Annotated in this window: 56 protein-coding genes and 1 pseudogene (2 of these 57 cut by a window edge); 40 read left to right on the top strand and 17 right to left on the bottom strand. The window is 68.9% G+C overall.

Going from position 1 to position 55,734, the window contains the following annotated elements:
- A protein-coding gene (locus INQ48_05225) for a multidrug effflux MFS transporter (GenBank protein QRF58650.1) crosses the window boundary here: on the top strand, positions 1-337 show its 3' end. It extends 884 nt beyond the left edge of the window; the window shows 337 of its 1,221 coding nt (coding positions 885-1,221); its start codon lies off the left edge, out of view; the stop codon is at positions 335-337.
- 79 nt (positions 338-416) lie between these two features.
- On the opposite strand, the gene INQ48_05230 is transcribed toward INQ48_05225, so the two are convergent.
- The 3 genes from INQ48_05230 to INQ48_05240 form a co-directional block, all read right to left on the bottom strand.
- On the bottom strand, positions 417-950 hold the full coding sequence (locus INQ48_05230; protein ID QRF60620.1) for a hypothetical protein: 534 nt from the start codon (positions 948-950) through the stop codon (positions 417-419).
- A gap of 170 nt (positions 951-1,120) precedes the next feature.
- Positions 1,121-1,837: an RNA-binding protein gene (locus INQ48_05235; protein QRF58651.1), complete on the bottom strand. Its 717-nt coding sequence runs from the start codon at positions 1,835-1,837 to the stop codon at positions 1,121-1,123.
- Positions 1,834-3,501 (bottom strand): MBL fold metallo-hydrolase, encoded by a 1,668-nt coding sequence (locus tag INQ48_05240; GenBank protein QRF58652.1) that lies wholly within the window; start codon positions 3,499-3,501, stop codon positions 1,834-1,836. The genes INQ48_05235 and INQ48_05240 overlap by 4 nt, the downstream gene beginning before the upstream one ends.
- 119 nt (positions 3,502-3,620) lie before the next feature.
- On the opposite strand from INQ48_05240, the gene INQ48_05245 reads away from it, so the two are divergent.
- The 4 genes from INQ48_05245 (at position 3,621) to INQ48_05260 (ending at position 7,827) form a co-directional block, all read left to right on the top strand.
- Complete coding sequence (locus tag INQ48_05245; protein ID QRF58653.1) at positions 3,621-4,628, top strand: tripartite tricarboxylate transporter substrate binding protein; 1,008 nt, start codon at positions 3,621-3,623, stop codon at positions 4,626-4,628.
- A gap of 94 nt (positions 4,629-4,722) precedes the next feature.
- Entirely contained in the window at positions 4,723-5,673 is a 951-nt protein-coding gene (locus INQ48_05250; GenBank protein QRF58654.1) for a LysR family transcriptional regulator, read from the top strand.
- Between the two features lie 71 nt (positions 5,674-5,744).
- Complete coding sequence (gene add, locus INQ48_05255) at positions 5,745-6,824, top strand: adenosine deaminase (protein ID QRF58655.1); 1,080 nt, start codon at positions 5,745-5,747, stop codon at positions 6,822-6,824.
- A 13-nt stretch (positions 6,825-6,837) separates the two neighbouring features.
- The gene (locus INQ48_05260; GenBank protein QRF58656.1) at positions 6,838-7,827 is read left to right on the top strand and encodes a tripartite tricarboxylate transporter substrate binding protein; all 990 of its coding nucleotides are present in this window, start codon (positions 6,838-6,840) and stop codon (positions 7,825-7,827) included.
- A gap of 11 nt (positions 7,828-7,838) precedes the next feature.
- Here INQ48_05260 and INQ48_05265 read toward each other — a convergent pair whose 3' ends face one another.
- The 3 genes from INQ48_05265 to INQ48_05275 form a co-directional block, all read right to left on the bottom strand.
- Positions 7,839-8,150: a DUF1272 domain-containing protein gene (locus tag INQ48_05265; protein QRF58657.1), complete on the bottom strand. Its 312-nt coding sequence runs from the start codon at positions 8,148-8,150 to the stop codon at positions 7,839-7,841.
- Between the two features lie 4 nt (positions 8,151-8,154).
- Positions 8,155-9,096, bottom strand: coding sequence for a DMT family transporter (locus INQ48_05270; GenBank protein QRF58658.1), 942 nt, complete (start codon positions 9,094-9,096; stop codon positions 8,155-8,157).
- A gap of 63 nt (positions 9,097-9,159) precedes the next feature.
- Positions 9,160-9,924 carry a GntR family transcriptional regulator gene (locus INQ48_05275; GenBank protein ID QRF58659.1) on the bottom strand — a complete coding sequence of 255 codons (765 nt, stop codon included), beginning with the start codon at positions 9,922-9,924 and terminating at the stop codon, positions 9,160-9,162.
- 166 nt (positions 9,925-10,090) lie between these two features.
- Here INQ48_05275 and INQ48_05280 point away from each other — a divergent pair, with 166 nt between their 5' ends.
- Genes INQ48_05280 through INQ48_05300 form a run of 5 tightly spaced genes read left to right on the top strand, consistent with a single transcriptional unit; the run spans position 10,091 to position 14,778 of the window.
- The gene (locus INQ48_05280; GenBank protein ID QRF58660.1) at positions 10,091-10,303 is read left to right on the top strand and encodes a DUF3311 domain-containing protein; all 213 of its coding nucleotides are present in this window, start codon (positions 10,091-10,093) and stop codon (positions 10,301-10,303) included.
- Complete coding sequence (locus INQ48_05285; protein QRF58661.1) at positions 10,300-11,775, top strand: sodium:solute symporter; 1,476 nt, start codon at positions 10,300-10,302, stop codon at positions 11,773-11,775. Before INQ48_05280 ends, INQ48_05285 begins: the two co-directional genes overlap by 4 nt.
- A 32-nt stretch (positions 11,776-11,807) precedes the next feature.
- Complete coding sequence (locus tag INQ48_05290) at positions 11,808-13,010, top strand: amidohydrolase family protein (GenBank protein ID QRF58662.1); 1,203 nt, start codon at positions 11,808-11,810, stop codon at positions 13,008-13,010.
- On the top strand, positions 13,007-14,278 hold the full coding sequence (locus INQ48_05295) for a cyanate transporter (protein QRF58663.1): 1,272 nt from the start codon (positions 13,007-13,009) through the stop codon (positions 14,276-14,278). Before INQ48_05290 ends, INQ48_05295 begins: the two co-directional genes overlap by 4 nt.
- 5 nt (positions 14,279-14,283) lie before the next feature.
- Positions 14,284-14,778, top strand: a complete 495-nt coding sequence (locus INQ48_05300) for a nucleoside deaminase (protein QRF58664.1) — start codon at positions 14,284-14,286, stop codon at positions 14,776-14,778.
- Here the strand turns inward: INQ48_05300 and INQ48_05305 are convergent.
- Positions 14,775-16,259 carry a hypothetical protein gene (locus INQ48_05305; protein ID QRF58665.1) on the bottom strand — a complete coding sequence of 495 codons (1,485 nt, stop codon included), beginning with the start codon at positions 16,257-16,259 and terminating at the stop codon, positions 14,775-14,777. The two genes, INQ48_05300 and INQ48_05305, sit on opposite strands and share 4 nt — an antisense overlap.
- A 336-nt stretch (positions 16,260-16,595) precedes the next feature.
- On the opposite strand from INQ48_05305, the gene INQ48_05310 reads away from it, so the two are divergent.
- On the top strand, positions 16,596-16,856 hold the full coding sequence (locus INQ48_05310; protein QRF58666.1) for a hypothetical protein: 261 nt from the start codon (positions 16,596-16,598) through the stop codon (positions 16,854-16,856).
- 110 nt (positions 16,857-16,966) lie between these two features.
- Here INQ48_05310 and INQ48_05315 read toward each other — a convergent pair whose 3' ends face one another.
- From INQ48_05315 to INQ48_05325, 3 genes are all read right to left on the bottom strand, one after another.
- Entirely contained in the window at positions 16,967-17,209 is a 243-nt protein-coding gene (locus INQ48_05315; GenBank protein QRF58667.1) for a 4-oxalocrotonate tautomerase family protein, read from the bottom strand.
- Positions 17,210-17,220: 11 nt separating this feature from the next.
- Complete coding sequence (locus tag INQ48_05320) at positions 17,221-17,982, bottom strand: SDR family oxidoreductase (protein ID QRF58668.1); 762 nt, start codon at positions 17,980-17,982, stop codon at positions 17,221-17,223.
- Positions 17,983-18,108: 126 nt separating this feature from the next.
- Positions 18,109-19,068: a LysR family transcriptional regulator gene (locus tag INQ48_05325; GenBank protein ID QRF58669.1), complete on the bottom strand. Its 960-nt coding sequence runs from the start codon at positions 19,066-19,068 to the stop codon at positions 18,109-18,111.
- A 100-nt stretch (positions 19,069-19,168) separates the two neighbouring features.
- On the opposite strand from INQ48_05325, the gene INQ48_05330 reads away from it, so the two are divergent.
- The 3 genes from INQ48_05330 to INQ48_05340 all read left to right on the top strand — a co-directional run bounded on the left by INQ48_05330 (position 19,169) and on the right by INQ48_05340 (position 21,852).
- The gene (locus tag INQ48_05330) at positions 19,169-20,395 is read left to right on the top strand and encodes a YbfB/YjiJ family MFS transporter (GenBank protein ID QRF58670.1); all 1,227 of its coding nucleotides are present in this window, start codon (positions 19,169-19,171) and stop codon (positions 20,393-20,395) included.
- A gap of 38 nt (positions 20,396-20,433) precedes the next feature.
- The gene (locus tag INQ48_05335; protein ID QRF58671.1) at positions 20,434-20,787 is read left to right on the top strand and encodes a hypothetical protein; all 354 of its coding nucleotides are present in this window, start codon (positions 20,434-20,436) and stop codon (positions 20,785-20,787) included.
- Positions 20,788-20,850: 63 nt separating this feature from the next.
- Positions 20,851-21,852: a phosphotransferase gene (locus tag INQ48_05340; protein ID QRF58672.1), complete on the top strand. Its 1,002-nt coding sequence runs from the start codon at positions 20,851-20,853 to the stop codon at positions 21,850-21,852.
- Here the strand turns inward: INQ48_05340 and INQ48_05345 are convergent.
- Positions 21,847-22,251: a RidA family protein gene (locus tag INQ48_05345; GenBank protein QRF58673.1), complete on the bottom strand. Its 405-nt coding sequence runs from the start codon at positions 22,249-22,251 to the stop codon at positions 21,847-21,849. The genes INQ48_05340 and INQ48_05345 overlap by 6 nt on opposite strands.
- Before the next feature lie 66 nt (positions 22,252-22,317).
- The gene (locus INQ48_05350; protein QRF58674.1) at positions 22,318-23,295 is read right to left on the bottom strand and encodes a cell envelope integrity protein TolA; all 978 of its coding nucleotides are present in this window, start codon (positions 23,293-23,295) and stop codon (positions 22,318-22,320) included.
- A gap of 18 nt (positions 23,296-23,313) precedes the next feature.
- Here INQ48_05350 and INQ48_05355 point away from each other — a divergent pair, with 18 nt between their 5' ends.
- On the top strand, positions 23,314-23,694 hold the full coding sequence (locus INQ48_05355; protein ID QRF58675.1) for a helicase SNF2: 381 nt from the start codon (positions 23,314-23,316) through the stop codon (positions 23,692-23,694).
- A 96-nt stretch (positions 23,695-23,790) separates the two neighbouring features.
- Here INQ48_05355 and dkgB read toward each other — a convergent pair whose 3' ends face one another.
- Both dkgB and INQ48_05365 read right to left on the bottom strand, forming a co-directional pair.
- Entirely contained in the window at positions 23,791-24,615 is an 825-nt protein-coding gene (gene dkgB, locus INQ48_05360) for a 2,5-didehydrogluconate reductase DkgB (GenBank protein ID QRF58676.1), read from the bottom strand.
- Positions 24,616-24,741: 126 nt separating this feature from the next.
- On the bottom strand, positions 24,742-25,944 hold the full coding sequence (locus INQ48_05365; GenBank protein QRF58677.1) for an MFS transporter: 1,203 nt from the start codon (positions 25,942-25,944) through the stop codon (positions 24,742-24,744).
- A gap of 356 nt (positions 25,945-26,300) precedes the next feature.
- Between INQ48_05365 and INQ48_05370 the strand changes: the two genes are divergently transcribed.
- Positions 26,301-28,145 carry an AAA family ATPase gene (locus tag INQ48_05370; GenBank protein QRF58678.1) on the top strand — a complete coding sequence of 615 codons (1,845 nt, stop codon included), beginning with the start codon at positions 26,301-26,303 and terminating at the stop codon, positions 28,143-28,145.
- A 290-nt stretch (positions 28,146-28,435) separates the two neighbouring features.
- A complete protein-coding gene (locus tag INQ48_05375; GenBank protein QRF58679.1) occupies positions 28,436-28,765 on the top strand; it encodes a hypothetical protein in 330 nt (109 codons plus the stop codon).
- 63 nt (positions 28,766-28,828) lie between these two features.
- Here INQ48_05375 and INQ48_05380 read toward each other — a convergent pair whose 3' ends face one another.
- Positions 28,829-29,704, bottom strand: a complete 876-nt coding sequence (locus INQ48_05380) for an alpha/beta hydrolase (GenBank protein QRF58680.1) — start codon at positions 29,702-29,704, stop codon at positions 28,829-28,831.
- Positions 29,705-29,892: 188 nt separating this feature from the next.
- Between INQ48_05380 and INQ48_05385 the strand changes: the two genes are divergently transcribed.
- A complete protein-coding gene (locus INQ48_05385; GenBank protein ID QRF58681.1) occupies positions 29,893-30,537 on the top strand; it encodes a 2-hydroxychromene-2-carboxylate isomerase in 645 nt (214 codons plus the stop codon).
- Positions 30,538-30,716: 179 nt separating this feature from the next.
- Here the strand turns inward: INQ48_05385 and INQ48_05390 are convergent, their stop codons facing one another.
- Positions 30,717-31,634 carry a LysR family transcriptional regulator gene (locus INQ48_05390; GenBank protein ID QRF58682.1) on the bottom strand — a complete coding sequence of 306 codons (918 nt, stop codon included), beginning with the start codon at positions 31,632-31,634 and terminating at the stop codon, positions 30,717-30,719.
- 193 nt (positions 31,635-31,827) lie between these two features.
- Here INQ48_05390 and INQ48_05395 point away from each other — a divergent pair, with 193 nt between their 5' ends.
- From INQ48_05395 to INQ48_05455, 13 genes are all read left to right on the top strand, one after another.
- Positions 31,828-32,547, top strand: coding sequence for a pirin family protein (locus INQ48_05395; GenBank protein QRF58683.1), 720 nt, complete (start codon positions 31,828-31,830; stop codon positions 32,545-32,547).
- A 54-nt stretch (positions 32,548-32,601) separates the two neighbouring features.
- Complete coding sequence (locus INQ48_05400; protein ID QRF58684.1) at positions 32,602-33,255, top strand: hydrolase; 654 nt, start codon at positions 32,602-32,604, stop codon at positions 33,253-33,255.
- Between the two features lie 41 nt (positions 33,256-33,296).
- Positions 33,297-33,587, top strand: a complete 291-nt coding sequence (locus tag INQ48_05405) for a DUF1427 family protein (GenBank protein ID QRF58685.1) — start codon at positions 33,297-33,299, stop codon at positions 33,585-33,587.
- Positions 33,588-33,667: 80 nt separating this feature from the next.
- On the top strand, positions 33,668-35,575 hold the full coding sequence (locus INQ48_05410) for an amidohydrolase (GenBank protein QRF60621.1): 1,908 nt from the start codon (positions 33,668-33,670) through the stop codon (positions 35,573-35,575).
- Positions 35,576-35,580: 5 nt separating this feature from the next.
- Positions 35,581-35,979, top strand: a complete 399-nt coding sequence (locus INQ48_05415) for a DoxX family protein (protein ID QRF58686.1) — start codon at positions 35,581-35,583, stop codon at positions 35,977-35,979.
- Positions 35,972-37,558, top strand: coding sequence for an MFS transporter (locus INQ48_05420; GenBank protein QRF58687.1), 1,587 nt, complete (start codon positions 35,972-35,974; stop codon positions 37,556-37,558). The genes INQ48_05415 and INQ48_05420 overlap by 8 nt, the downstream gene beginning before the upstream one ends.
- A gap of 54 nt (positions 37,559-37,612) precedes the next feature.
- The gene (locus INQ48_05425; protein ID QRF58688.1) at positions 37,613-38,434 is read left to right on the top strand and encodes an alpha/beta hydrolase; all 822 of its coding nucleotides are present in this window, start codon (positions 37,613-37,615) and stop codon (positions 38,432-38,434) included.
- A gap of 92 nt (positions 38,435-38,526) precedes the next feature.
- Positions 38,527-39,402: a diaminopimelate epimerase gene (gene dapF, locus INQ48_05430; GenBank protein QRF58689.1), complete on the top strand. Its 876-nt coding sequence runs from the start codon at positions 38,527-38,529 to the stop codon at positions 39,400-39,402.
- The gene (locus tag INQ48_05435) at positions 39,399-40,100 is read left to right on the top strand and encodes a DUF484 family protein (protein QRF58690.1); all 702 of its coding nucleotides are present in this window, start codon (positions 39,399-39,401) and stop codon (positions 40,098-40,100) included. The genes dapF and INQ48_05435 overlap by 4 nt, the downstream gene beginning before the upstream one ends.
- Before the next feature lie 50 nt (positions 40,101-40,150).
- Complete coding sequence (locus INQ48_05440; protein QRF60622.1) at positions 40,151-40,756, top strand: YdcF family protein; 606 nt, start codon at positions 40,151-40,153, stop codon at positions 40,754-40,756.
- Positions 40,740-41,786, top strand: coding sequence for a tyrosine recombinase XerC (locus tag INQ48_05445; GenBank protein ID QRF58691.1), 1,047 nt, complete (start codon positions 40,740-40,742; stop codon positions 41,784-41,786). The genes INQ48_05440 and INQ48_05445 overlap by 17 nt, the downstream gene beginning before the upstream one ends.
- Complete coding sequence (locus INQ48_05450) at positions 41,783-43,006, top strand: class I SAM-dependent methyltransferase (GenBank protein ID QRF58692.1); 1,224 nt, start codon at positions 41,783-41,785, stop codon at positions 43,004-43,006. The genes INQ48_05445 and INQ48_05450 overlap by 4 nt, the downstream gene beginning before the upstream one ends.
- 121 nt (positions 43,007-43,127) lie before the next feature.
- Positions 43,128-44,180: a GTP-binding protein gene (locus INQ48_05455; protein QRF58693.1), complete on the top strand. Its 1,053-nt coding sequence runs from the start codon at positions 43,128-43,130 to the stop codon at positions 44,178-44,180.
- Positions 44,181-44,350: 170 nt separating this feature from the next.
- Here the strand turns inward: INQ48_05455 and INQ48_05460 are convergent.
- Positions 44,351-45,925, bottom strand: a pseudogene (locus INQ48_05460) (YdgA family protein).
- Positions 45,926-46,629: 704 nt separating this feature from the next.
- Between INQ48_05460 and dksA the strand changes: the two are divergent.
- From dksA to INQ48_05505, 9 genes are all read left to right on the top strand, one after another.
- Positions 46,630-47,208, top strand: coding sequence for an RNA polymerase-binding protein DksA (gene dksA, locus INQ48_05465; GenBank protein QRF60623.1), 579 nt, complete (start codon positions 46,630-46,632; stop codon positions 47,206-47,208).
- A gap of 46 nt (positions 47,209-47,254) precedes the next feature.
- Positions 47,255-48,913, top strand: a complete 1,659-nt coding sequence (locus INQ48_05470) for an STAS domain-containing protein (GenBank protein ID QRF58694.1) — start codon at positions 47,255-47,257, stop codon at positions 48,911-48,913.
- A 69-nt stretch (positions 48,914-48,982) separates the two neighbouring features.
- Positions 48,983-49,528, top strand: coding sequence for an ATP-dependent protease subunit HslV (gene hslV, locus INQ48_05475; protein QRF58695.1), 546 nt, complete (start codon positions 48,983-48,985; stop codon positions 49,526-49,528).
- Between the two features lie 11 nt (positions 49,529-49,539).
- A complete protein-coding gene (gene hslU, locus INQ48_05480) occupies positions 49,540-50,862 on the top strand; it encodes an ATP-dependent protease ATPase subunit HslU (GenBank protein ID QRF58696.1) in 1,323 nt (440 codons plus the stop codon).
- 272 nt (positions 50,863-51,134) lie between these two features.
- Complete coding sequence (mraZ, locus tag INQ48_05485; GenBank protein QRF58697.1) at positions 51,135-51,563, top strand: division/cell wall cluster transcriptional repressor MraZ; 429 nt, start codon at positions 51,135-51,137, stop codon at positions 51,561-51,563.
- Between the two features lie 8 nt (positions 51,564-51,571).
- Positions 51,572-52,495: a 16S rRNA (cytosine(1402)-N(4))-methyltransferase RsmH gene (rsmH, locus tag INQ48_05490; GenBank protein ID QRF58698.1), complete on the top strand. Its 924-nt coding sequence runs from the start codon at positions 51,572-51,574 to the stop codon at positions 52,493-52,495.
- A 108-nt stretch (positions 52,496-52,603) separates the two neighbouring features.
- Entirely contained in the window at positions 52,604-52,954 is a 351-nt protein-coding gene (ftsL, locus tag INQ48_05495; protein QRF58699.1) for a cell division protein FtsL, read from the top strand.
- A complete protein-coding gene (locus INQ48_05500; protein ID QRF58700.1) occupies positions 52,951-54,699 on the top strand; it encodes a penicillin-binding protein 2 in 1,749 nt (582 codons plus the stop codon). Before ftsL ends, INQ48_05500 begins: the two co-directional genes overlap by 4 nt.
- 2 nt (positions 54,700-54,701) lie before the next feature.
- Positions 54,702-55,734, top strand: partial view of a UDP-N-acetylmuramoyl-L-alanyl-D-glutamate--2,6-diaminopimelate ligase gene (locus tag INQ48_05505; protein QRF58701.1) — the 5' portion only. 524 nt of this gene lie beyond the right edge of the window; 1,033 of the gene's 1,557 nt are visible here — the first part of the coding sequence; the start codon lies at positions 54,702-54,704; its stop codon lies beyond the right edge, outside the window.

Raw genomic sequence — 55,734 nt, forward strand, 5'->3', positions numbered from 1 at the left:
CTTCGTGCTGCTGGGCGCCGCGCTCACCGACCGCCTGTCGGTGCCGCTGATCGTCGCGAGCATGTTCCTGTTCACCGTCGGCGTCGGCATGGCCTCGCCGGCCGCGCTCACGCAGGCGATCGGCGTCAATCCACAGATCATCGGCTCGGCCTCGGGCCTCTACGGCTTCACGCAGATGGCGGTGGGCGCGCTGTGCACCGCGCTCGCGGGCATGGGGCACCGCAATCCCGCGCTGGCCTCGGCGCTGGTGCTCGCGGTGGCGGGGATCGTGGCGCAGCTGTCGTTCGCGGTGGCGCTGCGGTCGCAGCGCAGGGCCACTCCCATCCGTTCGGGCTGAGCCTGTCGAAGCCTCGCGCAAGGCTTCGCCCTTCATGAGCCTCAGGACAGGCCAGGGCTCAGTCTGAACGGTGACGGGCTCACTTCGCGAACAACCACCCGCCCTTCGGCTGCCGCATCAACTCGTGGTGCTTGACCGCGCGCTCCTCGCCGTCGTCGCCCACGTACACCACCTCGAAGCGCAGCAGCTTCGGCGACACCATCTTCCAGTTCTGGATCCGCTTGACGGTCACGCAGGCCGTCTTGTCGTGGTACTGCATCTGCGCCATCGGGCCGCCCTGGAAGCCCTGGGCGTCGAACAGCCGGCCCGGTGCCGCGAACGGATTGAGCACCGCGCCGTTGCGCGCGGTGATGCAGCCCTCGGTGCGCAGGAACGATTCGATGGTCGGCGAGGCGCTGCGCACCACGCGGCCCACGGCCGGGGTCGGCGGCTTGGCGGCGATCTGCTCGCGGATGCGCTCGACCTGGTCCTCGGTGATCGGCGCCAGGCCGTCCCTCGAGACGATGGGCGGCGGCGCGGGAGCCGGCGGCGGCGGGGGCGCTGGCATCAGCGGCTCGAACACCGAGCAGCCGCCGAGCGAGGCGAGAGCGAGGGCCGCCACCGTGGCGGGCAGGCGGCGCGGGAAGGGCGCGGCCTCGGTGGCGGGAATCGATCCGGACTTCATGGCTTGGGGTCTCCTGTCGGCGGCACGGGGCCGCTGGCTGAAAAAGCAGGCCGCGAACATGCGGTGCGAGGGTGGAAGCGCGCCGGCTTCCCGTTCTTCTTTCTTCTTCTTCGGGGGCGTCAAAAGCGTTCCTGCGGCGCGAGGTAGCGCCACTGGCCGGGCGCGAGGCCGGCCAGCGGCACGCGTCCGATGCGGATGCGGCGCATCGCGAGGATGCGCAGTTCCATGCGGTCGCACAGGTGCGCGACCTGGCCCGGCTGCGCGCCCTTGAGCGCGAAGCGCAGTCCGGTCTGCTCGGGGGTCTGGCGGCCGATGCTCACGCGCGCGGGCGTGCGCTCGAAGCGCGCGAGCTGCTCGGGCGAGACGGCACCGGCCACGTCGACCATGATCTCGTGCTCGATCACGGAGGCGTCCTCGTGCAGCTTGCGCTCGATGCGGAACTCCTGCGTGAACGCCACCAGGCCGCTGGCGCCGGTCTCCAGCGGCGTCATGCACTGCTGGCCGCGCGCATGCGCGGGCAGGAAGCGCGGCGTGCCGTGCGCGGGCGCGAGGTTGGCCGCCACCAGCAGCGTGTGCGCCTGCTCGATGCGCAGGCCGGCCGGCTTGTGCAGCAGCAGCGTCACCGGCAGCACCGGCTCGGGCCGCGCGCCCGCCTCGATCTCCACCTGCTGGTGCGGCTGCACGCGCGACTGCGGCAGCAGCGCCGGCTGGCCGTCGACGCGCACCGCGCCGTTCTCGATCAGCAGCTCGGCCTCGCGCCGCGAACAGCCCGCGAGCGCGGCCACGCGCTTGGCGAGGCGGATGCCTTCGGCGTCGTGCCTTTGCGGCGCGCTCATGAAGCGACGGCCGCCTGCTGCCGGATGCGCGCCACGTGCGCCGCCAGCGAACGCGCGGCCACCGGCCACAGCCGCTCGGGCACGTCGTCGTAGGCCAGCGGCAGCCATTGCTCGGGCGTGCCTTCGGGCAGCTTGCGCATCGCGGCCGCGATCTTGGCCTCGCGCTTGAGGCGGTGCGCCTTCAGGTAGGCGATGGCCGTGCGCGCGAAGCCGATCACGTGGCCGTGCGCGGGCAGGATGAATTCGACGCCGCCGGCCTCGCAGTTCGCGTCGAGCTTGTCGAGCGAATCGAGGTAGGCCGTCATGTCGCCATCGGGCGGATCGACCACCGTGGTGCTGCCGTTGAGGATGTGGTCGCCCGAGAACAGCAGTCCGTCCTCATCGAGCACCAGGCACAGGTGGTTGGCCGCGTGGCCCGGCGTGTGGATCACGCGCAGCGTGTGGGTGAGCGGCTGGCCATCGGCACCGGTGCCCGAGAGCACCAGCCGTTCGCCGTCGGCCAGCTCGCGCTCGGCCGAGAAGCGCGCGCTCGCGCGCGCCGTGGGCGCCGACGACAACCCCAGGATCGGCGGCTTCGCGGCGCCGGCCAGCGCCTGCAGCGGCGCCGCGCCCGGCGAGTGGTCGGCATGCGAATGCGTGCAGACGATCATGCGGATGTCGCCCCTGGCGGCCTGCCACAGCCGCTCGATGTGGGCGGGATCGTTCGGGCCCGGGTCGATCACGATGTGGCCGGTGGTGGCGTCGCCCACGATGTAGCTGTTGGTGCCCGGGCCGGTCATCGCGCTCGGGTTGGGCGCGGTCAGGCGCTGCACGTTCTTCAGCAGCGCCACCGGCGTATCGCTCTTCCAGTCGAGCGAATGCAGCATCTGGCCGTCGGGGCAGACCAGCGCGAGCTCGCCGAAGGGCGGGTCGTTCTCCATGAAGCGCTCGTCGCGGCCGTTGACGAAGCCGCCGCGCGGGCAGCTGGTCCACAGCGGCTTTTCGCTCGCGCAGGCTGCCAGCACCGCATCGACGCTGGCATACGAGGCCATGCGCTGCAGCGTGCGCACGGTCGGGAAGATCATGAAGAAGCTGCCGGCCGCGTGGCGCGCCAGCGCATCGGCCGGGCGCACCCAGCTCGGCTCGAACTGCTCGCTCTCGTCGGCCGAGGGCTCCTGGCCCTCGGGCATGCGCGCCACCAAGAAGGGCACGTCGAAGCGCTTGGGCAGGTCGCGGTCGGTGATCCAGTGCGCGAAGGTGAACACGCGGTCGGCCTCGAGCACCAGTCCGCGCGCCGCGCACTGCTCGGCGAAGGGCACGGCCGCGTGGCCGTCGCGGTCCATCGCGGCGATGTCGGCGGCGCCGGCCGGGCGGCCGTCGGCATGGTGCGCGAGCAGCACGCCGAGCTCCTCGAAGCATTCGCGGATCGCGGCCACCGCCTGCGTGGCCTGCAGCGGGCTCTGCGTGGGGCGGCGCGCGGCCGTGCGCGCGGCGACCTCGTCGGCCGCGTCGATGTGGCCGCCGGGGAAGACGTAGGCGCCGGGCGCGAAGCTGGCGGTGGCCGAGCGGCGCGTCATCAGCACCTCGATGCCGGACGCGGTATCGCGCAGGAGCAGCACGGTGGCCGCGGCGCGCACCGCCACCGGTTCGCGCTGGGGATGAATGAGTTGTGTGGGACGAACCATGGGGCGATTATGGAGAGCCGGCGCGCCGGCCGTGTGTCGCGCATAAGCACATGCCGAAGCAGGTATGAGCATCGCGCCAGAATCCGGGGCCTGCACCGCTCGAACCGAGGACCACAGCCATGACCCCTTTCCACTTCCCGAGCCGGCGCCTGCGCGCGCTGCTGACGGCCGCTGCATTGTGCGCGTCGATCGCGCCCGTGGCGCATGCGCAGGCCGATTGGCCGCAACAGCCGGTAACGCTGATCATGGGCTTTCCCGCCGGCTCCGGCGTCGACGTGGTGGCCCGCACCATCCAGGACCCGCTGACGCGCCAGCTCGGCAAGCCCGTCGTCATCGACTACCGCTCGGGCGCGGCCGGCAACATCGCGAGCGAGTACGTGGCCCATGCGAAGCCCGACGGCTACACGCTCGCGTTCGGCACCGCCGCCACCCACGGCAGCAATGCCGCGCTCTACAAGAAGCTGCCCTTCGACGTCGAGGCCGACTTCGTGCCGGTGGCGCCGGTGCTCGATGTGTCGAACGTGCTCACCATCAACCCCGACGTCATCAACGTGAAGACGCTCAAGGAGTTCGTCGCGCTGGTCAAGGCCAATCCCGGCAAGTACAACTACGCCTCCACCGGCAATGGCGCCGGCACCCACATGGCCTTCGCCGAGTTCAACGCGCGGCTGGGGCTCGACATGGTCCACGTGCCCTACAAGGGCGGCCCCGAGGCCATCACCTCGGTGGTGCGCGGCGAGACCTGCTGCATCATGAACCAGGTCCAGACCATCCTGCCGCACTACAAGGCCGGCAAGGTGCGGCTGCTGGGCGTGACCACCGCCACGCCGGTGGCCGCGGTGAAGGAGGTGCCCACCATCGCCTCGAGCGGCCTGCCCGGCACCCAGGGCTTCGACAGCTCGATCTGGTTCGGCATCTTCGCGCCCAAGGGCACCGACGCGCGCATCGTCGAGAAGCTCAACGCCGCCGTGAAGACCGTGCTCGAGCAGCCCGAGATCCGCGAGAAGTTCGAGAGCCAGGGCAACACCATCCGCATCGAGACGCCCGCGCAGTTCAGGAAGACGGTGCACGACAATCGCGTGAAGTGGGCGGAGGTCGCGAAGACGGCGAACATCAGCATCGATTGATGCGGGAGGCGGCGCGGCGCCGTGCCCCGCCGAGCGTTCGCGTCGCGCGCCCCCGCCCAGGCACGCCCACCCCCGACTGACGCACCATCCCACCATGTCCCTGCCCGACACCGGCGAGCACGACCGCCGACTGGACGAATCGCTGCTGCGCTCGCTCCACGTGCTGCTGAGCGAGGCCAGCGTGTCGCAGGCCGCGGCCAGGCTCGGCGTGGCGCAGTCCGCGCTGAGCCGCCACCTCAAGGTGCTGCGCCAGCTCACCGGCGACGAGCTGCTGGTGCGCGTGGGCAACCGCATGGTGCTGACCGAGCGCGCGCAGGCGCTGGCCGTGCCCACGCGGCGCATCCTCGCCGACATGTCGCTGCTGACCGCCGAGGCCGGGCCGGTCGAGCCGCGCGAGCTGCGCCAGAGTTTCCGCATCGCGACCTACGACTTCCTGCCGCGCCAGTTCTTCGCCGACATCGCCGAGCGCGTGGCGCGCCAGGCGCCCGAATGCGACGTGGTGATCCGCGGCCTGGGCTCGCGCTTCGAGCACTACCGCCAGCTCGCCGACGGCGAGGTCGACATGGTCATCACCATCTGGCCCGAACTGCCCGGGCACCTGCGCGCCGCCAGCCTGCTGACCGAGCCCATGGTCTGCCTGGTGCGCGAGGGCCATCCGCTGGCCAGGGCGCCGATGACGCTCGACGACTACCGGCGCGCGCGCCACCTGTCCTCGCTCGAGCACGTGCCGGGGCAGGGCACCATCATCGATGCACAGCTGGCCGAGCTCGGCGTGTCGGTCCACACGGCGATGCACACCCAGTTCCTCGGCATGGCGCCGGCCATCCTCGCGCGCACCGATCTCGTCTTCACCACCGGCCGCCTGCTGGCCGAGGACTTCGCGCGCCAGTACCCGCTCGCGATCGTGCCCTTTCCCGCGAAGATCAAACCGCACCGCTACCGCCTCGTGTGGCACGAGCGCACGCACAAGAACCAGGCCATGCGCTGGCTGCGCGGCGAGCTGACGGCGGCCGCGCGCGAGCTGGCGCACCGGCCCAGGTCATGACGGCGCTGTCATAACCTGCTGCACAGCGCTGTGCTGGGCGCGGGCGGTGGGCGTGGCTATCGTCGCCGTCCATGTCCACCCCTTCCTCCTCCGCGCCGGTCCGCCCGGACCTGCTCGCCCGGTTGCCCAAGACCGACCTGCATTTCCACATGGCCGGCACCCTGCGCCCGGCCACGCTGGTCGCACTCGCGCGCCAGTACGAACTGCCGTTGCCGCGCCCGGTCGACACGCTCTACAGCTACCGCGACTTCTACGACTTCATCGACGTGCTGCGCATCGCGGCGCAAGCGGTGCGCAGCAGCGCCGATTTCGAGCGCGTGGCCTACGAGGCCGTGGAGGACGCCGCGCGCAGCAGCAACGCGCGCCATGTCGAGCTGTCGTTCAATCCGCAGTACTTCATGCCCACGGGCGTGCCCTATCGCGTGCAGGTCGAGGGGCTGGTGGCCGGCCTGCGCGCCGCGCGACAGGACTTCGGCTGCTCGGGCCTGCTGATCGCCTCCTTCGACCGCGGCCTGCCGCTCGACAGCGCCGAGCGCGCGATGGACGACATCCTCGGCCTGCGCTCCGACCTCGTCGTCGGCGTGGGCCTCGACGGCCCCGAGCGCGCGGGCCCGCCCGCCAGCTTCGCGGCCCTGTTCGAGCGCGCGGGCCGCGCCGGCCTCCAGCGCACCGCCCATGTCTGCGAGGACAACCAGACGCTCGAGGAGGCGCCGCCTTCCAACGTCGACGACTGCATCCACCTGCTGGGCTGCGACCGGCTCGACCATGGCTACAACCTGCTCGCCAGCGACGACGGCCTGCGGCGCGCGCGCGACCGCGGCGTGCATTTCTGCGTCTGCGGCATCACGAGCGTGGTGCGCAACCAAAGGCGGCGGCTCGACAGCGTGAAACGCATGGTCGACGCGGGCCTGCCGGTCAGCCTCAACACCGACGACCCCGCGATGTTCCACACCGACCTCAGCCACACCTACGCCACCGTGCTCGAGGGCAACGGTTGGGGCTGGGCGCAGGCGCGCGCCTTCAGCCTCGCGGGCGTCGACGCCTGCTGGCTCGACGACGACGCGAAGCGCAACCTGCGCGCCGATTTCGAACGCGAGATCGCCGCGCTCGAGCGCGAGCAGGCTGCTCCCCTGGAAACGAACCGCGACTGAAGGACCCCCCGCCATGCACCTCGACACCGCACGCCGCCGCGCACTGCTCGCCGCCCTGGCCTTCGCCGCCTGCACCACCGCCGCCCTCGCCGAGCCCGCCTGGCCCGCGCGCCCGATCACCCTGATCGTGCCCTACGGTGCCGGCGGCAACGTCGACGTCATGGCGCGCTGGATCGCGCCCGAGCTCGCCACGCGCCTCGGGCAACCGGTGGTGATCGAGAACGTGTCGGGCGCCGGCGGCGTCATCGGCACCGAGAAGGCCGTGCGCGCCAGGCCCGATGGCTACACCCTGCTGCTGTCGGTCGAGAGCACCGTCGTCATCGCGAAGATGGTGACGCCTTCCACCGTGCGCTACGATGGCCTCGCCGACCTCGTGCCCGTCACGCTGCTCGGTGCCCAGCCGCTGGCGCTGGTGGGCAAGCCCGCGCTGCAGCCCAAGACCAGCGAGGCGCTGTATGCCGACCTCAAGGCCGCGCCCGGCAAGTACAGCTACGCGAGCTCTGGCGTCGGTACCTCGCTGCACCTGGGCGGCGAGCTGCTCAAGCAGCGCGGCGGCGTCGACATGGTCCATGTGCCGTACCGCACCGGCGTGCAGATCGTGAGCGACCTCAGCGGCAACCAGCTCGACCTCGCCGTGCTGCCGCTGTCGATGGTCATCCAGCAGGCGCGCGCGGGCAAGCTGCGCGTGTACGGCGTGATGGCGGAGAGCGCCTCGGCCGCCATGCCCGAAGCGCCGCCGCTGGCCAGCGTGCCTGCGTGGCGCGGCGCCGACGTGTCGGTCTGGCAGGGCATCTTCGCGCCCAAGGGAACGCCGCCGCAGATCGTCGCGCAGCTGCATGCCGCGCTGGCGCAGGTGCTCGCGAACCCGGGCGTGCGCAGGAATTTCGAGGAGGGCGGCGTCACGCCGCTGGGCGCAGGGCCGAAGGAGTTCGCGGCGTTCCTGCAGGGCGAGGATGCGAAGTTCGGCGCGATCGTCGCGAAGGGGAACATCAGGGCCGAGTAGCGTGGCGCGCCCTAGCGCTGCGCCGGCGGCACCTGCCGCACCTTCTCGATGAAGGCCTCCAGTTCCGCTCCGCGCTCCCACTTCAAATGCTTGCGCTGCACCGCCGCCGGCTGCTTGCCCAGGAACACCCCGGGCCGCCTTTCGGTCGCCGGCCGGATCGGCCGCGGCGCGAAGCCGCCGCCGCAGTTGGGACAGACGTCGTGCAGCACGTTCTGCGCGCAGTCGGCACAGTAGGTGCATTCGTAGCTGCAGATGCGCGCATCGGTCGCGTTCGGCGGCAGGTCCTTGTCGCAGTACTCGCAGTTGGGCCTGAGTTCGAGCATGGGTTCATCTCCGGAGAAATGGCAGGGGGATGGTGCCGCGCGCGGGCAGCGTCATCGCGATCACGCCGGCCATGATGCACGCAAGCCCGGCCCACGCGGTGGGCGCGAGCCGCTCGCCGAGGAACAGCACGCCGATGGCCACGCCGATCGGCACGCGCAGGTAGGCCTGGGCGGCGGTCGACATCGGGCCCAGGGTGCGGATCAGCCGGAAGTAGATCGTGAAGGCCAGCGCGGTCGAGACCACGGCGAGCGCGAGCACGGCGGCCAATGACGCGGCCGAGGGCGCGAGGGTCCAGGGGCGGTCGATCAGCAGGCTCGCGGGCAGCAGCAGCGCGGCGCCGCTCACGAGCGAGCCTGCGGCCGGCAGCATCGGGTCCAGGCCCTTGAACACGCGGCCGAACATCGCGGCGCAGCCGTAGCAGACCGCGGCCGCGACCAGCGCGAGCTGGGACCAGAGCGACTGGCCGAGGCCGCCGAGCGCCTCCACGCCGACGATCAGGCAGATGCCGGCCAGCCCGGCCGCCACGCCGAACAGCCGCCGCAGCGTGGGCCGCTCGGCGCCGGCCAGGCCCAGGCTCAGCAGGAAGATGAAGATCGGCGAGGTCGAGTTGAGGATGGTCGCGAGGCCGGCGTCGACGCTGCGTTCGGCCCAGGCGATCAAGGTGAAGGGCAGCACGCTGTTGAGGCCGGCCTGCAGCGCGAAGCGGCGCCAGCTGGCCGCGTCGCGCGGCAGCCGCAGGCCGCGCAGCCGCAGCACGGCCAGCAGCAGCACGCCCGCGACCAGCGTGCGCGCCGCGATCAGCGTGACCGGCGGAAGGGTCGCGACGCCGATCTTGATGAAGGTGTAGGAAGCGCCCCAGCAGGTGGCGAGCAGCGCGAGCAGCGCCCATTCGAGGGCGGGGGCCCGGGGTTTGGCTGACGCGGCGAGGGTGGTGGTGGTCGGCATGGCGCGCCGATCATCGCGAAGGCCGCGCGCGGACACTTCGGCCGCGGCCGAAACGTGCCCGTCTCAGTGGCCGTGCCCGTGGTGCGGGTCGTCCGCACCGCCATTGAGCAGCGTCGCGAGGTCGGTCTCCTGCTCGGCCGCCGCGCCCTCGATCACGCGCCGTTCGAGCTCGTCGAGGTGCTCGAGCGCCACGGCCAGCGCCTTGTCGAGCGACTTGCCGGCGGTCAGCGCATCGATGATCTGTTCGTGTTCGCGCGGCGCGCAGCTCGCGGCCTCGGCCGAGTCGTAGAGCGCCTTGTAGAGCTCGGTGTTCGCGATCAGCCGGCCGATGTAGGACAGCAGTTCCTCGCTGCCCGCCATCTGCGCCAGCAGCAGGTGGAAGTCGCCCGCCAGGCGCACCGCGTCTTCGCGCCGCCCTTCCTTGAACGCCTTCTGCTCGGCCTGCACGTGCTTGCGCAGGGTGGCCACCTGCTCGCGCGAGAGCTGGCCGAACAGCGTGCTCACGAGCCCGGCCTCGACGATGCGGCGCGCGCGGTAGGTGCCGCGCATGTCCTCGATCGAGGGGTTGGGCACGAAGGCACCGCGGTTGTGCTCGAGCACCAGCCGCTTCTCGGAACCCAGCCGCGCCAGCACCTTGCGTACCGCGCCGCGCGTGCAGCCCAGCGCCTCGGCCAGCGCGCGCTCGCGCAGCGGCGTGCCGGGCCGCAGCTTGCCGCTGAGCAGCGCCTTGGAGACGGCGGCATAGACGCGTTCATCCACGTTGGCGCCATCGGCGTCGGTGGGCTCGGGGGAGGGTGCGGGCGCGGAAGGCTTGCGGGTGGCGGGCATAGGCAGGCGGATTTTGCCTGCGTCGCGCCACCCCGGGGAAAGCCCCCGGATTGACGCGGCCCGGTCCGCTTCGTACCATTCGCGGAAATTTGGTTAACCAAAATAAAATGATATGGTTGACCAAAAATCCGGATATCCACAACCACACACGACAACGGAGACACACATGAAATCCGCCAAATGGCTGGCCGCGCTGCCGGTCGCCGCCTTCTTCAGCGGGGGCTGGCTGTCCTCCGTCGCGCCCACCTTCGTGCTCGGCATGCCCTTCCTGATGGTGTGGAACGTGCTCTGGCTGGTGCTGACCTCGCTGATCATGGTGGTCATCGACCGCGCCGAGGGCGATCTCGACGCGCCGGCAACGCAGGGGGACGCGCGATGAACGCCGCGCTCGGCGTGATCGCGCTGTTCGTGGTCGGTGCGCTGGCCCTCGCGGTGCTGGCGCGGCGCGGCCGCACCATGAGCCTGGAGCAATGGGCGCTCGGCGGGCGCGGGCTCGGCGCGATCATGGTGTTCCTGCTGATGGCGGGCGAATCCTTCTCCACCTTCACCTTCCTGGGCGCCAGCGGCTGGTCGTACAGCAAGGGCTCGCCGGCCTTCTACATCCTGGCCTATGGCGGGCTGGCCTACCTCATGGCCTTCTGGATGCTGCCGGCCGTGTGGCGCTACGCCAGCGCGCACAAGCTGGTGTCGTTCTCCGACTTCTTCGCCCACAAGTACGACAGCCGCCCGCTCGGCGTGCTGGTGTCGGTGGTGGCGCTCGGCGGCATGGTCGCGCTGCTGACCATCCAGTTGCGCGGACTCGGCATCATCGTCTCGGAGGCCTCGTACGGCTCCATCGCGCCGCCGGTGGCGATCTGGATCGGCACGCTGGTGATGGTCAGCTACATCCTGTTCTCGGGCATCCACGGCTCGGCCAGCATCGCCATCGTGAAGGACGTGCTCATCCTCGCGCTCGCCGTGTTCCTCGGCCTCTACCTGCCGTGGCGCTACTACGGCGGCGTGGCGCCGATGTTCACCGCCATCCACGCGGCCAACCCGGGCTTCTTCGAATTCCCGAAGGAAGGCCTCAACCTCACCTGGTACAACTCGACCATCCTGCTGACGGCGCTGGGCTACTACCTCTACCCGTTCAACCTCACCTCGGTGTACGCTGCGCGCAGCGCGAGCGCGGTGCGCCGCAACACCATCCTGATGCCGCTGTACCAGGTGGTGATCGCCTTCCTGTTCCTGGTCGGCTTCGCGGCCATCCTGCAGGTGCCGGGGCTCAAGGGCTCCGACGTCGACCTGGCCCTGTTCGGCCTCGTCAAGCACAGCTTCGATCCCTGGTTCGTCGGCGTGATCGGCGGCACCGGCGTGCTCACGGCGCTGGTGCCGGGCTCGATGATCCTGCTCACGGCCTCCACCGTGATCGGCAAGAACGTCTACAAGGAAGGCTTCGCGCCGCATGCCACCGACCGCCAGGTGTCGCGCGTGGCGCGCGGTGTGCTGCCGCTGTTCGCGCTGGTGGCGGTTTACTTCGTGCTGCGCGGCGGCACCACCATCGTGGCGGTGGCGATCTTCGCCTCCAGCCTGCTCACGCAGCTGCTGCCCTCGCTGCTGTTCAGCCTCATGAAGAAGCCCTTCGGCAACAAGCACGCGGCCTTCGCGGGCATCGTCGCGGGCGGCGCGGTGCTCGGCTTCCTGATGACCACCGGCGCGAACCTCGCTACGCTGTTTCCCACGGCGCCTCTGGCTTTCAAGTCGCTCAACACCGGGCTGGTGGCGCTCGCGACCAACGCGCTGGTGTTCGTGATCGTGGCGCTGGTCACGCCGGGTCCGGCGCCACGCGCGGCCGCGGCGCAGCCCGCCTGATGCTTCATGCGACAAAGAACAAAGGAATCCCCATGCCATCGCTCCTGATCCGCAACGTTCGCCCGCTGGGTGCCGCGCCGGTCGACGTGCGGGTGCAGGACGGCCGCATCGCCGAGCTCGGCGCCGCGCTCGCCGCGCCCGCCGGTGCCGCCGTCGAGGACGGCCGCGGCGCGCTGCTGCTGCCCGGCCTCGTCGAGGGCCACACCCACCTCGACAAGACGATGTGGGGCCTGGACTGGTACCGCAACGAGGTCGGCACGAACCTCACCGACAAGATCGAGAACGAGCGCGCCTTCCGCCATGCCAGCGGCCACGACGCGGCCGCGCAGTCGCTGGTGCTGGCCAAGGCCTTCCTCGCGCTCGGCACCACGCGGCTGCGCACCCATGTCGACGTCGACACGCAGGCCGGCCTGCGCCACCTCGAAGGCACGCTGCGCACGCGCGAGACCCTGCGCGATCTGCAGCAGATCCAGGTCGTCGCCTTCCCGCAGTCGGGCCTGCTCGCGCGGCCCGGCACGGCCGAGTTGCTCGACCGGTCGCTGGCCGCGGGCGCCGACGTGCTCGGCGGGCTCGACCCCTGCGCCATCGACGGCGATCCCGTGAAGTCGCTCGATGTGCTGTTCGACATCGCCCACCGGCACCAGCGCGCTATCGACATCCACCTGCACGAGCCCGGCGCCATGGGCGCCTTCTCGCTCGACCTGATCCTGCAACGCACCGAGGCGCTGGGCATGCAGGGCCGGGTGGCGATCAGCCATGGCTTCTGCCTCGGCGACGTGAGCGAGCGCGAACGCGATGCGCTGCTCGCGCGCATGGCGAAGCTCGGCGTGGTGCTGATCACCAGCGCGCCGCCCTCGCGCAACGTGCCGCCGCTGCTGGCCTGCCGCCAGGCCGGCGTGACCGTGCTCGGCGGCAACGACGGCATCCGCGACACCTGGTCGCCCTATGGCCGGCCCGACATGCTCGAGCGCGCGATGATCATCGGCCTGCGCTACAACCTGCGCCGCGACGACGAGATCGAGGTCGCGCTCGACACCGTCACGCATTCGGGTGCGCGCGGCTGCGGCTTCGAGGCCTATGGCCTGGGCGTCGGCGACCGCGCCGACCTGGTGCTGGTCGATGCGCAGACCGTGGCGCATGCCGTGGTGGAGCGCCCCGTGCGCCGGCTCGTGGTGGCCGGCGGCCGCATCGTGGCGCGTGACGGCGTGCTGCGGGACGACGTGGCCGCCTTGTGAAGGCGGAGGTCCGCCGCGATGCCGGCACCGCCTTCGCGGCCGTGATCGTGCTGGTGGCGCTGAACCTGCGCGCCTTCCTCACCTCGAGCAGCCCGCTGCTCGGGGCCATTCGCCTCGACACCGGCATCGGCTTCCATGCCGTGGCGCTGCTCACGGTGCTGCCGATGTTCGCGATGGGTGCCACCTCGCTGTGCGGCGCGGCCGTGGGGCAGCGCATCGGCGCGCGCGCCGGCGTCGCGCTGGGTCTCGCGGCCATCGCGCTGGCCTGCGCGAGCCGCTACGGCGCGAACGGCGCGGCGCCGCTGCTCGCCAGCGCGGCACTCGCGGGCGCGGGTGTCGGGCTCGTGCAGGCGCTGATGCCGGGCGTGGTCAAGCAGGCCTATCCGGCGCGCATCGGCGTGATGACCGGGCTCTATTCGGCCGCGATCATGGGCGGCGGCGGCTTCGGCGCGATCGCCAGCCCCTGGGTCGCGCAGGCGCTCGGCGGCGCGCATCCCGACTGGCATGCGGGCCTCGCGATCTGGGCGCTGCCCGCGGTCTTCGCGCTGCTGTACTGGCTCAACATGCGGCGCATGGAATTCACGGCCGAGGCGCCGCGCCGCGGCCCCTCGTGGCTGCGCTGCTTCGCGAGCCCGCGTGCGTGGCTGCTGGCGATCTGCTTCGGCCTCGTCAACGGCGGCTACACCAGTCTCGTGGCCTGGCTGCCGCACTTCTATGCCCAGCAGGGCTGGAGCGCGCAGCAGGGCGGATCGGTGCTCGCGCTGATGACGCTGGCGCAGGTGGTGGGCGCGCTCGCCATGCCCGCCATCGCGCGCAGCCGCGGGCGCGACCTGCGGCCCTGGCTCGCGCTCACGCTGGCCGCGCAGCTCGCGGGCTTCTGCGCGCTCGCGCTGCATGCGCCCGTGCCGGCCCCGGCCATCGCGCTCGTGCTGGGCTTCGGCCTCGGCGGCGCGTTCTCGCTGTGCATGGTGCTCGCGCTCGACCACCTGCCCGATCCCGCGCAGGCCGGCGCGCTCGCGGGCTTCATGCAGGGCCTGGGCTTCATGATCGCGGCGCTCGCGCCCTTCGTCACCGGCTGGGTGCGCGAGCACACGGGCGGCTTCGCGCTCGCCTGGGCCTACCTCGGTGCCGTGGTGCTCGTGCTGCTGCCGCTGATGCTGCGCTTCGATCCGCGCCGCTATGGTGCGGCCACCGCGGAGCTGTTCGCGCCGCGCGCCATGCCATCCTCCTCCCTCGCGCCCGAGGGCGCAGCCACTCGAAAGGTCTGAACACCATGTACCAGGAACGCTTCATGCAACGCGCGCTCGCCTTGTCCGCGCAGGCGCTGCACGAACCCGGCACCGAGCCCTTCGGCGCCGTGGTCGTGAAGGACGGCGCCATCGTCGGCGAGGGCTTCAATCATTCGGTCGCGCACCACGACCCCACCTCGCACGGCGAGGTCGAGGCCATCCGCGACGCCTGCCGCAAGCTCGGCAGCGTCGACCTGTCGGGCTGCGAGCTCTACACCTCGTGCGAGCCCTGCGCCATGTGCGTGGCGGCGATGCACATCGCGGGCATCGCGCAGCTCTACTACGCGGCCTCGCTCGCGCAGTCGGGCGAGGCCTTCGACGGCGTGACCGTGGCCGCGCGCCATCCGATCGACGTGGAGGCGCTGCGCATCGAGTCGGGCGCGACGCTCGCGCAGCGCAGCCTGCCGGCCGAGCAGCGGATGGACGGCGAGGCGGTGCGGATCCTGGCCGAGTGGGCGGCCACGCGGCGCGCGGCTTAGGCCGAAGCCGTCGGCGCGAACGGCGAGGGCAGCGGCTCGGTGGGAAGGTCCGGGATGTCCGGAACGGCGGGTATCTCGGGATACTGCCCCAGCGGATGGACATCGAAGTAGGCGTCGAAGAGGATGGTGTTCGGCGCCAGATTCGCCACCGCGGTCTGCGCGACGAGCGCGTTGCCCGGCCGTTTGGCGATGCCTTCGGTGCTTTCCGGCGCCGAGAGCTGGAAGATCTCGCAGGCACCCAGGTAGTGGCCGTCGTTTCGCACGATGTACTGCACCGAAGGCAGGTACTTGTGACTGTCGGGATCGGCCGTCATGCCGGCGGCGAGCAGGAAGTCGATGATGTAGTTGGTGTCCTCGATCTGCGACATCCGCAGGTATTGCTTCTCGGTGTACGACGCCATGTAGTCGAGGCACACGTCCACGCCGAAGGGCACGCCGCCCAGCGGGTCGTTGTCGAAGCCCTTGTACTGCTTGCCGTCCGCGTAGTAGGCGGCGGTGGTGGTCGACTCCATCAGCACCAGGATATCGAGGTGACCCAGCCGCACCTTCCAGTAGGCCCGGCCGTCCTTCAGGAGTTGCGTGCCCCCGTCCGTGTCGAAGTCGATCCATGACACATTGCGCTTGGGCCACATCGCGATCGGCCGGCTGCCGTCGGGATTGGCCTTGCTGAAGTTGTCGATCACCAGCACGTAGTTGAGCGCTTCGTAGGGCGGGAGGTCCTCGTCTTTCACCGGACCGCCTTGCGGGGCCGGCGCCGCGGGAGGCTCGACCAGTTGCTTCATCAGAACCTGCGAAGTGCCGGGCAGCAGCGCCAGCTTGCCGTACTGGTCCTGCGGGAACAAGGCGATCAGCGCGCGCACGTGCTTCTGAACCTCGATCACGCAGGTGGCCGAGAACGCCTTGATCTCCTCCTCGTTCCTCACCGCATCCCAGTTCACATTCCAGAAAAACTCGGGCACCACAAAGAAGCAGAGGTCGGTGGGCGCGCTCTTCTTTGGGAGGCCCTGTGCCAGCGCATCGCGCAGCAGGTCGAACTTGGCCTGCAGCGCGCGCCGCGTGTAGGTCTCGATGGCTTCGCCCTCCAGTCGCTGGTCGGGGAGTGGCGATGTGGAGGGCGTCTGCAGGTTGAGAACGCGCACGTTCTTCACCGCCTTTTCGACCGGCCTCGGCGGTGGCGGATCGACGGGCGGCGTCGGCACCACCGCGGGCGAGGGTGGTGGTGCCACGGCCACCGGCGCCGGCGTCGGCGAAAAGCCGCCGCTGCTGCTGCCTCCGCCGCCGCATGCGGCCAGCAGCGCGCTGGTGCCGAGGGGAAGGGCCAGGCCGGCCTTCAGGAGGGAACGGCGGCGCGTTCCCCGTGCATGCGTTTGATCCGGATCGGCTTCGCTTTCGTGGGTCATGTGAAAAAGCTCCCTGATGTTGATGTGTGCAGAAACTGCAATCAGGTTGCGCAAAATTTGTGCCCGCGAACGACGCACCATCGCGCCGCATTCGCATGGGAATTCAAGCCAGTCGGTACTTTCCGGCCGCCGCGCTCAGACCCGAAGTGCGAAGCTCCAACGCAACAAGGTGGCGATTGATTCCTCGACGAGTATCACTTCGGGAGGGATGCATTGCACAGCCGTGGATCGAGCCGGTGGGTTCGCGCGCCGTTCCAGGCAACACGCCATCCATGCCGCCGTCGTGCGCGGGCTCGGTCCGGGAAGGGGGCGAGGCTGTAGGGCAGCCCGCCCAGCGATGCGCGGTCGCCGCCGACAGGCCGCGCACGCCGAAGGCATCACCATCGGCTCATCAACAACCTTTGGAGGACCCTTCCCATGATCAACAAGACCCTGCTCGCACTCGCCACCTCGCTGACCCTGCTCGCCGCCGGCACCGCCAACGCGCAGATCGGCAAGGCCGCCTCCGAGGCGACCGATGCGGCCCAGCACAAGATCGATGAGAAGCAGGCCGACAGCAAGGCGAAGAAGAGCGGCCCGGTCGGCAAGGCCGTGAACAACGTGAAGTCGGGCTATCACAAGAACCGCTCGAAGGCTTCGGCCGACAAGGCCAAGCAGTCGCTGAAGAACGCGGGTTGATCGCCGGACAGGTCAGCCGGAACACGACCGTTCGGGCTGAGCCTGTCGAGGCCTCGCGCGGCGCTTCGACAAGCTCAGCGTGAACGGTTGTTTTTTCAAGCGCGCCCGGCTCAGGCCTGACGCACCTGCCCCGCAGCTTCCTTCGCCTGCGCCGCCTCCCGCGCGCGCACGACCGTCGTCGTCTCGCCCGCGTACCCCCAGTCGTCGGTGTCGATCTCGTCGATCACGATATGGGTCAGGTGCGGGTCCTTGCCGAGCACGCGCTGCAGCGTGTCGGTGATCTCCGCGATCACGGTGGCCTTCTGTGCGCGCGTGACGCCGTCGCGCGTGATGCGTACGTTGACGTAGGGCATGGCGTTCTCCCTCAAACGATGTAGTTGCCCGCGCTGCCCGCGCCATCCACCGGCAGCACCGCGCCGCTCGTGAACCCCGCGTTCACCAGGTAGAGCACCGCATCGGCGATCTCGTCGACCGTGCCCAGGCGGCCGGCCGGCTGCAGGGTCTTGAGGAAGCCATGCGTTTCTGGCGCATGCATCGGGCTGTCGATGATCCCGGGCGCCACCGCGTTCACGCGCACACCATGCGGCGCGAGCTCGAGCGCCAGTGCGCGCGTGGCCGCGTTCAATCCACCCTTGAGCAGCACCGCCATGAAGGCCGGCACGTTGCTGCGCGGCTGCAGCGCCACCGAGGCCGTGATGTTGACGATCGCGCCCGCGCCGCGGCCGGTCATGTGGCGCGCCGCGGCCTGCGAGGCGTAGATCGTGCCCTTCACGTTGGTGGCGATCTGCTGCTCGACCTCCGCGGGCGTGAAGTCCACGAAGGGCTTGGCCAGGAAGATGCCCGCGTTGTTGACCAGCGCGTCCACACCGCCGAAGCGCGTGACCGCATGCTCGACCAGCGCGGCGGCGATGCGCGGATCGGCGATGTCGCCGGCCACGCCGGCGAAGCGGTCGCCGGCGCCGAACTGGCGCGCGGCCTCGACCAGCCGCGCGTCGCTGCGCGCATTGCCGACCACGTTCCAGCCTTCGGCCAGCAGGCGGCGCGCGATCGCGAAGCCGATGCCGCTGCTGGCGCCGGTGACGACGGCGGTGCGGGCCTTGCCGCCTTGAAAATCAGGGGTGCTCATGGTGAATGTCCTTCCGGTGTTTGCGCCCCGCAAGATGCGGTGGCGTCGTGGAAGGAAGTGTGGAGTCGCTCGATCGAAGAGAGAATGGCCGCGATTCGGCAATCACTCTTCCGCCGTTCGAGCGAATCAGCCGGCGCGACGCTTGGCGCGCCTGGCCTCGGCCTTGGGCTCGCAGGCCTTGCACCAGTCCGCGAAACCCGCGCGCAGCTTGGGCAGCGCGAAGTCGACGAAGGCCCGCACCTTCGGCACCGACAGCCGGCCGTGCGGCACCACCAGGTGCACCGGCAGCGGCGGCGGCTCGTCCTGCGCGAGGATGATGCGCAGCCGCCCGTCGGCCACGTGGTACGAGAAGGAACGCAGCACGCCGCGCCCCTCGGCCGCCGAGGCCACCGCCGCGCGCAGGCTGTTGACCACGAAGCGCGGCGCGAACTGCACCGTGCGCGGCAGGGTGCCGGGACCGCTGGCGCCATCCGCGGGCGGGAAGCTCCACGAGTCGATGCCGAAGTGCGTCATCGCCACCACCTGGTGCTCGGCGAGGTCGGCCGGCACCGCGATGCGCGGATGCTTCGCGAGATAGCGCGGCGAGGCCGTCGTGACGCGGCGCACCTCGCCCACCGGCAGCGCCACTAGCGTCGAGTCGGCCAGGTGCGCGATGCGCAGCGCCACGTCGATGCCCTCGTCGATCAGGTTGGCCGGGCGGTCCAGCAGGTGCAGCCGCACCGACACCGTGGGGTGCGCGTTCATGAAGGCATCGAGGATCGGCCGCAGCAGCGCCTCGCCCACCGCGACCGCGGCCGTCACCGTGAGCCGGCCGCGCGGCGCCGAGCGTTCGCCGGCCGCCGCGATGTCCGCTTCCTCGAGGTCGGTGAGGATGCGCCGGCAGGCCACCGCATAGCGCTCGCCCGCATCGCTGAGCCGGATCGAGCGCGTCGTGCGGTGCAGCAACTCGGCGCCCACATGGGCCTCGAGGAAGGCGATCGCGCGGCTCACGGCGGCCGGCGACTTGCCGAGCTTGCGGCCGGCACCGGCGAGGCTGCCTTCGGCGAGCGCCGCCACGAACACCTTCATGGCGTCGATGCGATCCATGATTCTTCCTCTTCGCGAAATACTGAATGCCCGAGGATAGGGATTCATTCGCGCACCGGCAATCCGTAGCATCGAATCCATCGATTCGCCGGAGCACATCATGGCCACCCCCCGCAGTGCAGGCGCGCGCACTGCCACCGCATCGCAACCGCGCACCGCCTCCAACTGGCCCGCCATCCTCGCGGGCTTCTGCGCCACGCTCGTGGGCCTGGGCCTCGCACGCTTCGCCTACACGCCGCTGCTGCCCGCCATCATCGACGCGCATTGGTTCGACGCCTCGGCCGCCACCTACCTCGGTGCCGCCAACCTCGTGGGCTACCTCGCGGGCGCGCTGCTCGGCGGCCCGATGTCGGCGCGCTGGCCGGTGCGCGGCGTGCTGCGCGCGATGATGCTCGCCACCGTCGCCTCGCTCGCGGCCTGCGCCTGGCCGCTGGACTTCGCCTGGTTCTTCGGCTGGCGCATCGTCTCGGGCATCTCGGGCGGCGCGCTCATGGTGCTGGCCGCGCCCACTGTGCTCGCGCACATTCCGCCGCGCCAGCGCGGCCTGGCGAGCGGCCTGGTGTTCGCGGGCATCGGCCTGGGCATCGCAGCCTCGGGCACGCTGGTGCCGCTGCTGCTGCGCCAGGGGCTCGGCGCGACCTGGCTCGGCCTCGCGCTGCTGGCCTTGCTGCTCACCGCGCTCGCATGGAACGGCTGGCCCGCCGCCGCACCGGCATCCGTGGCCACCGCGCACACCGCCGCCGCGCGCAAGCCGGCCACCGGCGCGCTGCGCGCGCTCACCGTCTCCTATTCGCTCAATGCCGTGGGTCTCGTGCCGCACATGATCTTTCTGGTCGACTTCGTCGCGCGCGGCCTCGGGCAGGGCCTCGCGGTCGGCGCGCAGTACTGGGTGGTGTTCGGCCTCGGCGCGCTCGTGGGGCCGGTGCTCGGCGGCTGGCTCGCCGACCGCGTCGGTTTCGCCACCGCGTTGCGCATTGCCTTCGTGCTGCAGGCTGCTGCGCTCGCCTTGCCCGCGTTCGGCCTCATCGGCCATGGCGGGCTGATCGTGTCAAGCGCCGTGGTCGGCGCCTTCACGCCGGGCATCGTGCCGCTGGTGCTGGGCCGGGCGCAGGAGCTGCTCGCGCATCACCCCGCGATGCAGAAGCCTGCATGGAGCCGCGCCACCACCGGCTTCGCGGTACTGCAGGCCAGTGGCGCCTACGGAATGTCGTGGCTGCTCGCGCATGCGGGCGGCGGCTACGCCCTGCTGTTTGCCGTGGGTGGCGTGGCGATCGTGCTGGCGCTCGTCACCGACATCGTCGCGCGGAGGCTGCACCCCGCCGCCTGAGCTGGTTTCTCGCGGTGCATCGCTCTTACACTGGGGCGATGAAGCGAGCCCTGGAAGTCGAGCGCACCCTTCAGCCCGTGGTCGAGCTGAAGGGGCAGGGCACTGCCTACGGCTACTCGGTGCGCGCGCCGCGCTCCAAGGGCGTGATCCCGCCGAGCTCCTACCGCGACAGCGGTTTCGCCACGCTGCCCGACTGCCTGCGCGACGTGGCCAAGGCACTGGGTGGCGACTTCAAGCGCATCTACATCCGGCTCGAAGGCCATTGCGTGGGCGAGCGCGACATCGTCGAGCTGCGCGATGCGCCCGATGCGGTGGCCGAGGCGTTGAAGGCGGCTTGCCTCGAGGCCGATGCGGCGGTGAAGCCCGTGGGCGATGCCGGCGGCCAGGGCTGAGGGCCTTCAGCTTCCCCGCAGGTTCGTCGCCGCATAATCGCGCCCCTTTCTTTCGGGGGCTCCATGCAGATCGATATCGCGCAATCGACGCCGACCGCCGCCAGCATTGCGAGGCTCGTGCAGGCCTTCTACGACCTGGGCCAAGTCGTCGCGAGCGAATTCCTGATTGGACGCTTCAACCAGAGCTACCGCCTGGACTTCGCCGATGGCCGGCGCGTGGTGGCGCGGCTGAGTCCCGAGCGCTTTCGTGGCGGGCCCAATATCGCCTTCGAGGCGGCCGCGCTCGCGCACTGGGCCGATGCCGGTTGCGCTGTCGCGCGCTGCCTGCCCGCGGCCAATGGCGAGGCGGCGATCCGCATGCAACTGCCCGAAGGACCGCGCGCGCTGATGCTCTTCGAGCACCTCGAAGGCGAAGCCACCGGCGACAGCGTCGAGCACATCGCGCTGCTCGCGCATGGGCTGGCCGCCTTGCATGCCGCGGGCGAAAGCTACGGCGGTCCGCCCAGCGCCTACACCCTCGATCTCGATCACCTGTTGCACCGTCCGCTCGACGCCCTGTTGCGCGGATCGACCATGACGGCCGAGCTGCGCCCGCAGTACGAGGAGATAGGCCGTCGCCTCGCCGACGACATCCTGGCCTTCGGAGAACTCTCGCGCGTGCTGTGCCATGGCGACACGCATGGCTACAACAACTTCATCGCGGCCGATGCGAAGGGGCAGCGCCGGGCGCTGTTCTTCGACTTCGACGAAGCGGGCCCCGGCTACCTGGCCTACGAACTCGCGGTGTATCCGTGGAGCCTGTATCCGCGCATGCCCGATGGAGTGATGAGCGAGAAGGCCAGGTCCCAATGGCTGGCCTTCATCGGCGCCTATCGCGAAGTGCGGCCGTTCGCCGATATCGACCTCGCCGCGATCCCGCGTTTCATTGCCGTGCGGCAGCTCTGGCTGCTGGGCGAATATGCGGCGCGCATTCCCGACTGGGGATCGCAGTCGATACCGACCGACTACCTGCACAAGCAGACCGCCATGCTGCGCGCATGGCAAACGCTCGAGCTGCCGCTATGACCGGCCGTCGCGCGCCACCGCGATGCACTTGATCTCCACCAGCAGCCCCGCGTGCGCGAGCGAGTGCACGCCTATGCAGGTCCAGGCGCACTGGCCGCGCGGAAAGGTGCGGTCCTTCACCGCGCGGAACACCGGCATGTGCGTCGCCATGTCGACGTGGTAGGTGGTCATCTCGACCACGTCCTCGAAGCCGCAGCCGGCTTCGGCCAGCACCGTGCGCAGGTTGTCCCAGGCCGCGACGAACTGCGCCTCGGGGTCGGCGATGACCTCGAGCTCGGGCGTGCGGCCGACCTGGCCCGCGCAGTAGACCGTGGCGCCGACCTTGACGGCGGGCGCGTAGCCGGCGCGTTCGGCCAGGCGCTGCATCGAGGCGGGGATGATGAGTTGTCGTTCCGTCATGGAGGGGCGTGGAGGAAAGGGTCGAAGCGGCAAGGGGGCCCGTGGGCCGGTCTCTCGTCGCTGTCTTTATCTGGGGCGCAGCGTGACCGTCAATTTCGGCAATGTCTTCTCGTTGCCGTCCAGCGGCAGCTTGTCGATGCGCTGAAGCGCGCCCAGGGCGATCTCGTCCCAGGAGCGGATACCGCTGCTCTTGGCCAACTGCACCGCGGTGACGGAGCCGTCGGCGGCAAGGGTCAATTCGAACTCGGCCGCGGGGTTGCCGGGAATGGCGCGCACGTCCACATCGGCCAGGCGGGCCGCGATGGTTGCGCGCAGCCGGCTGGCGAAGTCTTGCCGGTCACGCTGCCGCTCGCCGTGCGAGTTCCTGGGGGTTGCTATCGCGTTGATCCGCCACGGCGACACGAACACCAGCGCCTGGGCAGGAACCCGGCCGTCGAGCCCGGGGTAGGGCTGCAGCAATCGCAGCGCCACCGCGGCCGCGCGATCCCAGTCCTGGCTGCCGCTGGAAGCGAACATGGACACATCGAGCGCGGTGCCCTGCGGGGAGAGCGTGACGGTGAAGTCGGCCGAGCGGGTGGGCATCGTGCTCCCCGGCGGAAACTGGATCAGGGGACACAGCATGGCGGCTGTCTGCGTGCCCCATGGCGCGGCCGCCGGCATGGGCGGACACGGGGCGGGTGTCGGTGGGCTCGCGGGGGGCGCCGCGCAGCCGACGAGCAGGCCGGCGGCCAACAGCAGGGCCGATGCCATCGCGCCGCGCTGGCGGCTGGAGACTCCCTCAGGGTGCATGGTGTTGTAGTGGTTCTGGCCCGGGGCGCATGGGGCGCCGGCGCGTGCCGCATTCTGCCCAAGCCAGGTGGCAGGGCCGCGGCGCCTCGGCCCGGCGATGCAATTTACTGTGAGCGTTCGCCCCCACGGATACACAGGCATACGCAATCGCGTTCGCGAGGCCCATGCCCCGAAAACAATCACTTCCGTCAGCAGCAACAACCCTCTCTCCAGCCACTGACGACTGTCCGTCTCCTTCTTCTTCTTCTTCTTCAACCTTCCAGAAAGTCCATCATGAAGTCTTCCGTCCTCCTCTCCGTCGCCGTCCTCGCCTCCGTGTTCTCGCTCGGCGCCAGCGCCGAGCAATACCAGGGCGTGCTGCAGTTCCATTCGACCGCGAGCCGCGCCGATGTGCGTGCCCAGGCCGTGGTTGCCGCTCACAGCGAAGACCCGTACAGCGAAGCCGCCCAGGCCGGCGTGCCGCCGGTGTTCCAGAGCCAGGTCGCGCGTTCGGACGCCCGCTCGCAGGCCGTGGCCGCAGCGCGCGCCGGCAACCTCTATGGCGACGTGAGCGGCGATGGCGTGGCCCGCGTCGTGGCCGGCAACGTCGACCGCCAGGCCGTGCGTGCCGAAGCGCGTGCGACGGCCGCGCGTGGCGTCAGCGAAGGTTCTTGATGCGGGCAGCATGCCGCGCCTCGGGCGCAGCAGCTCCAGCGTGCGGGCCGGCCTCCAGGGTGCGGCCCGCCGCGCTTTCCCTTTCTTCTTGTTCCCTCAATCCCACGCCGGCGACAGCCCTGCCGGATCCGTCAGCCGCTCCCCACGGTCGAGCGCCGCGATCTGCGCCATCTCCGCGTCGCTGAGCCGAAGCTGCCGCGCCTTCAGATTGCCCTCGAGGTTCACGCGCTTCGTCGACGACGGAATCACCGCATAGCCCAGCTGCATCGCCCAGGCCAGCACCACCTGCGCCGTGGTCGCGCCATGCGCCTTGGCAATCGCCTCGATCGCGGGATCGTGGATGACCTTGCCGTAGGCCAGCGTCATGTACGAGGTGATGTGGATGCCCTGGCTCTTCGCGAACTCGGCCAGCTTGCGGTTCTGCAGGTAGGGGTGCAGCTCGACCTGGTTGGTCGCGATCTGCGCCGCGCCCACGGCCGCGATCGCTTCCTTCATCAGCGCGACGTTGAAGTTCGACACGCCGATGCGCTGGGTGAGCCCCTGCGCCTTGGCCTCGGCCAGCGCGCCCATGAACTCGGCCACCGGCACCGCGTTGCCGGGCGAGGGCCAGTGGATCAGCGTCAGGTCGACGTGGTCGGTGCGCAGCTTCGCGAGGCTGTCCTTGAGGCTGGGCACCAGCTTGTCCTTGGCGTAGTTGTCGGTCCAGATCTTGGTGGTGACGAACAGCTCGCCGCGCGCCACGCCGCTTTCGGCGATGGCCTGGCCCACCTCGGCTTCGTTGCCGTAGATCTGGGCCGTGTCGATGGTGCGGTAGCCGAGCTCGAGGCCGGTCTTCACCGAGTCGATGACCACCTGGCCCTTGAGGCGGAAGGTGCCGAGGCCGAAGGCGGGGATGGGGGAGGGGGTGTTGTCGTTGCTCATGGTGGGGTCCTTGGTTGAGAAGTACGTGGGTCGAATCGATCGACCGGTGAATGAGTGGATGGATGAAGGCGAAAGAAGGGAGAACACGCCGCGCCCTCGTCGCGCGGCGCAGGCGCGCGACGCGCCTCAGTGTCCGACCGGCACCGGCCCCGAGGCGCGCACCGGGATGCCGCTGCGGCGGTCGAGCACGCCGCTCCACTGCGTGAGCGCCAGCGACACCAGCACCACCAGCGCGCCGATCCAGGGCGTGTGCATCAGGCCGAGGTGCGTGACGATCAGGCCGCCGGCCCAGGCCGCGCCGGCAATGCCGAGGTTGAAGGCCGCGATGTTCAGGCCCGAGGCCACGTCGACCGCCTGCGGCGTGAAGCGTTCGGCCTGCTTCACCACGTAGACCTGCAGGCCCGGCACGTTGCCGAAGGCCACCGCGCCCCACAGCAGCACCGCCACCACGGCAAACCACTTGTGCGGCGCCGCGAAGTTGAACAGCAGCAGCACCGCGGCCAGCAGCGCGAAGATGATCTTCAGCGCCGGGATCGGGCCCAGCCGGTCGGCCAGCTTGCCGCCCCAGATGTTGCCCACCGCCACCGACACGCCGTAGACCAGCATCACCCAGCCCACCGCGCCCGCGCTGAAGCCGGCCACGTCGGTGAGGATCGGCGCGAGAAAGGTGAAGGGAATGAACGAGCCGCCGTAGCCGATGGCCGTCTTGGCATACACGAGCAGCAGGCGCGGCTCGGCCAGCACCTTGGCCTGCTGCGCCAGCGAGGCCGGCGCCGTGTGGCGGATGTCGCTGGGCACGAAGATCCAGCTGCCCACGAAGGCGATCACGCCGAGCGCCGACACCGCGAGGAAGGTTTCACGCCAGCCGAAGTGCTGCCCGATGAAGGTGCCCAGCGGCACGCCCGTGACCAGCGCCACCGTGAGGCCCGTGAACATGATCGCGATTGCGCTGGCCGCCTTTTCCTTGGGCACCAGGCCGGTGGCGATGGTCGAGCCGATCGAGAAGAACACCCCGTGCGCCAGCCCCGTGAGGATGCGCGCGGCCACCAGCGTTTCGTAGCTCGGCGCCTTCCAGGCCAGCAGGTTGCCGACCGTGAACAGCGCCATCAGGCCCAGCAGCAGCGCCTTGCGCGGCAGCTTGCCCGTGAGCGCGGTGAGCACCGGCGCGCCGATGGCCACGCCCAGTGCATAGAGGCTGACCAGCAGGCCGGCGGAGGGAAGGCCGATGCCTAGATCGGCGGCGACCGTGGGGATGAGGCCAACGATGACGAACTCTGTGGTTCCGATGGCGAAGGCGCTGAGGGTTAGCGCTAGTAGGGCGATGGGCATGGGGCACTCCTTCTGGGATGGGAGAAGTGTCTCGGAATCACCTTTGCTGATTAAGTAGGTTATCGGCAGAAGATAGTTGTGCTGGAAGCAAGAGTCTATTTTTAGAGGCGCTTATGTGGAGGTCAGTACGGTCAAGCCACCACAAGAAATCGATGGCTCACGCTCGAAAAATCGAGCGTTTTACAGGTTTCTACGTAGGCATTTCCACTCGAAATGAGCGGGTGACGCGTGATGCCTATTAGCAATAACGCGCATGAAGTGTTTGAGGCAAGAATGGTGAAATACCCCTCGCCCTCTCCGTTGCGAATCCTCCTAAGGCCTCAATGGAGCTAGTAACGCCAAATTTGCCTTAAAACATGTCAAAACTTAAATCGATAAAAATAAAAAGATTTAAACACCTCGACGAGTTTGACCTAGAGGTTGAGGATACAACTTTATTGATTGGTGCCAATAATGCGGGAAAAAGCTCAGCGCTCCAAGCCCTACATTTTGCAGTTGCAGTCGCTCAGACGGCAAAGTTAATTGGCGATGGTGTTAAATGGGGCGGCGATAAGTTCGAACTTTCTTTTAATCCGGCGCAACTGCTTTACTCTCCCGTTGCAGATGTGCTCTCGCTTGCGTATGGCGGAAATTTAATTGAATCTGCTGCGCAGCAAATTGAAATCTCCATCACTCTTGATGATGGGGCAAATTGCTTTTTGACAATCAAAAGAGGTCGAAACAGAAATATTCAAGTCGCACTGCGAGGGCGCACGGTGGGAGAGCGACTGATGGATTTACGACAACCCTTCACCATTTATGCGCCAGGCTTAGCTGGTATTGCCAAAGAAGAACGATACATGTCGCCAGGGGTGGTTCGAAGAGTTGTGGCTCGCGGAGATGCGAATTTGGTTTTGAGGAATGTTCTTTTGATGCTTCAGGCAGAAGATCGGCGCGAGAAAAATGCCCTCACCGCGCGATTGAAAGCGGAGCATCAAAAGGCTCTCGAAGCCTATATTAAAAAACAAGGTCCTGCGCCAAAGCCGTGGTTTTTTGAGGTTCACTCTCACAGAGGGCCTTGGACGCAATTTCTCAGTGATATGCGAAAATTGTTTCCGGGTTTGAATGTGGAAATAAAATTCGATTCAGATCGAGACGAGACAATTAACGTATATTTTCAACAGCCTGGTGGTCTGATACTTCCAATTGATGCGGCGGGAACATCGATTTTACAGTCCAGCCAAATATTGGCTTACATCGCGCTATTCAAACCTCAGGTTTTGATATTGGATGAGCCGGACTCCCATTTGCATCCCAACAATCAACGTGCTCTTTGCAATTTGATTACGCAGCTGGCTGCAACGAGAGGCTTTAGAGCACTTATCAGCACTCACTCTAGGCATGTACTTGACAGCTTGCGCGATCGAGCAAAAGTAATTTGGATGAGTTCGGGGAAAAAGATTGAATATGATGCTGTTACCACTGCGGCAATGCTTTTGGAGTTGGGTGCATTAGATGCGATGGATTATTTTGCAAACGGTCATTTGAAATGTCTTTTTGCAACTGAAGATAGTAAGCCTGAATCTCTTCAGGCTCTGCAGGCACTTTTGTCGGCAAATGGATTTCCTCTAAAAGAAGTTGAAATTAGACCTTATTCGGGGTGCTCGAAGTTGGATGCGGCAAAGGTGTTGCGGAATTTCTTGCGCGATAAAGCTCCAAATGTTCGTTTTGTGCTGCATCGCGATGGGGATTACATGGATGAAGTCGCAGTGCAGAAAATTGAGAAAAGCCTAATCGATATTGATGCGTACCCCTTTGTTACTCGTTGCAGTGATGTGGAAGGATATTTTCTCAACGCCGCACATATTTCCGAGCTTAATCCTGATATTTCTTCGGAGAGGGCGTTGGAGCTGATAGAGCTGGCTACAGGTGCCGCCAAAGATAGATCAATAGAGGCTTTGATAAATATTAGAACCGAGGCGGCAATCAAGAAGAGAAATGGAGGGCCACCGCACAATGCTGGAGAATTGGCCGCCACAGCTTATAAGGATTATGAGGAAAATCCTGAGAAATGGCGGAGAGGTAAGCGAGTTTTGAGTGAGTTAAGGGGGTTGTTGAATAAAGAGCTGAAGTCGCATCCAAAAATCTTAGTGGCCACCAAGCATCTTGCCGTACCTGAATTGCAAAAAATCAAGGCCGCAATCTGGCCTTTAAAAAATTAAAGATAGTTGGCCGAGTTCGGAGAAGGCGTTCGCAGCTATACTTCATCGCCGTGAAAAAATCGCGGCCGGGTTTGGAAGCCCGCTGAAGTTCTGCGACGAAAGCCGCAGTCACCGCACATGGTCTGCGGCTTTTTCGTTCGTCCGTTTTAGGCGGCTCGAACGGGAGGGCGCGAGCCCTGCCGGTTCTCGTCAGAGCTTCCCGGTCTTCCAACCCGTTCGAGCTGCCGCCCTCGTTTGGAAGCGGGTGCGTCGGTTGTTGCAAATCGAAGTTCTGATCTGGGAGGCCACACATGGCTGAAACCGCATCCGAGTCGGCGTCGTCGCGCGCCCGTTTCCCCGTCCCGCACCTGAGCGATCTCGCACTCCAAACCTGCGACGACGCCGACCACCTCAACGAAGTCCTCCGCGCCTACACCGCGCTAGAAAAGCTGGTCGAGCCCGCCCGCCTCCACGACTGCGAAACCCTAGCCCCCACCCGCACCGAGCTCAGCGCCTTGCTGCGCCTGCTCAACCAGGCCCTGATGTTCCGCATCGAAACGATCCACGCCGCGGCCCTCACGCTGCGCGAGGCGATCGAAGACGCGAGCCAGCCCCCAACCCCGGCCATCGCCGCGCCATGAAATGAAAAAAGCCGCCGGCAGAACCGGCGGCTTTCACGCATCAAGCAGTCGCCAGGCGCCGACTCAAGCCGCCATCGGCTCCGGCAACACCGACGTCAACGCGAAGTCGATCAGCCGCAGCCAGGTTTCCTCCAGCCCCATGATGTTGTGGTGGTCGGAGTTCGCCACGGTCTTCACGCTCACGGGCGTGGGCCAGGCGTCGATGAGCTTCTGCGAGCGCTCGTGCAGCACGACGTCGTCGCGCTCGGCCAGCAGCACCTGGGTCTTGGCGGCGACCTCCTTGCTGTGCTCGATCGAGTTGAAGCGATGGCGCAGCAGCAGCGACAGCGGCACGAGCGGAAAGCGCTTCTTCGCGACTTCGAGCATGGAGTCGTAGGGCGTCACGAGCTGCAGGCTCTCGAAGGGCTGGCGCGCCGACAGCTGGATGGCGACGCCGGTGCCGAGGCTGCGGCCGACGACGTGCAGGCGCGCCTGCGGGAAGGCACGGCGCAGGTGGCGCGCGAACTGCTCGGCGTCGGCCACGGAGGCGACCTCCGACGGGCTGCCCTGCGAATCGGCCACGCCGCGGTAGTTGATGGCGGCCATGCCGAAGCCCTCGGGCAGCCAGTGCAGGGCCTGGGCGGTCACGCGCACGTCCTCGCCGCGGCCGGCCAGGTAGATGATGAGATCCTGCACGGCGGCCTCGCCCTGCGGGTGGTAGACGTAGCCGCGCACCATGCCGCCGGGCACGGGGTGCGAGTAGGTGGAGAAGTCTTCCGACAGATGCACCACGGGCCGCTTGCGGGCATTGAAGAGGATGTGGCCCTGGCGCGTTGCCAGCAGGGTCCAATAGGCGGCGAGGCTGCCGATGACGGCGGCCGAGGTCGACAGGGCGAAGCGGGCGATTCTTGCGTTGGTGTTGTGTGAGGGCAAAGGGGCTCCCGAGAAAAAGGCCGGCATGTGTGATGCGGGCCGGAAGGCGATAGTTTCGCCGCGTTGGGAAGACAGCGCGTAGTGGTGTGTATGACGGTGTTCGCCGATGTACGGCGAGGTTGGCTGCGCGATGTGGAATGCAGCGCGGCGTGACGCCGGTTTTTGTCGGCTTGCGCTGACGCCGCTCGCCAGGGCGCTGCAGATAATCCGGCCCCATGACGACCCTTGCCCTCGACTGCTTCTACAGCCTTTCCTCGCCCTGGGCCTACCTCGGTGGCCCGCAGTTGCAGGACATCGTGCGCCGCCACCACGTGCGGCTGGCGCTCAAGCCCTACGACTTCCAGGCGGTGGTGCCGCAGACCGGCGGCATTCCGCTGAGGACGCGGCCCGAGCCGCGCCGCACGTACCACGCGCTCGAGCTGGCGCGCTGGCGCGACTACCTCGGCATGCCGCTGAACCTGGAGCCGGCGCACTACCCGAAGGGCGCGCCGAGCGACCCCAACTGGAACAAGTACGCGGGCTGGATGGTGATCGCGGCGCAGCTGCAGGGGCTCGATGCGCTGCAGCTCTCGCATGCGCTGCTGCGCGCGCTGTGGGCCGAGGAGCGCGACACGTCGGCGGCGGCGGTGCGCATCGCGGTGGCCGACGAGAACGGCTACGACGGCGCGACCCTGCAGGCGATGGAGCAGTCGGCCGAGGTGCTGGCCGTGTACCGCGCCAACAGCGCGGAGGCAGTGGAGCTCGGGGTGTTCGGGGCGCCGACCTTCATCCTCGGCGACGAGCGCTTCTGGGGGCAGGACCGGCTGGGCTTTCTCGACCGGGCGCTCGACAAGCTGCGCGGTGGGGTGATCGGGCCGTGAGGCGGGGTTTCGACAAGCTCAGCCTGAGCGGTTGAGGTTGTTGGGCGGGGCTTCGACAGGCTCAGCCTGAACGGTTTTTCTCAGCCCGAACGGCTTTCTCAATCCAAGCGGTTTTCGTTCGAACACCCCCCACCCGTTCAGGCTGAGCTTGTCGAAGCCCTGCCCGATCTCAACGCCCCTCACTGCACCCACATCGAGCGCGGCAGCAGCGCCGGCACCAGCGCCCGGTTGAGACGCTCGCGCCACCAGCGCAGCGCCTGGCCCTTGGCGCCGGTCTTCCACGCGAGCCAGAAGGCCTCGGGCGGGCGCGGCTCCTCGGTGGGCAGTTCGACCAGGGTGCCGCGCGCGAGCTCGAGCGCGATGCAGGCGCGCGGCAGGTAGCCGTGGCCCAGGCCCTCGAGCTGGCAGGCGATCTTGGCGACCATCGAGGGCACGGTGATGCGCGGCTGCCCGGCCAGCAGGCCGACGGTGCGGTCCGACAGGGTGCGCGCGCTGTCGCCCACCACGATGGCGTTGTGCTCGAGCAGGTCGCCGCGCTGCAGCGGGCGGCCGATGCGCGTGAGCGGATGGGTGGGCGCGACGCAGAAGGCGAACTCGAGGCTGCCGACCTGCGTGGCCTGGTAGCCGCCGCCGGCCGGGCCCTCGCCGGCGGCGATGACGATGTCGGCGCGGCCCTCGCGCAGCGCCTCCCAGGTACCGGTGAGGGCCTCGCAGCCGATGCGCAGCCGGGTGCCGCAGCGCAGGTCCTCGAAGGCGCGCACGTCGCCGATCAGCGCCTGGGTGGGAATCAGCGAGTCGTGCACCAGCCGCAGCTCGGACTCGAAGCCGGTGGCGATCTGGCGCATGCGCGATTCGAGGTCGCTCGCGGCGCTCAGCAGCCAGCGGCCTTCCTTGAGCATCTCCTCGCCCGCGGCGGTGAGGGTGACGCGCGGGCCGTTGCGCTCGAACAGCAGCATGCCGAGCTGCTCCTCGAGCTTGCCCACGGCGTACGAGATGGTCGAGGGCACCTTGTTCAGGCGCGTGGCGGCGGCCGCGAAGGAGCCGTGGCGCGCAATGGCGTCGACGACCTCGATGGCTTCCAGGCTGAGCTTGAGCACGGGCGTGTTCCTGTGGATGAGTACGAAGGTTGAACGATCGAAATAGATGATCGAAAACTTCGATCATAGAGGCTGAAAAGTTTCGCCGATGACCGGGTTTCGGCCCGCGATGATTGATCCATGCCTAGGGGATGAGCCCCGAAAGCGATTGTGAATCACATCGATCAAAACTGTCATCGAAAGGTCATCAACCATGTTGGAACTTCGCGCCGCCACCGACCGTGGAACCGCCGATTTCGGCTGGCTCCAGTCGCGCCACACCTTCTCCTTCGGCCACTACCACGACGCACGGCAGCAGGGCTTCTCCGACCTGCTGGTGATCAACGACGACCGCGTGACGCCGGGCCGCGGCTTCGGCACCCATCCGCACCGCGACATGGAGATCTTTTCGTACGTGCTCGAAGGCGCGCTCGAACACAAGGACTCGATGGGCACGGGTTCGGTGATCCATCCGGGCGACGTGCAGATGATGAGCGCCGGCACCGGCGTGCGGCACAGCGAGTTCAACGCCTCGGCCGTGGACCCGGTGCATTTCCTGCAGATCTGGATCGTGCCCGGTGCGCGCGGCGTGGCGCCGCGCTACCAGCAGGTGCACTTCGACGCCGAGCAAAAGCGCGGCCGGCTGCGGCTGATCATTTCGCCCGACGGCGACCAGGGCTCGCTCGCGGTGCACCAGGACGCCCGCGTCTACGCCGGCCTGTTCGACGGCGCCGAGACCGCCTCGCTGCAACTGGCCGCCGACCGCTATGCCTATGTGCACGTGGCCCGCGGCAGCGTGGAAGTCAACGGCCAGCGCATGGCCGAGGGCGACGGCGCCCGCATCCGCCTCGCGCAGCAGCTCGACTTTGCCAACGGCGACGACGCCGAGGTGCTGATGTTCGACCTGCGGCCGAACGAGCTGCCGGCGCTCTGATTTCCTTTCTCCCCCTCTGTCTTTTTTCAACCTCGTTTTTTCAGGAGTCTTCCCATGTCCATCAAAGCCACCCCCACCGCCGGCGCCACCCTGCTGACCCCCACCGACCACACGCTGGTGATGATCGACTTCCAGTCGCAGATGGCCTTCGCCACGCATTCGATCGACGCGGTGAACCTGCGCAACAACGCCGCGCTGGTGGCGCAGGCAGGGGCAGGATTCGGCGTGTCGACCATCCTCACGACCGTGGCCGAGAAGAGCTTCTCGGGCCCGATGTTCGACGAGATCACGGCGGCCTTCCCCGGGCAGAGGATGCTGGACCGCACCTCGATGAACACCTGGGAGGACGCGGCCGTGATCGAGCGCGTGAACGAGATCGGCAAGCCGCGCATCGTGCTCGCGGGCCTGTGGACCAGCGTGTGCATCGTGGGCCCGGCGCTGTCGGCGCTGGACCAGGGCTTCGAGGTGTACGTGATCGCCGACGCCTGCGGCGACGTGTCGGCCGAGGCGCACGAGCGCGCGATGCAGCGCATGGTGCAGGCCGGCGCGCGGCCGATGACCTCGCTGCAGTACCTGCTCGAGCTGCAGCGCGACTGGGCGCGCGGCGACACCTACGAGCTCTCGACCGGCATCGCGAAGAAGGTGGGCGGCGCCTACGGCATCGGCATCAACTACGCCAAGAGCATGTTCGGCGCGCACGAAGGCTGAGCCCCGGCAACGAACGCAACAACGAACAGAGAGCGCCGGCCATGAAGCCCTATGTCGTCTCCCTTGCGCTGGGCCTGCTGGTCGGCGTGATCTACGCGCTGTTCCAGGTGCGCTCGCCGGCACCGCCGGTGATCGCGCTGGTCGGCCTGCTCGGCATCCTGCTCGGTGAGCAGCTCCCGCCGCTGGTGCGGCAGGTGTTCGAGCGGCCCGCGGCTACCTCGTGGCTGCATCACCAAGTCAAGCCGCACGTGTTCGGCGAACTGCCGAAGTGCGTGCAGCCCGAAGCGGCGAAGACCGCCGCCACCCGACCCACCGACAGGAACGACGCATGAGCACCCCCGACCCGCAACGCCGCCAGCTCCTGGGCGCCCTCGGCGCCTTCGCCGCCACCTCCCTCGCATCCACCCCGACCATGGCCAACAACCAGACCCCCGACCTCATCCTGCGCAACGGCCGCTTCACCACGCTGGACCGCGCCAACCCCACGGCCGACGCCGTGGCCATCAAGGACGGCCGCTACACCCGCGTGGGCCGCGCCGAAGACGTGCTGCCGCTGGCCGGCGCGAACACCAGCGTGATCGACCTGCAAGGCCAGCGCGTGCTGCCGGGGCTGATCGACAACCACCTGCACATCATCCGCGGCGGCCTCAACTACAACATGGAGCTGCGCTGGGACGGCGTGAGGAGCCTGGCCGACGCGATGGGCATGCTCAAGCGCCAGGTGGCGATCACGCCGGCGCCGCAATGGGTGCGCGTGGTGGGCGGCTTCACCGAGCACCAGTTCGTGGAGAAGCGGCTGCCGACCATCGCCGAACTCAACGCGGTGGCGCCCGACACGCCGGTGTTCATCCTGCACCTGTACGACCGCGCGCTGCTCAACGGCGCCGCGCTGCGCGCCGTTGGCTACACCAGGGACACGCCGGCGCCGCACGGCGGCGAGATCGTGCGCGATGCCGCCGGCAACCCGACCGGCCTGCTGCTGGCCAAGCCCAATGCCGCGATCCTCTACGCCACGCTGGCCAAGGGCCCGAAGCTGCCCTTCGACTACCAGCTCAATTCCACGCGCCACTTCATGCGCGAGCTCAACCGCCTGGGCGTGACCGGCGCGCTCGACGCGGGCGGCGGCTTCCAGAACTATCCCGACGACTACGCCGTGATCCGGAAGCTGGCCGACGACGGGCAGCTCACGATCCGCCTGGCCTACAACCTGTTCACGCAGAAGGCCAAGGAGGAGAAGGCCGACTTCCTGAACTGGACCAGGACCTCCAAGTACAAGCAGGGCGACGACTACTTCCGCCACAACGGCGCGGGCGAGATGCTGGTGTTCTCGGCCGCCGACTTCGAGGACTTCCGCGAGCCGCGGCCCGAGATGGGCCCCGAGATGGAGGGCGAGCTCGAGGAGGTGGTGCGCATCCTGGCGCAGAACCGCTGGCCCTGGCGCATGCATGCGACCTACGACGAGACCATCAGCCGCTCGCTCGACGTGTTCGAGAAGGTGAACAAGGACACGCCGCTGGCCGGCCTGAACTGGTTCTTCGACCATGCCGAGACGATCTCCGAGGAGTCGATGGACCGCATCGCCGCGCTCGGTGGTGGCGTGGCGGTGCAGCACCGCATGGCCTACCAGGGCGAGTACTTCGTCGAGCGCTACGGCGCGGGCGCGGCCGAGGCCACGCCGCCGGTCAAGAAGATGCTGGAGCGCGGCCTCAAGGTCTCGGCCGGCACCGACGCGACGCGCGTGGCTTCCTACAACCCGTGGGTGTCGCTGTCGTGGCTGGTCACGGGCAAGACGGTGGGCGGCATGCAGCTCTATCCGCAGCGCAACTGCCTCGACCGCGAGGGCGCGCTGCGCTTGTGGACCGAGAACGTCACCTGGTTCTCGAACGAGGAGGGCAAGAAGGGCCGCATCCAGGCCGGCCGGCTCGCCGACCTGGTGGTGCCCGACCGCGACTACTTCGGCTGCGCCGAATCGGAGATCGCCGACATCACGGCGCTGCTGACGATGGTGGGCGGCAAGGTGGTCTATGGCGCGGGCCGCTTCGCGTCGCTCGACGAGGGCGCGCCGCCGCCCGCGATGCCCGACTGGTCGCCGGCGCGCACCTTCGGCGGTTATGCCGGTTGGGCCGACACGAAGGGCGTGCACGGTGCCGAAGGCGCGCCGATGCAGAAGGTCATGCGCAACGCGGCTGCATCCTGCGGCTGCGCCAACGACTGCAACGTGCATGGCCACAGCCACGCGACGGCCTGGAGCAGCAAGCTGCCGATCGCCGACCTCAAGAGCTTCTGGGGCGCGCTGGGCTGCGCCTGCTGGGCGGTGTGATGGCGATGCGCTGGACCACCTCTTCGGCCGTGCGCTGGATCGCCTTGCTGCTGTTGTGCGCGGCCTACCTGCAGGGCGGGCTCAACAAGGCGATGGACTTCGACGCGGCGATCGCCGAGATGAACCACTTCGGCCTGTCGCCGGCCGGCCCGCTGGCCGCGGCGGTGATCGTGCTCGAGCTCGGCGCTGCGGCGCTGATCCTCGCGGGCTTCTGGCGCTGGCTCGGCGCGCTCGCGCTGGCGGGCTTCACGCTGATGGCGACCTTCGTCGCGCTGCGTTTCTGGGAGATGCCGCTGGGGCATGAGCGCTTCATGGCCGCCAACTCCTTCTTCGAACACCTGGGACTGGTCGGCGGCTTCGTGCTCGTGGCCTGGCTCGACCTCAAGGAACGCCGCGATGACTGAAGCCCTCAAGACCGCCAAGCCCGGCGCCTTCGCCCCGCTGCGCCAGCCGGTGTTCGCGGTGCTGTGGGCCGCCACGGTGCTCGGCAACATCGGCAGCTTCATGCGCGACGTGGCGAGCTCGTGGCTGGTGACCGACCTGTCGGCCAGCCCGACCGCGGTGGCGCTGATCCAGACCGCGGCCACCTTGCCGGTGTTCCTGCTGGCGATCCCGGCCGGCGTGCTGTCGGACATCCTCGACCGGCGCCGCTTCCTGATCTTCGTGCAGCTGGTGCTGGCGGCGGTCAGCGGCAGCCTGCTGGTGCTCTCGCACACCGGCGCGCTGACGGTCGAGTACCTGATCGCGCTGACCTTCGTGGGCGGCATCGGCGCGGCGCTGATGGGGCCGACCTGGCAGTCGATCGTGCCCGAGCTGGTGCCGCGTTCGGACCTCAAGGGCGCGGTGGCGCTGAACTCGCTGGGCATCAACATCGCGCGCTCGATCGGCCCGGCCGCGGGCGGGCTGATCCTCGCGAGCTTCGGCGCGGCAGTGACCTACGGCGTGGACGTGCTGAGCTACGTGTTCGTGATCGCGGCGCTGCTGTGGTGGAAGCGGCCGGCGGCCGTCGACAGCGGGCTGTCGGAGAACTTCCTCGGTGCCTTCCGCGCCGGCCTGCGCTACACGCGCTCCAGCAAGGAACTGCACGTGGTGCTGCTGCGCGCGGCGGTGTTCTTCCTGTTCGCGAGTTCGGTGTGGGCGCTGCTGCCGCTGGTGGCGCGCCAGATGCTCGGCGGCAGCGCCGGCTTCTACGGCGTGCTGCTGGGCGCGGTGGGCGCGGGCGCCATCGGCGGCGCGCTGCTGATGCCGCGGATGCGCGAGCGGCTCGATGCCGACGGCATGCTGCTGCTGGCCTCGGTGCTGACGGCGGCGGTGATGGGCGCGCTGGTGCTGGCGCCGCCGAAGTGGCTGGCCGTGGCGCTGCTGCTGGTGCTGGGCCTGGGCTGGATCGTGGCGCTGACCACGCTCAACGGCGTGGCGCAGTCGATCCTGCCGAACTGGGTGCGCGGACGCGGCCTGGCGGTCTACCTCACGGTGTTCAACGGCGCGATGGCCGCGGGCAGCCTGGGCTGGGGCCTGGTGGCGCAGCAGATCGGCGTGCCGTTCACGCTGGTGGCGGGCGCCGTGGGGCTGGTGGTGGCGGGGTTGATCTTCCACCGCGTGAAGCTGCCGGCGGGCGAAGCCGACCTGCAGGCCTCGAACCACTGGCCCGAGCCGCTGGTGGCCGAGCCCGTGGCGCACGACCGCGGGCCCGTGATGATCCAGGTCGAGTACCGCATCCGCAAGGACGACCAGCCCGCCTTCATGGCCGCGATGAAGCGCCTGTCGCTCGAACGCCGCCGCGATGGCGCCTATGCCTGGGGCCTGCACGAGCACACGGCCGACCCGGAACGGATCATGGAATGGTTCCTCGTCGAATCCTGGGCCGAGCACCTGCGCCAGCACCACCGCGTGTCGCAGGCCGATGCGGACCTGCAGGGCGAGGCGCTGCGCTTCCATGCGGGGCCGGGCAAGCCGGAGGTGCATCACTTCCTGTCGCTCTGAGCCTTTCTCCCGTCGACCTCCCGTTTCTTTCAAACCACTCACCAAGGAAAAACCATGACCACACTGACCCTTCGCGACGGCACCGAGCTCTATTACAAGGACTGGGGCAGCGGCCAGCCGATCCTGTTCAGCCACGGCTGGCCCCTGAGCGCCGACATGTGGGACAGCCAGATGCAGTTCTTCGCCGAACGCGGCTACCGCGCCATCGCCTTCGACCGCCGCGGCTTCGGCCGCTCGAGCCAGCCCTGGACCGGCTTCGACTACGACACCTTCGCCGACGATATCGCCGAGCTGATCGAGAAGCTCGACCTGAAGAACGTGGTGCTCGCGGGCTTCTCGATGGGCGGCGGCGACGTCACGCGTTACATCGCGCGCCACGGCTCGGCGCGGGTGGCGAAGCTGGCGCTGATCAGCGCGGTGACGCCGCTGTTCATGAAGACGGCCGACCACCCGGTGGGCCCCGAGAAGTCGCTGTTCGACAGCATCCGCGCGGGCCTCGCGGCCGACCGGGCGCAGTTCCTCGACGACTTCAGCACCATCTTCTACGGCACCAACCGGCCGGGCGCGGCGGTGTCGCAGGGCGTGTTCAAGCAGACGCTGCAGATCGCGCTGCAGGCCTCGCTGAAGGCGACGATCGATTGCGTGACCGCGTTCTCCGAGACCGACTTCCGCCCCGACATGGCGAAGATCGACGTGCCCACGCTGGTGATCCACGGCGACGACGACCAGGTCGTGCCCTTCGAGGCCACGGGCAAGCTGGCGCATGATCTGATCGCGGGCAGCCGGCTCGAGGTGTACGCGGGCGCGCCGCATGCGACATGCACCACGCACCGCGACCGCGTGAACGCGGACCTGCTGGGCTTCGTGCAGGGCTGAGCGGGGGGCGAGCGGGCGCGGCGGCGGCGCCCGGCCGCGTTTCCTTTGGGCCCGCTGGCGCCAGGGCCGGTGCCGCTGGCGATAATCCGTCGATGCGAATCCGCTTTACCAAGATGCAGGGGGCCGGCAACGATTTCGTCGTGCTCGACGAAACGCGCGGCACGCTGGGCCTCACGGCCGCGCAGTACCGCTTCCTGGCCGACCGCCACTTCGGCGTCGGCGCCGACCAGATCCTCACGGTGCGGCCCGCGCGCGCCGCGGGCACCGACTTCCAGTACGTGATCCACAACGCCGACGGCGGCGAGGTCGAGCAGTGCGGCAACGGTGCGCGCTGCTTCATGCGCTTCGTGCGCGAGCACGGCCTCACCGACAAGGACACGGTGCGCGTCGAAACCCTGGCCGGCGTGATCGAGCCGCGCATGGGCGACGACGGCCGCGTGACGGTCGACATGGGCGCGCCGATCTTCGAACCCGAGCGCGTGCCCTTCGACACCGCCGGCCTCGATCCGCAGCCCGAGGGCGGCTGGCACACCTGGCACCTGGCGCTGGGCACGCGAGCCGGCAGCGCTATCGTTTCGGTAGCGGTGCTGTCGATGGGCAATCCGCACGCGGTGCAGATCGTCGACGACGTCGAGACCGCGCCCGTGGCCGAGCAGGGCCCGCAGGTCGAGCACCATCCGCGCTTTCCGCAGCGGGTGAACGCCGGTTTCATGCAGGTCGTGAGCCGCACGCAGGTGAAGCTGCGCGTGTTCGAGCGCGGCGCGGGCGAAACCCTGGCCTGCGGCACCGGCGCCTGCGCGGCGGTGGTGGCGGGCATTCGCCTCGGGCTGCTGGACCGCCGGGTCGACGTGCAGACGCACGGCGGCATGCTCACGATCGAATGGCAGGGCGAGGGCCGGCCGGTGCTGATGACGGGCCCGGCCACCACGGTGTTCGAGGGCGACATCGAGGTGCCGGAGCTGCCATGACCCTTCCCACGAACAACCAAGACGCGAACGCCATGAACCCGATCACCGAAGACGACATCGCGAACTACCTGGCGAACACGCCCGACTTCTTCGAGCGCCATGCGCAGCTGCTGGCGCAGGTGCAGCTCACCAGCCCGCACGGCAACCGCGCCGTGAGCCTGCAGGAGCGCCAGGCCGAGATGCTGCGCGAGAAGATCAAGGCGCTCGAGCACCGCGTGATGGACATGGTGCGCCACGGCACCGAGAACGTGGTGATCGCCGACCGGCTGCAGCGCTGGACCGCGGGCCTCCTGACCACGCGCGACCCGCGCAGCCTGCCCTACCGCATCGCGGTCGACCTGCAGTCGCTGTTCCTGGTGCCGCAGACGGCCATCAAGGTCTGGGACTGCGGCACCGAATACCTCAACGAGGCCTATGCGCAGTGGGTCAGCGACGACGTGAAGGCGCTCGCGACCTCGCTGACCGCGCCGTACTGCGGCCTCAACGCGGGCTTCGAGGCGGCCAACTGGCTGCCCGAGCCGAATGCCGCGGCCTCGATCTCGCTGATCCCGCTGCGCGCCGAGCCCAACGGCCCGGCCTTCGGCCTGCTGGTGCTGGCTTCGCCCGACGCTCAGCGCTTCAACGCCGAGATGGGCACCGACTTCCTCGAGCGCATCGCCGAACTGGCCTCGGGCGCGCTGTCGCGGCTGCGGCCTTGATCCGTCCCGTCGCGGCGCTGGGGCGCCTGTGGCGCCGGGTGCCGCGCGTGCTGCGGGTCGCGGCCTGGACGGTGTTCGGCGTCGGCGTGGTCGTCTATGCGACCGCCTGGACCGTGGTGTGGCAGGGCGCGCGCGAGGCGCTCGCCAACCCGCCGCAGCGCGCGGCCGATGCCGCGCTGGTGCTCGGCAACCGCGCCTACCTGCGCGGCAAGCCCAATCCCTGCCTGACCGGGCGCGTCGACGAGGGCGTGGCCCTGGCGCGCGCCGGGCTGGCGCGCGAGCTGCTGTTCTCGGGCGGCGTCGACACCGAGGACGGCCGCATCGAGGCCGAGGTGATGGAGCAGCATGCGCGCGCCGTGGGCCATGCCGGGCCGATGCGGCAGGAGCGCGTGTCGAGCTCGACGCGGCTGAACCTCGCGCTGTCGACACCGATGCTGCAGGCGACCGGCGTGCGCAGCGTGATCGTGGTGTCGGAGCCCTACCACCTGTGGCGCGTGAAGCGGCTGGCGCGCAACAGCGGCTTCGACCGCGCCTTCGACGTGCAGTACGCGGCCGCGCCCTCGAGCTGCTGGCGACGCTGGGGCATGGTCTTCAAGGGCGCATTGCGCGAGCCGCTCGCGGTCGTGAACAATGCCGCGCATGGCTACCTCTTCTAGCGCGGCCGGGGCCGAGGCCCCGCCCGCCGACTCGGGCTGGATCGAGAAATACCTGGAGTACGTGCGCGTGGAGCGCCGGCTGTCGGCGCGCACGCTCGAGCTCTACAGCTACCACCTGAAGGAACTGGCGGCGAACGCGGCCGAGGCGAAGCTGCCGCTGGACCGCGTGCAGACCGCGCACGTGCGCCGCTGGATGGCGCAGCTGCATGGCTCGGGCCGCGAGCCGCGCGGCATCGCGCTGGTGCTGTCGTGCTGGCGCAGCTTCTACCGCTGGCTCGGACACGAGAAGCTGATCGGCTTCAACCCGGTGCAGGACGTGCACGCCCCCAAGGCCGACCGCCCGCTGCCCAAGGCGCTGGGCGTGGACGACGCGGTGCGGCTGGCCGAGCTGCACGACGCCGAGGCCGACCCCTGGACCGAGACCCGCGACCGCGCGATCGTCGAGGTGCTCTACGGCTGCGGCCTGCGCGTGAGCGAGCTCACGGGGCTCGACGCGCGCGCGAGCCAGACCGCGCGCGGCTGGATCGACATGGACGCCCACGAGGCCAGCGTGCTCGGCAAGGGCAGCAAGCGGCGCATGGTGCCGGTGGGCTCGAAGGCCATCGAGGCCCTGACGGCCTGGCTCGCGGTGCGCGGCGACTGCGCGGCGCTCACGGCCGCCAGCCTGCGCGAGCCGGCCGAGGCGGCGGCGCTCTTCATCAGCGCCAAGGGCGTGCGGATGTCGTCGCAGGCGGTGTGGAAGCTGCTGCGCGGGCGCAGCCTCAAGGCCGGCCTCGCGACGCCGGTGCATCCACACATGCTGCGCCATTCCTTCGCGAGCCACGTGCTGCAGTCGAGCAGCGACCTGCGCGCGGTGCAGGACCTGCTGGGGCACGCGAACATCGCGACCACGCAGGTCTACACGCGGCTCGATTTCCAGCACCTGGCGCGTGCCTACGACGCGGCGCATCCGCGCGCGCGGGCCCGCGACGACGATGGCGGCAGTGGCAGCAGCCGTGGCGCCAGGAAAACTCCCGACAAGAAAACATGAAAACCCTCCGACTCAAGCCCGGCAAGGAGCGCTCGCTGCAGCGCCGCCATCCCTGGGTGTTCGAATCCGCCATCGCGCGCGGCGGCGCCGATGCCGGCGAGACCGTGCGCATCGAATCGCACGACGGTGCCTTCCTCGCCTGGGCGGCGTTCAGCCCCGATTCCAAGATCCGCGCGCGCGCCTGGAGCTTCGTCGAGACGCAGCGCATCGACGCGGCCTTCCTCGCGTCGGTGGTGGCGCGCGCGGTCGCGGCACGCGGCCTGTTCGAGTTGCAGAGCGACGGCGTGCGGCTGGTGCATGGCGAGGCCGACGGCCTGCCGGGCCTGATCGTGGACCGCTACGGCGACACGCTGGTGGCGCAGTTCCTGTCGGCCGGCGTGGAGCGCTGGAAGGCGGTGCTGGCCGATGCGCTCTTGAAGGCGACCGGCCTGTCGAAGCTCTACGAGCGCTCGGATGCCAGCGGGCGCGAGCGCGAGGGGCTCAAGCCCGTGACGGGCTGGCTGCGCGGGCAGGACGAGGCGACCGAGATCGTGATCCGCGAGCACGACTGGAAGCTGTCGCTGGACATCGCCACCGGCCACAAGACCGGCTTCTACCTCGACCAGCGCGACAGCCGCCGGCGCTTCGCCGAGATGGCGCGGCACCGGCGCTTCCGGCGCGTGCTCAACTGCTTCTGCTACACGGGCGGCTTCACGGTGGCGGCGCTCGCGGGGTTGAAGGCAGCGGACGCGGTGAAGGGCGCTTCGCTGGTGTCGGTCGATTCCTCGCTGCCGGCGCTGGAGCGCGCGCGCGGCCACCTGGCGCTCAACGGCTTCGACGCGGCGGCCGACGGCTTCGAGGCCGAGTTCCTCGACGCCAACGTCAACACCGTGCTGCGCGAGTTCCTCGACCAGGGCCGCAGCTTCGACGCGATCGTGCTCGATCCGCCGAAGTTCGCGCCCACGGTGGCGCATGCCGAACGCGCCGCGCGTGCCTACAAGGACATCAACCGGCTCGCGCTCAAACTGCTCGAGCCGGGCGGGGTGCTGCTGACCTTCTCGTGCTCGGGCGGCGTGGGCGCCGACCTGTTCCACAAGATCGTGGCCTCGGCCGGGCTCGATGCCGGCGTGGACGGCTACATCGCCGAACGACTGGGCGCGGCGCCCGACCATCCGATGACCATCGAATTCCCCGAGGGCGAGTACCTCAAGGGGCTGGCGGTGGTGCGAAAACCCGCTTGACCGTGCCGGCCGAAGGGGGCTTGGCCCCCGCGGCAACGCAACTCAGTGGCACTGGCTACACTGCCCGCCAGTTTCCCGCTTTCCGATCCATTTCATCCGTTTTCCGCTTCCGGAGCACCCCATGGCCCTGATTCCCGCCACCATCCTCACCGGCTTCCTCGGCTCGGGCAAGACGACCTTGCTCAAGCGCATCCTGACCGAGGCCCACGGCCAGAAGATCGCGGTCATCGAGAACGAGTTCGGCGAGGAGAACATCGACAGCGACATCCTCGTGACCGAATCGAAGGAGCAGATCGTGCAGATGAGCAACGGCTGCGTCTGCTGCACCATCCGCGAAGACCTGCGCGAGGCGCTGCAGCTGCTGGCCGCCAAGAAGCGCCAGGGCCTGCTGGAGTTCGACCGCGTGGTGATCGAGACCACGGGCCTGGCCGATCCCGGCCCGGTGGCGCAGACCTTCTTCATGGACGACGAGATCGCCGAGAGCTACCTGCTCGACTCGATCCTGACCCTGGTCGATGCCAAGCACGCACCGCAGCAACTGAACGACCGCCAGGAGGCGCGCCGCCAGGTGGGCTTCGCCGACCAGATCTTCATCAGCAAGAGCGAGCTGGTGTCGGCCGAGGAGACCGAGGCGCTGATCCATCGCCTCAAGCACATGAACCCGCGCGCGCCGCAGCAGAAGGCGCATTTCGGCGACGTGCCGCTCAAGGACATCTTCGACCTGCGCGGCTTCAACCTGAACGCCAAGCTCGACATCGACCCCGACTTCCTGAAGGAAGACGACCACGACCATCACGACCATGACCACGCGCATGGCGAGCACTGCGACCATCCCTCGCACAAGCACGAGGGCCATGGCCACCATCACCACACGGACGACGACGTCAAGAGCTTCGTCTACAAGGCCGACCGCGCCTTCGATCCGGCCAAGCTGGAAGACTTCCTGGGCGCGATCGTCAACATCTACGGCCCGCGCATGCTGCGCTACAAGGGCGTGCTCAACATGAAGGGCACCGAGCGCAAGGTGATCTTCCAGGGCGTGCACCAGCTGATGGGCAGCGACCTCGGTCCCGAATGGGGCAAGGACGAGCAGCGCCAGAGCCGCATGGTGTTCATCGGCATCGAGCTGCCGCGCGAGATCCTCGAGCAGGGGCTCGAGCAGTGCCTGGTATGACAAGGTATGAATAAACCTACTGCGCGCCCCGATCTCGCACCTGCGGTCCTCACCGTACAAGGTACGGCTCCGGTCCTCGGCGCGACCTCGGGGCGCTCGCTACGGTTTCTTCACACCTTGTGAGGCTTCCGAATGAAGAAAAGGCGCCGGCCGCGAGGCCTGGCGCCTTTTTATTTGGCGGGCAGCTCGACGGGCTTGCCGATCAGCTTGAGCTGGCCGCCGCTGAACTCGACCTGGCTGGTCACGTCGTCGCCAGCGCGCTTCAGGTAGCCCTGCTGCTCGAACTGTTCGATCATCAGCGCGGCCACTTCGGGCGACGGCGCCTGGCTGCCGCTGGCGGACTCGGCGATCTACTCGATCCACTTCACCGGCAGCCGCCCGTTGGCCTTGAGCACGCCGCGCTTGAGCAGCAGCGCATTGCCGGGCAGCTGCAGGTCCTCGTCGGTCACGCCGGCCATGGCGACCGAGTAGCTGAACTCGGCGCGCTGGCCGTCGATCTCGACCAGCAGCCGGTCGAGGCCGACTTCGGGGCCGGGCTTGGCCATGGCCTTGAGATCGGGCGCGAGCTGGTCGGCCAGCGCGCGCAGCGCGGCCTGCGAGGCCTTGCCGCGGACGCAGCCGTTGGCGGCGGCCGAGCGGGTCCAGGCCTCGGCCAGCTTGCGGTAGCCGGCGACGTCGATGCGGCGCGTGCTGCTGGCCATCTCGAAGCCGTCGATGCGGGTCGCGCCGACCGAGCCCGTGCCCTTGAAGGTGGCGGTGCCGGTGTAGAGGCCGTTCTCGATGGTGGCGTCGCTGGCGGCGTCGAGGCCCTGCAGCACGATGGCGGGGAAGGGCTTGGCGGGGGCGGCGTCGGCATCGGCCTTCTTGCCGGCCACCGTGAATTCCAGCGCGTCGAGCCGGCCCGCGCTCTTGCCGGTGGCCAGCATCCAGCCGTGGCGGATGTCGAGGTCGGCGCGGCCGTCGAGCTTGCCCATCTTGAGGCTCACGCCGTTGCGCAGGTCCGCGGCCTCGAAGCCGGGCAGGGCGAGTTCGTAGTGCGCCGCGGTGCGCGCGCCGTCGACCCGCACGCGCAGCTGCGCGCCCTGCCAGGAGACGCGGGTCTTGCCCTCGTCGGCGAACTGGCCGGGGGCGAGCGCGATGTCGCTGGCGTAGCCGCCGTCGAAGCCGACCCGGGTGTGGGCGCCGAAGGGCCGGGCGTCTCCGAACACCTTCCTGGCCTCGGCCTGGCCCTTGATGTCGAGCAGCAGTTCGCTGTCGATGGTGGCCGCGGCCAGGCTGCCGCCGGTCAGCGGGCCGTGGCGGATGGTGTCGCGGAAGCTCAGGCGCAGCGGCTTGGACGGGGTCGGCGCGGCGTCCTCGCCATCCTCTTCCTCCGTGTCCGCGGGCGGCGCGCCGGCCACGGCGGCGTCGGCCGGGCAGCCGAGCTCCAGCGTCACGGTGCTGACCGCGCCGAGGAAGCCGCGCTCGTAGCTGCGTTCGGTCACGCGCACCAGCGCGGTCTGCTGCGGCAACTGCGCGAAGGCGCTGTCGTAGACCGATTTCACCTTGTTGCCGGCCCACCAGGTGCTGCCGGCATAGGCCAGCGCGATCGCGGCGGCCAGGACGCCCAGGACTGTCTTCTTCTTGCTCAAGTTCGGCTTTCTTGTAGGGGTATCCAGGGCGATTCGGCCCCTGGCGCCGGCCCTCCGCCGGCGCGGCGCGATGCTACCGGAGCGCCGTGGGTCCCAAACGCATCGCCCGCTCATTCGAGTTCTCTATACAATCGCGCGCCTGTTGAAAACGCCAGGTCCCCCCGCAAGGGGGCGGCAGGGGTCGAAGACAGGAGGGCGCCGCATGTTTGCGGCGGGCTTTCGGGGGTATAACCCCGGGGTTCGCCGACCGGCGGATGCCCTCGACAACGCGGAGCCCGCACGGCCCACCAGGTCCGCAGTGGCTCCCATGGGAGGAGACACCAGTGAAAGCGCGTTCCAGTTCGTCCAAGGAGCCAGTCACCGTGAAGAAGCCCGCCGCCAAGGCCACGCCAGCATCCAGGACCGACGCCACCAAGGCGACGGCCGCGAAGCCGGCTGTACCGGCGGCCAAGAAAGCTGCTTCCGCGACGGCGACCGTGGCGAAGAAGGAAGGCGCCGCAGCGAAGAGCGTCAAGACAGAGAAGACCGCAACGCCCACGGCCAAGGCCGCGAGCGCATCGGCGAAGAAAGCAGTTCATCCCGCCACCAAGCCTGCCAGCGAGCCGGCGGCAACCGTCCCGGCCAAGAGCGCGAGCAAGACAGCCAAAGCGGGTCCATCGTCCACCAAACCCGTCGGCCCGCGTGCCGTTTCACCTGTTTCCTCGATCCCCATGAAAAAAACGGCTGCCGCCTCTTCCTCCGCCCCGGCGACACCTTCGACCCCCGAGCCCGAAGTCGCCACGGCCACCGCCGCGCCCGCGCCCGCCCGTGGCGGCCGCGTGTCCCGCCTGTCGCAACTGACGGTGCCCTCGATGCCGCAATCGGTGGCATCGACCGCCGCCAAGTCCAGCTTTATCCAGTCCGCCTCGCAGGCGCTGGTTCCGCCTCCCCCCGTGAATGTGAAGAAAGATCCGAAGTTGGCCAACAACTGGAAGACCAAGTCCGTCGAAGAACTCAGCGATGCCGAAGTCATCGCGATGCCCGATTCCGAGTACATGAACGAAAAGCAGATGGCGTTCTTCCGCCTGAAGCTCGTCGAACTCAAGCGCGGCATTCTCGAGAATGCCGGCGAAACCACCGAGCACCTGCGTGAAGACACGGTGGTCGTGCCCGACCCGGCCGACCGCGCCACCATCGAGGAAGAACATGCCCTCGAACTGCGCACCCGCGACCGCGAGCGCAAGCTGCTGAAGAAGATCGAGCAGTCGATCCAGCGCATCGACGCCGGCGACTACGGCTACTGCGACGAAACCGGCGAGCCGATCGGCGTCGGCCGCCTGCTGGCCCGCCCGACCGCCACGCTGTCGCTCGAAGCGCAGCAGCGCCGCGAGCTCAAGCAGAAGATGTTCGGGGACTGAGCGCCGGTTCTCCGGCCCGGCTCCGACCGTCGTCCATCGCTCGCGAATGCCAAAGGAAGAAACGGGCCGCCTGCTCTCCAAGGTGGCGAAGTTCGTCCGCAATCCGCTCAAGGATTGGTCGGAGCTGGACACCACCCCCTCGAATTCGAACGCCTCCGATTCCTCGCTGCCCGACCCGGCCTACAGCCGGGAAATGCTCAAGGAGATGATCGAACGGCGCCAGCGCAACGATTTCGTGCGCCGGCGCGAGTTCGACATGCTGCGCAAGCTGCGCCAGCGCGAGGCCGCCGCCCACGCCTTCGATGCGACGGCCACGCCGTCGTCGTTCAACATCAACAGCACCTCGGAGAAATCCGAGGGCCGCGCGCTCACGCTCAAGAAGATCGACGAGATCGAGGAGCAGATGTCGCAGCAGTGGTGGAAGGGGCGCGGACCGAACGGCGAGACGCTGGTCAAGTCGCCGCCCGACGCGGGCGCCGAGACGCTCGCGCCGGCCGACACCGACGCGCTGCTCGAACCGCCCTCCCGGCCGGTGCCCGCGCCGGTGGCGCCCGCGGCTGTGGCCACGGCCTCGCCCAGCGGCACCCACATGGCGAGCCGGCTCGCGCAGGACGGCGCGCTCGAGGAGGCGGTGATCCGCTTCGCGCACGGCGATGACGTCGGCGCCGAGGCGATCCTGCTGCAGGCGCTGGCCTCCGAGGGCGCCAGCGGCACCGACGAGACCCATGCCGCCACGGCCGAGCGCGACGACGCCCGCTGGCGCGCGCTGTTCGACCTCTACCGTGCGACCGGCGACGCCGCCAAGTTCGCGGCCGCGCGCATGCGCTATGCCCAGCGCATGCGGCGCATGGGCCCCGACTGGGTGGCGCTCGACGAATTGGCGCGCAGCGTGAAGGCGGTGGCGGCCAGCGAGGAGGGCGACAGCGCCCCCGCCGAAGGCGCCGCCGACTGGGCCGCGCCGGCGAAGCTGGCGCGCGACGGCCTGGTGGCGCTCACGCGGGCACTGTCGCAGGCCGGCTCGGTCTGGACGCTCGACTGGCGCGCGCTGGGCGGGATCGGCGCCGACGCCGCGGCGCCGCTGCGCGTGCTGTTCGCGCACTGGGCCGATTCGCCGGTCAAGCTGCGCTTCATCGGCGCGGCGCAGCTGCTGGCGGTGCTGGCCGAGGCCGCGCCCAACAACGAGCGCGGCATCGACGACGTCTGGTGGCAGCTGCACATGGCCGCGCTGCGGCTGATGCACCTGCCCGACGACTTCGAGCTGGTGGCGCTCAACTACTGCATCACCTACGAGGTCTCGCCGCCGTCCTGGCAGGACCCGCGCGGCGAATACAGCGCCGTGGCCGCGCCGGTGTCCACGCCGTCGCGCATGGGCTCGGTCTGGTCGCTGCTGTCGGTGGGCGAGTCCGAGAGCTTCCCCTCGGCCGGCAGCGGCTTCGCGGCGCTCGCGGGCGACCTGCGCGGCGAGTCGCCGTCGAACCTGCAACGGCTCGATGCCGACCTGCGCGGCGGCACCGCGCCCGTGATCTCCTGCGCCGCGCTGCTGCGCATGGACCTGGCCGCGGCCGGCTCGCTGCTGGGCTGGGTGCGCGAGCGCGACGCCAAGGGCGAGCGAGTGCAGTTCGTCGACGCGCACCGGCTGATCGCGACCCTGTTCGGGCTGGTCGGCATCGCCGACCACGCGACGGTCGCGGTGCGCAAGAACTAGGCAGGAACCAGGCTTGCAAGCCGCCCGGCGCGGACTTGCATTGCCCCGTCCAGGCCCCAGATGGCTGCGATGGAACAATTTCACGGCACCACCATCGTGAGCGTGCGCCGCAAGACCCCCCAGGGCGACCAGGTCGCCATCGGCGGGGACGGGCAGGTCACACTCGGAAACATCGTCATCAAGGGCACGGCGCGCAAGGTGCGGCGGCTCTACCACGGCAAGGTGCTGGCCGGCTTCGCTGGCGCCACGGCCGACGCCTTCACCCTGTTCGAGCGCTTCGAGGCCAAGCTCGAGAAGCACCAGGGCCACCTCTCGCGCGCCGCGGTCGAACTCACCAAGGACTGGCGCACCGACCGCGTGCTGCGCCGCCTCGAGGCCATGCTGGCCGTGGCCGATGCCACCACCTCGCTGATCATCACCGGCAACGGCGACGTGCTGGAGCCCGAGAACGGCGTCATCGCCATCGGTTCGGGCGGTGCCTACGCGCAGTCGGCGGCCAAGGCGCTGCTCGACAACACCGAGCTCACGGCCGAGCAGATCGTGAAGAAATCGCTGGAGATAGCGGGCGAACTCTGCATTTACACGAACATGAACCACACCGTCGAGACGCTCTGAGGCCCGCCACCATGTCCATGACCCCCCAGGAAATCGTCTCCGAACTCGACAACCACATCGTCGGCCAGCCGCAGGCCAAGCGTGCCGTGGCCATCGCCCTGCGCAACCGCTGGCGCCGCCAGCAGGTCGACGACAAGCTGCGCGCCGAGATCACGCCCAAGAACATCCTCATGATCGGCCCCACGGGCGTGGGCAAGACCGAGATCGCACGCCGCCTCGCGCGGCTGGCCGATGCGCCCTTCATCAAGGTCGAGGCGACCAAGTTCACCGAGGTGGGCTACGTGGGCAAGGACGTCGATTCGATCATCCGCGACCTGGCCGAGATCGCCGTCAAGCAGACCCGCGAGGCCGAGAGCGCCAAGGTGCGCGCGCGTGCCGAGGACGCGGCCGAGGAGCGCATCCTCGACGTGCTGCTGCCGCCCGCGCGGCTGGCGGACGGCACCGCGCCCGACAGCGGCAACGCCACGCGCCAGGCCTTCCGCAAGAAGCTGCGCGAGCACCAGCTCGACGACAAGGAGATCGAGATCGACCTGGTCGAGACGCGCGCGCCGCTCGAGATCTTGGGCCCCGCCGGCATGGAGGAGATGGCCGAGCAGCTCAAGGGCATGTTCGGCCAGATGGGCCAGGGCAAGCGCAAGACGCGCAAGCTCAAGATCGCCGAGGCGATGCGCTTCCTGATCGACGAGGAAGCGGCCAAGCTGGTGAACGAGGACGAGATCCGCACCCAGGCGATCGCCAATGCCGAGCAGAACGGCATCGTCTTCATCGACGAGATCGACAAGGTCGCCACGCGCAGCGAGGCGCAGGGCACCGACGTCTCGCGCCAGGGCGTGCAGCGCGACCTGCTGCCGCTGGTCGAGGGCACGGCCGTGAGCACCAAGTACGGCGTGGTGCGCACCGACCACATGCTGTTCATCGCGAGCGGCGCCTTCCACTTGAGCAAGCCCAGCGACCTGATCCCCGAGCTGCAGGGGCGCTTCCCGATCCGTGTCGAGCTGCAGTCGCTGTCGGTGGCGGACTTCGAGAGCATCCTCACGCAGACCCGCGCCTCGCTCGTGAAGCAGTACCAGGCGCTGCTGGCCACCGAGGGCGTCACGCTCGACTTCACGCTCGAGGGCGTGACGCGTCTCGCGAGCATCGCCTTCGAGGTCAACGAGCGCACCGAGAACATCGGCGCACGCCGCCTGTCGACGGTGATGGAGCGTCTTCTCGATGAAGTAAGCTTCGACGCGGCCCGTCTCGAGGGCCAGACGATCCGCATCGATGCCGCCTACGTGGACCAACGCCTGGCGGCACTAAGTCACGACGAAGACCTGTCGCGCTTCATCCTCTGAAGTTGCCGCCCTTGCCCCTGTTACAGGGGCAATGCTTCACGCATCACATTCACTGCGTGAGCTAAGTCCTTCTTTCTCAACGAAATTCGCCGATTCCAGAATCTTGAAATCGGCGCTAAGTCGTTGATTCCATTACAAAAAATACCCCGCACGCCTGGTTGCGCAGGAAGTGTTTCCTGCTACAGTGCAAAAAAGTGCAGTTAAGTGGGAAAAAGTGCGAGTAGTGTGCCCTTCGGGCGCTGCGGCCTTCCCACCACAGGGGTTTCTCGGTCGTGTTTCAAGGCGCGTCATCGCTCAGTCTGGATGCCAAGGGGCGGCTTTCGGTGCCGACCCGGCATCGCGACGTCCTGAGCGCCACGGCGGGCGGCCAGCTCACGATCACCAAGCACCCCCATGGCTGCCTGATGGTGTTCCCGCGTCCGGAATGGGAGAAGTTCCGCGAGCGGATCGCCGCGCTGCCGATGTCGGCGCAGTGGTGGAAGCGGGTGTTCCTCGGCAACGCGATGGACGTCGAGATGGACGGCACCGGCCGCATCCTCGTGTCGCCCGAACTGCGTGCGGCCACGGGCATCACGCGCGACACCCTGCTGCTGGGCATGGGCAATCATTTCGAACTCTGGGACAAGGCCACCTACGAGGCCAAGGAGGCCGAGGCCACCCAGGGCGAAATGCCGGATGTGTTTCAGGACTTCGCGTTCTGAGGGGCATAGTGAATACCGCATGGACCCACACGACCGTTCTTCTGGACGAAGCGGTCGAAGCCCTTCTCGCAGGCCAGGCGGCCGCGCCCGGCACCTTCGTGGACGCGACCTTCGGCCGGGGCGGGCATTCGCGCGCGATCCTCGCGCGGCTGGCGCCGGAAGGCAGGTTGATTGCCTTCGACAAGGATGCGGAAGCGGTGACCGAAGCAGCGCGCATCTCGGATGCGCGTTTTTCCATCCGGCACCAGGGATTCCGTTCGCTGGGCGAGTTGCCCGGCGCGAGCGTGGCGGGTGTGCTGCTCGACCTGGGCGTGAGCTCGCCGCAGATCGACAACCCGGCGCGCGGTTTCAGTTTTCGTTTCGACGGCCCGCTCGACATGCGCATGGACACCACGCGCGGCGAGAGCGTGGCTGAGTGGCTGGCAACGGCAGAACTCCAACAAATTGCAGAGGTGATCCGTGACTATGGCGAAGAACGGTTTGCTGTTCAGATTGCAAAGGCGATTGTTGCTCGCAGACAAGAACGGGGCGCAATTTCAACCACCACCGAACTGGCCGAGCTCGTGGCTGGCACGGTCAAAACCCGCGAGCCGGGCCAGAACCCTGCAACGCGCACATTTCAGGCTCTTCGGATTTTCATCAACGCCGAGCTTGAAGAGCTGCAACAGGCGCTAGAGGCGAGCCTGTCGGTGCTGCAACCCGGCGGCCGGCTCGCGGTGATCAGTTTCCATTCGCTCGAAGACCGGATCGTGAAGCAGTTCATCGCGAAGCACTCGAAGGAGGTCTACGACCGCCGCGCGCCGTTCGCGGCGCCCAAGGCGATGCGGCTGCGCGCGCTCGAGCGCATCAAGCCCTCCGAGGCCGAGGTCAGCGGCAACCCGCGCTCGCGCAGCGCGATCCTGCGCGTGGCCGAACGAACGGAGACGCCATGAGCCGGTCCCGCGTCCACGGTCTCGTCCGTCCGATTTCCAGCCGCCGCACCCCGGGCGGCTTCGTGTCTTCTGCACCCGCCGCGCGCGGCGAACGGGGAGGCCGCTGAGATGGCACGCCTGAACCTGCTGCTTCTGCTGTCCGTGATCGCCACGGCGCTCTACCTCGTGCACACGCAATACCTGTCGCGCCAGCTCTACACCGAGCTCGACCGCACGATGCAGGAGACGCGCCGCCTCGAGCTCGACCACGACCGGCTGCAGGTCGAGAAGCGCGCGCAGGCCACCCCGCTGCGCGTGGAGAAGCTCGCGAAGGAACAGCTGCAGATGCGCACCACCTCGCCGGCCATCACGCAGTACGTGCGTCCCGACGGCAGCGTGATCCCGGCCGTGGTCGCACCGCCGCCCGCGCTGCCCGTCAACAAGCCGGCCGCCGCCGGTGCCGCCAGGGGGCAGCGATGAGCCGCCGCAGCGTGCGCTACACCACCAGCCCCCTGCTGGCGAGCAAGACGCCGGTGTGGCGCAGCAAGTTCATCGTCGGCGGCATCGCGCTGGGCTTCGTCGTGCTCGCGGGCCGCGCGGCCTACGTGCAGGTGTTCGGCAACAGCTTCTTCCAGCGCCAGGGCGAGGTGCGGTTCGCGCGCACGCTCGAGCTGCCGGCCAACCGCGGCCGCATCCTCGACCGCAACGGCCTGATCCTCGCGTCGAGCGTGGTGGCGCCCAGCATCTGGGCCATTCCAGAGGACGTGGAGCGCGACGATCCCGAGGTGCGCGCCAAGCTCAGGCAGGTGGCCAAGCTGCTCGAGATGCCGCAGAAGGACTTCGACAAGAAGCTCGAGGACGAGGACAAGACCTTCGTCTGGATCAAGCGCCAGGTCGACGAGCCGATCGCCAAGCAGATCGCCGCGATGAACCTCAAGGGCATCTACCAGCGCAAGGAATACAAGCGCCAGTACCCCGAGGGCGAGGCCGCCGCGCACGTGGTGGGCTTCACCAACGTCGAGGACAGCGGCCAGGAAGGCATCGAGCTCGCGTTCGACAAGGACCTGGCCGGCAAGGCCGGCTCGCGCCGCGTCATCAAGGACCGCCTGGGTCGCGTGGTCGAGGGCGTGGGCGAGCAGGTGCCGCCGCTCGACGGCAAGGACATCCAGCTCAGCGTCGACAGCAAGGTGCAGTTCTTCGCCTACCAGAAGCTGCGCGACGCCGTGACCGCGCGCAAGGCCAAGGCCGGCAGCGTGGTGGTGCTCGACGCCGTCACCGGCGAGGTGCTGGCGCTGGCCAACTACCCGAGCTACGTGCCCGACAAGCGCCAGAACCTCACGGGCGAGCAGTTGCGCAACCGCGCGATGACCGACACCTTCGAGCCCGGCTCGACCATGAAGCCGATCACCGTGGCGATGGCGCTGGAGGCCGGCCGGGTCAAGCCCTCGTCGCTGATCGAGACCTCGCCGGGCCGCTACCAGCTCGGCGGCTTCACCATCAGCGACACCCACAACTACGGCACGCTGACGGTCGAGGGCGTGATCCAGAAGTCGAGCAACGTCGGCGCGCTCAAGATCGCGCAGAAGATGACCCCGCACGAGATGTGGGACACCTACACCGCGCTCGGCTATGGCCAGAAGCCGCAGATCCAGTTCCCCGGCGCGGTCACCGGACGGCTGCGGCCCTGGAAGACCTGGAAGCCGGTCGAGCAGGCCACGATGGCCTACGGCTACGGCCTGTCGGCCTCGCTGTTTCAAATGGCACATTCGTACACCGCGTTCGCGCACGATGGCGCGATCATTCCGGCGACGATCCTCAAGAACACCGAACCGCCGGCCGGCGTGCGCGTCTTCTCGCCGTCGAACGCGCTCGCGGTGCGCAAGATGCTGCAGATGGCCGCGGGCCCGGGCGGCACCGGCACGCGCGCGCAGACGGTCGGCTACTCGGTCGGCGGCAAGTCGGGCACGGCCCACAAGCAGGTCGGCAAGGGCTACGCGAGCAACAAGTACCGCGCCTGGTTCACCGGCATGGCGCCGATCGAGAAGCCGCGCATCATCGTCGCGGTGATGATCGACGAGCCCAGCGACGGCCAGTACTTCGGCGGCCTGGCCGCGGCGCCCGTGTTCAGCGAGGTCGTGCAGCAGACGCTGCGCATGATGAACGTGCCGCCCGACCTGGCGGTCAAGCCTCTGGTGATGACCCAGGGCGTGGACGAGAGCTTCTGAGCATGCTGACCTTCACTTCCCCCCCACTGGCCGCGGCCTGGCTCAAGGAGCGGGTGCCGCAGGGCGCGCTGCATGCCGACAGCCGTTCGGTGGCCGCGGGCGACGTGTTCGTCGCCTGGCCCGGCGCCGCGACCGATGGCCGCAAGCACGTGGCGGCGGCGCTGGCTCGGGGCGCGGCGGCTTGCCTGGTCGAGCACGAGGGCGTCGAGGCCTTCGGCTTCGACGGCGACGAGCGCATCGTCAGCTACCCCGGCCTCAAGGCCGCCACCGGCCCGATCGCCGCGGCCTTCTACGACCATCCCTCGGCCCGGCTCGACCTGCTGGCCGTGACCGGCACCAACGGCAAGACCTCCACCGCCTGGTGGCTGGCCGAAGCGCTGTCGACCCTGCGGCCGGCCGGCGGCGTGCGCCCGATGCGGCCCGACGGCACGGTGCAGCGCGACGCGCCCTCGCCGTGCGCCGTGATGGGCACGCTGGGCATCGGCGTGCCGCCCGAACTCACCTACACCGGCCTCACCACGCCCGACCCCGTGATGATGCAGCGCGAGCTGCGCGCGCTGGTCGAGCGCGGCTTCGGCGCCTGCGCCATCGAGGCCTCGTCGATCGGCATCGCCGAGCGCCGGCTCGACGGCGCGCAGATCGCGGTGGCGGTGTTCACCAACTTCACGCAGGACCACCTCGACTACCACGGCAGCATGGATGCCTACTGGCAGGCCAAGGCCGAGCTGTTCCGCTGGCCCGGCCTGCGCGCCGCGGTGATCAACATCGACGACACCCACGGCGCCAGCCTGTGCGCCAACCTGATCGATGCCGGCGTCGGCGCGCTTGACGTCTGGACCGTGTCGGCCGACGGCAATCCGGCGCGCCTGATGGCGCGCGACATCGGCTACGGCGCCCAGGGCCTGCAGTTCTCGGTGGCCGAGCACGGCACCGCGGCCGTCGAGCGCGTGGCCACCGGCCTGATCGGCCAGTACAACGTGGCCAACCTGCTTGGCGTGCTCGGCACGCTGCGCGCGCTGGGCCTGACGCTCGCGC

The sequence above is a fragment of the Variovorax paradoxus genome (genome assembly GCA_016806145.1).
Taxonomy (GTDB): Bacteria; Pseudomonadota; Gammaproteobacteria; order Burkholderiales; family Burkholderiaceae_C; genus Variovorax.

Excerpts from the sequence above, each read along its gene's own strand:
- INQ48_05325 (QRF58669.1), bottom strand. The coding sequence starts at position 19,068 with ATGGATCGCATCGACGCCATGAAGGTGTTCGTGGCGGCGCTCGCCGAA.
- INQ48_05500 (QRF58700.1), top strand. The coding sequence starts at position 52,951 with ATGAGCCGCCGCAGCGTGCGCTACACCACCAGCCCCCTGCTGGCGAGC.
- INQ48_05320 (QRF58668.1), bottom strand. The coding sequence starts at position 17,982 with ATGAGCACCCCTGATTTTCAAGGCGGCAAGGCCCGCACCGCCGTCGTC.
- INQ48_05275 (QRF58659.1), bottom strand. The coding sequence starts at position 9,924 with ATGCCCGCCACCCGCAAGCCTTCCGCGCCCGCACCCTCCCCCGAGCCC.
- INQ48_05250 (QRF58654.1), top strand. The coding sequence starts at position 4,723 with ATGTCCCTGCCCGACACCGGCGAGCACGACCGCCGACTGGACGAATCG.
- INQ48_05370 (QRF58678.1), top strand. The coding sequence starts at position 26,301 with ATGTCAAAACTTAAATCGATAAAAATAAAAAGATTTAAACACCTCGAC.
- INQ48_05315 (QRF58667.1), bottom strand. The coding sequence starts at position 17,209 with ATGCCCTACGTCAACGTACGCATCACGCGCGACGGCGTCACGCGCGCA.
- INQ48_05410 (QRF60621.1), top strand. The coding sequence starts at position 33,668 with ATGGCCAACAACCAGACCCCCGACCTCATCCTGCGCAACGGCCGCTTC.
- add (QRF58655.1), top strand. The coding sequence starts at position 5,745 with ATGTCCACCCCTTCCTCCTCCGCGCCGGTCCGCCCGGACCTGCTCGCC.
- hslV (QRF58695.1), top strand. The coding sequence starts at position 48,983 with ATGGAACAATTTCACGGCACCACCATCGTGAGCGTGCGCCGCAAGACC.
- INQ48_05345 (QRF58673.1), bottom strand. The coding sequence starts at position 22,251 with ATGACGGAACGACAACTCATCATCCCCGCCTCGATGCAGCGCCTGGCC.
- INQ48_05405 (QRF58685.1), top strand. The coding sequence starts at position 33,297 with ATGAAGCCCTATGTCGTCTCCCTTGCGCTGGGCCTGCTGGTCGGCGTG.
- INQ48_05365 (QRF58677.1), bottom strand. The coding sequence starts at position 25,944 with ATGCCCATCGCCCTACTAGCGCTAACCCTCAGCGCCTTCGCCATCGGA.
- INQ48_05290 (QRF58662.1), top strand. The coding sequence starts at position 11,808 with ATGCCATCGCTCCTGATCCGCAACGTTCGCCCGCTGGGTGCCGCGCCG.
- dkgB (QRF58676.1), bottom strand. The coding sequence starts at position 24,615 with ATGAGCAACGACAACACCCCCTCCCCCATCCCCGCCTTCGGCCTCGGC.
- INQ48_05335 (QRF58671.1), top strand. The coding sequence starts at position 20,434 with ATGAAGCGAGCCCTGGAAGTCGAGCGCACCCTTCAGCCCGTGGTCGAG.
- INQ48_05380 (QRF58680.1), bottom strand. The coding sequence starts at position 29,704 with ATGCCGGCCTTTTTCTCGGGAGCCCCTTTGCCCTCACACAACACCAAC.
- INQ48_05355 (QRF58675.1), top strand. The coding sequence starts at position 23,314 with ATGAAGTCTTCCGTCCTCCTCTCCGTCGCCGTCCTCGCCTCCGTGTTC.
- INQ48_05395 (QRF58683.1), top strand. The coding sequence starts at position 31,828 with ATGTTGGAACTTCGCGCCGCCACCGACCGTGGAACCGCCGATTTCGGC.
- INQ48_05280 (QRF58660.1), top strand. The coding sequence starts at position 10,091 with ATGAAATCCGCCAAATGGCTGGCCGCGCTGCCGGTCGCCGCCTTCTTC.
- INQ48_05415 (QRF58686.1), top strand. The coding sequence starts at position 35,581 with ATGCGCTGGACCACCTCTTCGGCCGTGCGCTGGATCGCCTTGCTGCTG.
- INQ48_05445 (QRF58691.1), top strand. The coding sequence starts at position 40,740 with ATGGCTACCTCTTCTAGCGCGGCCGGGGCCGAGGCCCCGCCCGCCGAC.
- ftsL (QRF58699.1), top strand. The coding sequence starts at position 52,604 with ATGGCACGCCTGAACCTGCTGCTTCTGCTGTCCGTGATCGCCACGGCG.
- INQ48_05435 (QRF58690.1), top strand. The coding sequence starts at position 39,399 with ATGACCCTTCCCACGAACAACCAAGACGCGAACGCCATGAACCCGATC.
- INQ48_05450 (QRF58692.1), top strand. The coding sequence starts at position 41,783 with ATGAAAACCCTCCGACTCAAGCCCGGCAAGGAGCGCTCGCTGCAGCGC.
- INQ48_05420 (QRF58687.1), top strand. The coding sequence starts at position 35,972 with ATGACTGAAGCCCTCAAGACCGCCAAGCCCGGCGCCTTCGCCCCGCTG.
- INQ48_05375 (QRF58679.1), top strand. The coding sequence starts at position 28,436 with ATGGCTGAAACCGCATCCGAGTCGGCGTCGTCGCGCGCCCGTTTCCCC.
- INQ48_05330 (QRF58670.1), top strand. The coding sequence starts at position 19,169 with ATGGCCACCCCCCGCAGTGCAGGCGCGCGCACTGCCACCGCATCGCAA.
- INQ48_05235 (QRF58651.1), bottom strand. The coding sequence starts at position 1,837 with ATGAGCGCGCCGCAAAGGCACGACGCCGAAGGCATCCGCCTCGCCAAG.
- INQ48_05285 (QRF58661.1), top strand. The coding sequence starts at position 10,300 with ATGAACGCCGCGCTCGGCGTGATCGCGCTGTTCGTGGTCGGTGCGCTG.
- INQ48_05300 (QRF58664.1), top strand. The coding sequence starts at position 14,284 with ATGTACCAGGAACGCTTCATGCAACGCGCGCTCGCCTTGTCCGCGCAG.
- INQ48_05270 (QRF58658.1), bottom strand. The coding sequence starts at position 9,096 with ATGCCGACCACCACCACCCTCGCCGCGTCAGCCAAACCCCGGGCCCCC.
- INQ48_05310 (QRF58666.1), top strand. The coding sequence starts at position 16,596 with ATGATCAACAAGACCCTGCTCGCACTCGCCACCTCGCTGACCCTGCTC.
- INQ48_05245 (QRF58653.1), top strand. The coding sequence starts at position 3,621 with ATGACCCCTTTCCACTTCCCGAGCCGGCGCCTGCGCGCGCTGCTGACG.
- INQ48_05400 (QRF58684.1), top strand. The coding sequence starts at position 32,602 with ATGTCCATCAAAGCCACCCCCACCGCCGGCGCCACCCTGCTGACCCCC.
- hslU (QRF58696.1), top strand. The coding sequence starts at position 49,540 with ATGTCCATGACCCCCCAGGAAATCGTCTCCGAACTCGACAACCACATC.
- dapF (QRF58689.1), top strand. The coding sequence starts at position 38,527 with ATGCGAATCCGCTTTACCAAGATGCAGGGGGCCGGCAACGATTTCGTC.
- INQ48_05340 (QRF58672.1), top strand. The coding sequence starts at position 20,851 with ATGCAGATCGATATCGCGCAATCGACGCCGACCGCCGCCAGCATTGCG.
- INQ48_05305 (QRF58665.1), bottom strand. The coding sequence starts at position 16,259 with ATGGTGCGTCGTTCGCGGGCACAAATTTTGCGCAACCTGATTGCAGTT.
- INQ48_05265 (QRF58657.1), bottom strand. The coding sequence starts at position 8,150 with ATGCTCGAACTCAGGCCCAACTGCGAGTACTGCGACAAGGACCTGCCG.
- INQ48_05425 (QRF58688.1), top strand. The coding sequence starts at position 37,613 with ATGACCACACTGACCCTTCGCGACGGCACCGAGCTCTATTACAAGGAC.
- INQ48_05455 (QRF58693.1), top strand. The coding sequence starts at position 43,128 with ATGGCCCTGATTCCCGCCACCATCCTCACCGGCTTCCTCGGCTCGGGC.
- INQ48_05470 (QRF58694.1), top strand. The coding sequence starts at position 47,255 with ATGCCAAAGGAAGAAACGGGCCGCCTGCTCTCCAAGGTGGCGAAGTTC.
- INQ48_05240 (QRF58652.1), bottom strand. The coding sequence starts at position 3,501 with ATGGTTCGTCCCACACAACTCATTCATCCCCAGCGCGAACCGGTGGCG.
- INQ48_05260 (QRF58656.1), top strand. The coding sequence starts at position 6,838 with ATGCACCTCGACACCGCACGCCGCCGCGCACTGCTCGCCGCCCTGGCC.
- INQ48_05385 (QRF58681.1), top strand. The coding sequence starts at position 29,893 with ATGACGACCCTTGCCCTCGACTGCTTCTACAGCCTTTCCTCGCCCTGG.